Genomic DNA, 57,671 nt, shown 5'->3' on the forward strand with positions numbered 1-57,671 from the left:
GACAGTTATCGCTAAATAAGATTGAACACTTTCGCCAATAAATAACCTTAATCCTTTATACTATTTGGTAGTAGATTGGAAATGGGGAATGAAAGGTGAAAAAGAAATTAATGTTATATTTAGCAATTCAACAAATGGCTGAGCAAAAACAGCCTATACAACAAATTGCAAAACAACTGAAAATATCTCGTACGACCGTCTATAAATATTTGAATATGACTTCAGAGGAAGCTTTCGAATGGGTGAACTCGTTGAGTTCTAGAAAGAAAAAGCTGGATCCATACAAAGATTGGCTTATTGCATGGTTACAAGAGTACCCTCATTTAAGTGCCGCTCAATTGCAGGATTGGTTACTTGAACGATTTCCTAAGTTTATTGTCGGAGAAAGTACTATGAGATTATATGTAAATCAATTAAGAGAAGAATATCAGATTAAGAAGACTACAAGAGTAAGGCAATATGAGGCGGTTGTTGAGCAGCCCATGGGGAAACAAATGCAAGTTGACTGGGGAGAGACTCGTCAAAAAACGAAAGATAAAGGTGAAGTAAAATTATATTGCATTTGTTTTGTTCTCTCTCATTCTCGTTATAAATATGTAGAATGGCAAGATCGCCCATTCACTACCCGCGATACAATAAGGAGTCATGAAAATGCCTTCCAGTACTTCGGAGGCATGACGGAAGAAATCGTATATGACCAAGATCATTTGATAACCGTTAGTGAAAATGCTGGAGATATTATACTAACTGGAGAGTTTCAAGCTTATAAAAAACAACGAGGCTTTAGAATTTATTTATGTAGAAAAGCGGATCCAGAATCAAAAGGGAAAATTGAAAACGTTGTAAAGTATGTGAAAAATAACTTTGCAGATAGCCGAATATTTACAACCATAGACAATTGGAATGAACGGTGCTTAGATTGGCTAAAAAGAACGGGTAACTTTAAAGTTCATAGTGGAACCAAAAAGAGACCGGCAGAAGTACTTCTCCTCGAAAAGCAGCACTTAAAGCCAGTCACCTACCTACTCTCAAAAGAGAGTAATAACGAATATAGTATAACAAGAACTGTAAATAAGGACAATACTATCAAGTATAAATCCAATCGCTACTCAGTTCCACTTGGCACATATAGACCTAAAGGTCTGAATATGGTAGCAATTGAAATCCATACAGATGAAAGACATCAACAATTTCTTGTGATTAAAGGAAACTCTGATAGTGAAGTTTTAGCTAGACACCGTTTGGAATTAGGAAAAGGAAAGTTAATTAAAAATCGAAATCATGGGCGTGATCGTTCAAAAGGTATTCAAGCCTACAAAGAGACAGTAGTTCGTCAATTTAAAAATACAGAATTAGCTACTACTTTCATAAATGACATTATGGAAGAATACCCGCGGTATAAGCGTGATCAACTTGCCATATTACAAAAGACAACAATGGATTACGCAGCATTTATCGATGAAGCTTTACAGAAGTGTATGGATGAACATCTTATAAGCGCAAATGATTTTCGTGATGTAGCTAAATACATGAGCAATACCCATGGCAAGGAACAACCGATTCAAAAATCTAAATCCAAGCGATTAAAACCTAGAAATATACAAGTTGAAACGCGACCATTAAGTACTTACACCGAGATTTTAGGAGGTGTGATGTAATGGATGATAGTCTAGAAAATCTACAAAATTGTTTTAAACAATTAAGATTAACTGAGACAGCCATTGAGTTACCAAACCTATTCCGAAAGGCCGAACAGGAATCTTGGACATATAGAGAATTAGTTCAAGAAATGGTTCAGTTTGAGTTGAAAAAGCGCGAGGAAAAGAGTATCGAAAAACGTATGAAATGGGCTAAGTTCCCCTATTTCAAAACAATGAAGGAATTTAATTTGTCAGATCAGACTTCAATAAGCCGTCGCCAATTGGACCAATTGAAAGAGATGAATTGGCTAGAACAGCAATTCAATTTAATCTTATTGGGACCGCCAGGTGTCGGTAAGACACACATGGCTATTGGATTAGGTATCGAAGCGATTCAAAAGGGATTTCAAGTAACGTTTGTGACAATGGGTGAATTAATAAACCTATTAAAGACAAGTGAATTTACACGCAAATCACAATTACAAATTAATCGAATTAGATCTTCTGATTTAGTAATTATTGATGATTTAATGTACATGGCAATGAATCAAAGAGAAGCAAACTTGTTTTTTCATCTAATTAATCATCTTTATGAGCGAAGTTCGATTATTTTAACGTCAAATAAAAGCCCAGATCAATGGGGTGAATTATTAGGCGATGAAGGTATTTCGACTGCAATTTTAGACAGATTGCTTCATCGAGTAGAAGTTATTCATATGAATGATGACAGTTATCGAATGAAACATCGTGAAAGTATGTTTGAAAATGAAGGTGTTCAAAATTAATTAGCAGAAAGTGTTCAAAACTACTTGACGCTTACACTTGTTCCAATGATGATATGTAAAAAGGGACTATCTCTAACAAAAGCTATTCCACCTTTCCGTTTCATACTTATTGAACTGTCTAGTCATTAGTATAGATATATTACATCATAGCATCGTCTGATTTTAAACATTTATTTCCACATAATGCAGAGACTTTAAACTAATTAAAGAAAGCTAAGCAAAGGTTAATAGCTTTTTATACCCGTGAGATAAAAAATAAAAAAGAAGGAACTCATATTTGGGTACCTTCTTTTTATTAATAGATTTTTTATTTATTTTCTGAAATTTTTACGAAGAATAACTTTTCATTTTCATTTAATGATAATTCTTTAATATCCGACATAGTTAAATACATTAATGTATTACATCCATAATCCTGTGATGTAAAAATAGAAAGCCCATTTTTATCCAAAATATTAAAATGAAAAAATGGCGTTATATTTTCATATTCCGAATCTATCTCTTCTACCATACTTTTAAAAATAATATTTTTAATACTTTCATTTAAACTTATTGTTAATTCAATAAGATTATCTTCGTTCTCTATTCTCTTACATTGAGATTCTGATAATATTATGTTTTTCACACCATAGCCTGTGGAGGGATAACCTTTTTTGGGGTATATTATATCATTGTCATAATAATGAATAGTTAATTTTGTGCCTTTCGTTAAAAAGTACACTGTTAATTTATTCCAAATCCCAATTATTCTTTGCATTCGATTTCCTAAATTTCCTTCTTTATCTTCAAGATTACTAGTATCTAATCGATAATTAAAAAAGTCATTCAATTCTACCCCTCATTTTTATCTTAAATAGCTGCCAAAACTATTGTACTTACGGGTCAAAGAGCCCAAAGCTATGGTTAATTTTGAATTTAAACGTTATTGTATAGCGGATATTTGGTATCCAGAAGAAGGGATTACCTGTGAACTATCTAACTATGGGCCCCTTAAAAGCTAATTATTACAAGTCAATCTCTATATAATCATTATTATTAGTTACATTTGCATCTTGATACCACAATTGCCCTTCATAGTAATAATAGAATCGTAAAGTTGTACCATCATCATACCATGTTGGCGAACCGTTAACTTCATATAGAATAAACGTTTCTTTTTTGGGCTTTATAGTAATTGACTTTGGATAAATAATTCTTTCGTCATCCGTTAAACTTATTAGTGTTAATGTTCTATCATAATCAAGAAAATCTCTATCAAATAAATCCCCATAATTTTGAATATAGATACTCTTGCTACTCTTATTTTTTACGGCAATTACTACATAACTTTTGTTACTATCAGTTTCATCATCCATAAAGGTGTATACATTAGGGTAAGTAGCAAACTTTGTTTTAATTGTTACAGTTTTCGAATATGCACTATAAGTTGTTTTACCATTCTTCTTAACATAACTCTTTACGCGATAATAATGTTTGGCATTGGCTTTTAAATTGTAATGTGTATAAGAATTTTTGGAAGTCGTTTTAATCTTCTTGTACTTATTATTCGCTGCTCTATGATACACTACATAACCATTAACACCTTTAACTTTTTTCCATGTTAAAGAAGTCGAGTATGCTCTTGATGAAGTATTAAATGACGTAGGTGCTTTAATCGTTTTCGCATGAACATCATTTCCGCCAAACGTTAAAGATGTGATTAAAAGAAATAATAATGATACAAAAGTAAATATTTTCTTCATGACATTCCCCATTTCTATAAGAATATGAAGTTATAATATGCTAAGCACATTTGGAATAATAAGTATAAAATTCAAAATACTAAATAAGATCTTTTAAATTTGAATTTTTCAACAAAAACACTTTTGTTTTTTCTGATAATGGAGTAATATTTAATTAATCTTATATGAAAGGTTGGTTTTTATATGCAAAAACCTGCATTTATCCCAAGACCTTTAGTACGTGTCAATCAATGGATCATTTTATTAAGCACTATTGCAACATGGATTTTTCAACAGCCATTAATTTTATTAATACCTTTGGTTGCAAATTTACTTGGCCTATTATTTAATTTCAATCCATTTATGAAGTTCGCTCGTTTATTTTTAAAGAAAAAGCCATCAGAATATATTCCAGAAGATGTAGTTCAACAAAAATTCAATTCATGCATTGCTATCACATGTTTATTGTTTGGCTTTATTGGGTTCGAGCTTGATAAATCTGTAATAGGCTATATATTCACAATTATGGTTACAGCGGCTTCAGGAATCGCTATTTTAGGTTTCTGTATTGGTTGCTTTATCTTTTTCCAACTTAAACAACTACGCTATAAACTAAAGAAATCACATGCATAAAATCAACTGACTCATTTTTAATATATTGGTAAAATTTTTTCTTAGAAACCCTAGCATGTTTCCCTGAAAAGTGCTACAATATATTTTGTTGTTGATAAACAACTTATCAGTTGTTGCCGATTTAGTTTAATGGTAGAACGGTGGTCTCGTAATCCATTGATAAGAGTTCGATTCTCTTAGTCGGCATATTTTTTATAACGTGTAAATCCCTTATAAATGTTGATAATACAACTTTTATAAGGGATTTTTTTGGTAAATTATGTTATTACCTTTTAATTAAACAATTTATTGTAATAATATATTCGAAATCCTACTCAAATTACTAAGAGTTTTGATCTCACCTTATTTTAAGGGTCAAATTTATACTTTTATGAACATTTGTATTAAATAATTATTCGACAGAGAAATTATAGAGTACCAAGTTTTCCAAAAATAAGTTATGATTATATAAAATAGCCTGTGAAAGAAGGACTTGATATGAAAAACTGGAAGATTTTATGCATCACTTGTTTAACAGCTTCTCTACTTTTCGCATGTTCAAATACTGAAGATAAAACAGGTGATTCAAAGAAAACCGAAGCCTTTACTACTGAAACAGCAAAAAATACCGATGCCAATTTACCAGAAACAACAGATAGCACAGTTACAATCGCTGGACAAAAAATGACAGATACCGAACAACAAAAAATAACTGATTTTATCGAAAAATATCCAGTTGAGTATTCAAATGCAATCGAAACAGGTGACTTCACTACTTTAGCTAATGAATATATTATGCATGAAACGAAACTATATGAACATCTTTTAAATGAAGTTGAACAGCAACATAAAGATGGCACTACTCAAAAAATAAATAAAATAGAAATTTCTAAGATTAACCGTCTTTCAGATACAGATTTTACTGTCGATACGAAAGAAACAATTGAAGAAACTAAAAATGGCAAGAACAAATCTATTTTACGTGTTCGTCAATACAAGCTCTACTATGACTATGTAGAAGGCGATGATTCAAATAGTTTCTTTAAAATAATGTATATTCAAGATTTAAAATAAACAAATATATCATAATGGCGACATAAAATAGGCACCTATCTACAAGTATTTTGTAGAGGTGCCTATCTCAATTTATTGATAGTTTCCTAAGATTTTTACTGCTTGATTAGTAATTGAAGTATCAATGGCTTTATCAAAGTCAAACTCTCCAACTGTTGCGCCATTCTTTTTGTACATTTCATATTGGTTACGAATATCATCTTCTCGCATTTTACCATCCGGATCTAAACCTGTTACATAAACTTTATCCCATAATGCAGGATCTTTTAATGCAGTGTACTTCGTCATTATATTGATAATCTCCGCTTTCTCTATATCCTTTGTAAAAGCATCATTATAATCACGTACACCTTTTAGATAAGCAAGCATAAAACGTAAAGATATATCCTTTTCATCTTTCATAAACTTAGGTGATGCTAAAACTAAAGCGATTTGTGAATCTGGTGCAAAATCGGTTGCGTCACCAAAGCGAGTTAATATTCCTTTACTTACACCCTGTGCTATTAGAGGTTCAATACTAAGTGCAGCATCAATTGAACCATTTTCTAATGCACCAAGCATACTACCAAAATCGGACATAACTACAGTTTTTACATCTTTTTCTGTTAATCCAGCATGCTCTAGCATTAAAGCATAGATATAGCCATCAATTGAATTTCTTGAAGAAATAGCAATCTTCTTCCCTTTAAAGTCTGGGTAATCTTTAATAACATTTTTCATCTTATTACCGATGACAAATGTAAAATAAGATTTTCCTGGCATATTATGTCCTTTATCTCCTACTATTTTAACATCGATCCCTTGTGCAATTGCATTAAAAAATGATGCAGTAGAAATGCCACCCGCTATATCAACTTCCCCTGCTGCTAGTGCTGGCAGCATATCATCGCTATTGGCAAATTGTGCAAATTCGACTTCTATATTGTAATCGTCAAAATAGCCTTTTTCATTTGCAATATAAAATCCTGCACCTGAAGCTGCTCCGTCTTCAGCAACAACGACTTTTGTTCTCTTTTTTAACGGTGCAAGATCACCTGATTTATTTTCTTTACTTACTGCATTATCGACTTTACCGTTGTCTGTTTTGTTTGTACTTTTTTCTGAACATCCTGCTATGACCATCGCTAGTAACAGCAATGGTATCACAAGCCCCCGTTTCAACCATTTCCCCATTGAAATCCCCCTTTCCTTAAAACAAACTTACTTTCTAGATTTTTGTACTTCTTCGTGCAAATGATTTAATATCTCTATAAAATTCTTTGTTGTTTGCTGATGTGAACGGATTTTTTCGATATTTCTTGGTCTAGGTATATCATTTTTAATTTCTTTAATAATTTTCCCAGGTTGGGCACTCATTAGTAAGATACGATCACTTAACAGTAGCGCCTCATCAATACTATGTGTGATAAACAATACCGTTTTCTTAGTTTCTTCCCATATTGAAAGTAATTCCTCTTGTAAGATGAACTTATTCTGCTCATCAAGTGCTGCAAAAGGTTCATCCATCAGCAATATTTCTGGATCATTGGCAAAAGCACGAGCAATGCTTACTCGTTGTTTCATACCACCCGATAATTCTTTTGGAAATAGTTTAGAAAACTTTTCAAGGCCTACTTTTTTAATATAGTAATCTGTTCTCTCTTTGATCACACTTTTTGGTAAATGCCTCATTTTCAAACCAAAAGCAACGTTTTCTTCAACTGTTAACCAAGGAATAATCCCTCTTTCTTGAAACACCATTGACTGAAGAGGTCTATCTTCCTTGCCTAGTTTAATCTCAAAATCTCCAACACTCGTTGTTTCTAACCCCGCCAAAATTCTTAATAGAGTTGTTTTACCACAGCCGCTTGGACCTACTAAGCAAACAAACTCTCCTTCAAAAATCTCCATTGAAATATCTTCTAATGCCGTAACACTATTATTTTTTTTAAAAAATACTTTAGTTAAGTTATTAATCGATATTTTCGTATTCTCCAATACCTCACCTCCAAGGAAGAATCTTCTTCTGCAGATATCGTAGAATTAGTGAGAATAAATAACCGAAAAACGAGATGAGTATTAGCCCTACAAACATTTCTTTCAATAAAAATGCTTTGTAAGAGGTCCAGATTAAATAACCGATTCCTGAAGTTGCACCCATCATTTCTGCAGCTACTATTGTTAAAAGAGCTATTGCCTGACCCATTTGAATCCCTTCCATCATAACTGGTAGTGAACCTGGAAGTGCGATTTTAAAGAAAAAGTCTTTTGAATTTGCTCCGTAATTTTTGGCTACATCTAAATATATTGAGTCTATATTGATAACTCCAGCAGTCGTATTAATAACTACAGGGAAAAACACACTTCCTGCGATTGTAACGATTTTAGAAAAATCTCCAATTCCAAATAAAATAATGATAATTGGTAGCAATGCTAATGTAGGAATTGGCATAAGAGCCATTACAATTGGTGATACAAAATGTCGAATTGGTGAATATAACCCCATCAACAGTCCAATCACGATACCAGGAATTACACCAAGTAAAAATCCAGCAAAAATCCGATAAAGTGATACCCCTATGTGATGGAATAATTCCCCACTTACGGACATGTTATAAAATGTGTATATAATATCAGTTGGCGGAGGGAAGAAACGTACATCAATAAGATTTGTTCTGGATAAAAATTCCCACAAAATTAAGAGAAAAATGGGTGAAGCGATCGTTAAGGTCTGCTTCCATCGTTCATTAAGTCGTCTTTTCTTCCATTCCTGTTGTTCAACTTCGACAGGATCATGGGTTAGAGCTCTTTTTTCTTCTTTCATCCTTCACCACCTCTTCTATAAAATGATATGTATTTGACTCCCAAAGTGTGTCGACTGCCTATTGATATAAATACAATATTTTAAAGAAAAAATGACTGACACAAAAAAGACAAGCAGATATTTTATTTACTTTACAAATAGTCAATAAGTAATGTTATAATTAATAAAAACAAGTACTATTATCATGTGATTAGAGGGTTTATTTATGAAAATAGATAGAGATATTGTATATTTAGAAAAATTTATAGCAAATAATGATTTTCCATCAGCTCGAAAAATTGTCGAACAAAACTTAGATAAATTTACTAAGCCAAGAATACGTTCACAATTATCTTTAGACGCACTAACTTTTTTAAACTGCATCATTCAAATAAATGATGGAAAAAATAAAAACATATACTCAAGAGAAACACAACTTATTATTAGACATATAAACAATCTGGCTTATGAATGTAAATTAAGTGAGCTTAAATGTTATGTATATTTACAAAAGGATTTATTGTCAGAACCTGAAATTTACAATTCTTTAAGCGAAGATGCTAAAGTATTTATTCCAAAACCTAAAAACTTAGAAAATGATGTTGTTATTTAAAAAGAAGTCCCAAAGCTATTGGCCTTGGGACTTCTTTTTTTGATTTGCACTTATCCTACACAATGATTAAAACTAGAATTGACGAGCTTTCGCTTGACTCCTCAAGATTTGGTTTCGAAGTGTTATCTTCGTTTCTCCCTTAACTTGAGATTTTGAATGTTTTATTCTAGTCCAGAGTTGATGAACCTTTTGAGACTTTGGATCTAAGTGGTCCGGTTTCCCCATAATGTTCTTCCCTCCTAATCATGTTGGATTTCATAGTGAAATCTTTTTTAGTATGGCTCTTACTTTTCAGTTTATGCCTAATTAGAAATTCACACTATCCGTTAGTACATATCCAAAAACGATTCCAGCAATTATAGTGAACATAATTGTAGTATCACCTAATGCTAAAATTTGATTTGTAAATACTAACTTATCACCGAAGCTCGAATAACTCAAATAAGGTAGTAGTAAAAAATACAAAGCTGGTAATGCAATAACGATTAATTTTATCCAATCCATGCGCCATTTCTTTTTGCCTTTTTTCTCCTTAAGAAATTTAGGTAATCGTAATAAAATCCCTACGAAAATCGGAAAAATTAGGTTAAATATCATTATTTGTTTATTATCAAAAGAAATTTCTGCTTCTTTTCCCAAATATACACGAAATCGTAAAGCCATATAAATTGAAAAAGCTATTATAATAACCCAAGTGACATAATCCAAAAAGCGTTTCAAACTAAACCTCCTCCAATTACATCATTACTATTAAAATTTCGCCTAAAGTGAAATTTTTCCTTTAAATAATTTATCGTAAATGTCGGAAATTATTATGTATAACTATAAATAGAAAAACGAAAGTAATTTTAAATGAAAATGAAAAACCCGGAAAATTAATTCCGGGTCTGATTTCACTTTATCCTTCATATCGATTAAATGTTATTTTAGCTTTGCATATATCTAAGACTCCTGCACGAAGCATTCACCTTGGACCTAACTTTTTAAAGCAGCTCACAGTAGAAGAATATTATTGAGAATTAAGAACTAAAGTTCTACTTACTCTTTAACCATTCAACATCCTGATCATAAAAGATGTTATCCTTTATGACGATTAAAACGTTAAGCTTTCGCTTTAAACTCAAACCTGATCCACGGGACTTCACTCTCCGTTTCATTAGAAATGAGATATTAACTTTTTAATCTCGCCCAGAGTTATGAACTCTCTGAGTAATTATCGCTTTTTTGGCGGATCACCCATCGAATTCTCCCTCCCAATCATGTTAGATTTACGAATCCTTCATGATGTTTAAAAAAGTCTTGCAATCGCTAAATTACTCAGACCTGATCCACGGGACTTCACTCCGTTTCATTAGATTGAGAATGTTTAACGCTTTAATCTACTATGAGCTATAGTGCTCACCTGGACTTGGTTCACCCATCGGTTAACCCCTCCTGTTTATGAAAGGATTTGTTAAGTGAAATCTTTTATAGTATAGCTCGTACCGTTTCTTTTATACACTAAATTAAAAATTTTTATATTAATCGAACATGTGATTTAAATTAGCCATTTCAATTGCAGATACGGCAGCATCATAACCTTTATTTCCTGATTTTGTGCCAGATCGTTCGATGGCTTGTTCAATATTTTCTGTAGTAACGATGCCGAACATGACTGGTACGCCAGATGTTAAACCTACATTTGCAATACCTTTTGCCGCTTCGTTACAAACATAATCATAATGAGATGTTGCACCTCGAATCACTGTACCTAAACCTATAATGGCATCGTATTTTTTTGTCTCCGCCATTTTTTTTGCGATAAATGGCACCTCAAATGCTCCAGGAACCCATGCAACATCAATATCTTCCTCATCTACACCATGACGCTTTAAGCCATCCATTGCTCCTGACAATAGTTTTCCAGTTAAAAATTCATTGAATCTTCCAACGACAATACCAATTTTCAAACCTGTTCCGATTAATTGTGCTTCAAATGTTTTTCCCATTTCCATTCACTCCTATGCTAAGATATGTCTCATTTTTTCTTTTTTTGTGTGCAAATATTTTTCATTTTCTGGTTCAGCTTCAATTTCTACAGGTACTCGTTCGACAACTTGAATACCATACTTCGTTATTCCTTCGATTTTGGCAGGATTATTGGTCATTAAACGAATTTTTTCAATTCCCAAATCCCGCAACATTTGTGCACTTATGCTATAATCCCGCATTTCTGCAGGAAATCCAAGATGAATGTTGGCTTCTACAGTATCGAAACCTTGTTCTTGCAATTCATAGGCTTTTAATTTGTTTAGAAGGCCAATCCCTCTTCCTTCTTGACGCATATATAGCACAATTCCATTGCCAGCTTCTTCTATTATTTCTAGTGATTTTTGTAATTGTGGTCCACAATCACAGCGTTTTGAATGAAAAACATCACCAGTCAAACATTCCGAATGAATTCGAACAAGTGGTGCTTCTTCGTTTTGAGGTTTTCCCTTAATAATTGCAACATGTTCTTTATCATTTAATTGATTTGAATAACCAATCATTTGAAATTCTCCAAATGATGTTGGTAGTTTAACGGAAGCCACCCTTTCAACAATTGTTTCTGTTTCCTTTCGGTAACGTATTAAATCAGCAATAGTAACAAAGGTTAAGTTATGTTCCTTTGCAATTTCATATAATTGTGGAACTCTTGCCATTTTGCCGTTATCTAACATGATTTCACAAATAACTCCCGCTGGTTCCGAACCACAAAGTTTTGCAAAATCTACTGCAGCTTCTGTATGACCTTGTCTCTCAAAGACACCGTTTTCCTTTGCAATTAATGGAAATACATGTCCAGGTCGACGGAAATCTGCTCCAATTGATTTGCGATTAATCAATTGGAGAATTGTTTCAGATCGTTCATATGCACTTATTCCTGTCTCAGTCGTCTTGTAGTCAACGCTGACAGTAAATGCAGTTTGGTGATTATCCGTATTATTTTCGACCATCGGATTCAATTCAAGTTGTGTTGCTAGTTTTTTAGACATTGGTGTACAAATTAGACCGCGACCATATTTGGCCATAAAATTAATGTTTTCTGGTGTAGCAAATTCAGCTAATACAAGAAAATCGCCTTCGTTCTCACGATTTTCATCATCCACCACAATGATTATTTTCCCTCTTTTTAAGTCTTCTATTGCTTCCTTGATTGTATTAAACATTTACTTTCACCCCTTTAAAATCCATTTTCTTTTAAGAAATCTAATGTAATACTTGATTTTTCATCTTTTCTTTCTAAATGATGGATTATATATTTGCCGAGTAAATCATTTTCAATATTGACAACTTCTTGTTCTTTTTTTATTCCTAATATCGTTTGATCAAATGTATGTGGAATTAACGAAACCGTTATTTGTGTTGGTTTTACATCGAAAATAGTTAAGCTAATACCATCAATCGCGATAGAACCTTTCATCATACAAAATTTACTTAGCTCTTTACTAATTCCTATATCTACATAAACTGCATTCGCCAATTTTCTTTTTCTCAGTATTATACCGGTACCGTCTACGTGACCTGACACAAAATGTCCGCCAAATCTGCCATTTGCGGGCATCGCTCTTTCTAAGTTAACGACTTGGCCCGTTTGTAAAGCGTGAATATTTGTAGCTTTAACAGTCTCAGGCATAACATCTACAGTAAATTGTTTAGTTGAAAAAGAAATAACTGTTAAGCAGACACCATTGATTGCGATACTGTCTCCTAAATGTATATCTTCTATAACCTTTTTCGATTCAATCGTTAACTGCATACTTTTTGGTTCATTTTTTATTGTTTTTATTACCCCTAATTCTTCAACAATTCCAGTAAACATATAACAACCTCATTTCGGTACAGAAGTAATTTTGATATCTTTACCAATCATTTCAACGTTTTTAAATTTAAGCGGATATGCATCTTTTATATGATGAATATTTAAATCTCCGATCATATTAACAGCATTATTTCTACCAATGATCTTGGGTGCAATGTATGTGATTAGTTGATTGACATATCCTGATTTTAAGAAACTTGCATTTACCTTGCTGCCCCCCTCAACATAAAGCTTCATAATATTACGTTTGCCAAGTTCTTTTAATACTTCTTTTATAGAAATAGTTGGTTTTTCAATTTGAATAATCTCAACATGTTCTTGTGAGAAGCTTTTGACCTTTTCCTCCGATACTTCTGAACCAACAAAAATGAGAGTATCTGTTATATCTTCTGTAACTACTTTTGCATTGTCTGGCATATTCAGACTTGTATCTAATATCACTCTTATTGGTTGTTTTTTTGTATTACCCAATCGATTGGTTAAGCTTGGATTATCAGCTAAAATCGTACCAATCCCTACAAGTATGGCATCGTTTGACTCGCGATCTCTATGAACATCATATTGTACTTCTAGACCTGTAATTGCTTCTCTACCATTATTTTCCGTTGCTAATTTCCCATCTAACGTAATTGCTTGTTTTAGTGTTACATAAGGGACCTCATTTTGAATAAAGTGAAAGAAAGCTTCATTTAACTGATTAGCTTTGTCTTCTAAGATACCTGTAGTTACCTCGATTCCAGCATTTTTTAAAATGGTAACACCTTTTCCAGCAACAATTGGATTTGGATCCAAAGAAGCAATAACCACTCTTTTAACGCTAGCTTTTACGAGCGCGTGCGCACATGGAGGTGTCCTCCCATAATGACTACATGGCTCTAGCGTTACATAAACGGTGCTTCCATTTGCCCTTTCTCCTGCCATTTGCAATGCATTTACTTCTGCATGAGGAGTACCCGCTTTAAGATGAGCTCCAAAACCAACGATTTCTTGATTTTTTACAATGACGGCACCGACAACAGGATTGGGATTGGTTTGTCCTTCAGTCACTTTTGCCAATTGAAGCGCAAAATTCATGTAAAATTCATCGGTCATTTGAATCACTCCAAATTCTATAAACTTTCCAAAAAGAAAACTCCTAAAGAGTTTATTCCTTAGGAGTTTACGGGAGATTATGTAATAAATGGTATTATGAAATAAACTTATGCCTACAACTTCATAAGAATTACCATTACACATCGTCCTTCTCCCATCCAGACTATACTGTCGGCTTTGGAATTGCACCAAATCCTGCCTATAAAGGCTCACGGGCTTAGAATTTCTTCATCACCGTCGATTGGGATTTTCACCCGACCCCGAAGGACATTACTATAAAATTGTTAAATGGTTTTCTTTAAAAAGAAAACCCCATAGATTTACTCTACGGGGTGGATTGGAAGTTTGAATTTAAACATTGCTAAATAAACCTATAGAACATAAATAGATTCCATAAGCAATAAGCATTCCATACATCCTTCTCTCATCCAGACTATACTGTCGGCTTTGGAATTACACCAAATCCTGCCTATAAAGGCTCACGGGCTTAGAATTTCTTCATCACCGTCGATTGGGATTTTCACCCGACCCCGAAGGATTATTCATCTATGTGGAAAGTATAACACTCTTTTTTTAAAATTACAGTAGAATTTTTAAATTTTTTCAAAGAAATATTTAATAGTCTTTATTTATATTACGTTATTAGTATCCTCGTAACGTTTAATGATCACTTTATTCAATAAATCATGACGTTTAATCAGAACACTAATCATTTGATGCCATTTTTTACATTCCTTTGCCGCATCTTTGTACTCATCTGAATCTTTATCAATTTTCTCTTCACTTTCTAAAAAGACATACTCAATAATAGGACTAGCCAAGTCATCTACGACTAATTTTAAACTTAGTTTTGAAACAATATCTTTTGAAATGTCTTCAGTTTCTTCTGTATCATTTTTCTTATTATTTTCTGGCTCCATTATATATACTAATGAGTTACCACCATCATCAAGTAACGTTCCTCCCAGTAAACCACCCCTTGATATTAAAGCAATTTGTTTTCCATCTTCTTCTATAGAAGATTCGTATATTTCATTAAAGAGAAACTCCTTTACGTCAAAGCCAGTCTCAAGATTTTCTCTGGTTGCAATAAATAACGTTTGGGAAGCTTCATCTAGTAATAATGCATTTAGATAATCATCAGAAATTGTCGATTGTGAGTGAATAAATTCCTGAAGTAATTTTTCGGTTTCCTTTTTTATTTCCTCTTCTTTTCCATTTTCAATTAATTGAATCTGATGTGATCCCCATTTAAATAATAAAAAGGCAATGAATAAAAAGATCAACTTTGCACCAAGGGTATCTACTATAAATGTAAGAATGAAGAATAGCCCGCTCGCTATAAATGTCAATAATATATTCATGTACAATCCACCTTTACAGATTGAATATTAAATACGCTTATATTTATAATTCTATGAACTTTTACTATTTTTCATTCTTATGTATTTTATTTATGGTGTTTTTATCACTAATAATTAGATGATAATAAAAAATTGACAACACTACAAAAAAACTATAAAGATTCGATTACACAGATCCGTCAATTACATTTTGAGAAAGGAGGAGGAGAAACTATTAATGGAATATGGTATTACAAGATGGATGAAAATGAGATTAAGAAAGTTTCTTCCGAGTTACGAAAGCATTTAGAATTATCATAATAAAAAGCTATCTGTAAGTATTTTATATCATACTTATAGATAGCTTTTTCAATGCGAATATTCGCTGTAGGAGAAGAATTGTACGCTGTTATAATGAGTTGAATTACTTTTTACAACTTTATCATTTATACGATATCCTTTTTTTAGCATTTCAATACTTATACCAAATGTCATTTGTAGATGTGGATAATCTTTAAAACTTATCCAATCACCTCCCCAATCAAATCCCAGTTTCTTACCGATTTCTGCAACTTCGAACCAATCAGACTTTCCATTTCCATTGCCATCATAAGAAGTATCCCAAATAATATTTCCTTTTGAATCCAATAAAGCATAATCAAACGCTAAACCATAGTTATGATAAGATTCACCCGCTTTTGTATTCGTTACTATATTTCCTTTTGTAGTTCTTCCTTGTTGATATAGCTCATCTTGTTTTTTAAATGATCGAATCCCTTCGGTAATAACAACAGAAATATTTTTATTTGCAGCTTTTTGGATTAAAGTATCTTTTCTTTCATTGACAATAGGATTTAGTTCTGTTGGGATTGGTGCATCTTTGCCGTGGTAAATATATGGTCTTTCTTCCTGTATTTTTGAAATAACATTAATACTGATGATGACAACAATAATAAAAACAATGATGAAACCGAAAATAATATGTTGTTGATGCTTGTCTGTCATTTTTGATGTTCACCTCACTCATAGTATGAATAAGTAGATTTGTTTCATTCTTAGAAATGCATTTAATGCCTTATTGCCTAAAATTTTTTGAACTATATAGACTATCGAGGTTTATATAATATCAATTTTATTGAGTTATACAGTATTGGGAATATCGGTTAAACTTAAAGAAAGAACTAATTTAAAGAAAAGAGTGATCAGATGCAGCAAAATATACGAAAACGTTTGATTGAACTGCAAGATTTAAATTATCGGGATTTTAACGCGAAGTTACTGCCTACAGTAGATAAGGAAACAATAATTGGAGTGCGAATTCCTTCTATTCGTAATATAGCGAAAGAAATCGCGAAAAGGGACGCTCATACATACTTAAATTCAAATTTAAGTCAGGATCTATTTTTTGAGGAGAAAATGCTAAGAGGAATGGTCATTGGTTATGCAAAGTTGGATTTTGATGAGCAATTAAAATATATAAAACAATTCATACCCAGTATTGATAACTGGTCAGTATGTGATAGTTTCTGTAGTGGCTTAAAATGTACAAAAAATCATCAAAATGAAGTATGGGAATTTTTACTTCCGTATGCCTCTTCAAAAAATGAATATGAGGCTAGATTTGCAGCAGTAATGTTATTGAACTATTTTGTTGATGAACATTATATTCAACAGACTTTAAAGGTACTGGACTCGATTCAAAATGGTAAGTTTTATACACAAATGGCTGTTGCGTGGGCAATCTCCATTTGTTATATCAAGTATCCAATTTTAACAGAAGAATATTTACAAACAAGCACACAAAATCGTTTTACTTACAATAAAGCTCTACAAAAAATTATTGAATCCAATCAAACTAATGCAGATATGAAAGAAAAAATGAAAGTTATGAAAAGAAAGTAAGAAATTAATTCAAAAAAGCGTTTTTTAGATATACCCTTTATGATTATGATTTTTAATACTAGCACCATCGTAAAATCTCAAATAGGAAAAGAGGCATCCCGGTACGTTTGGAATGCCTCTTTTCCTATTTGTTCTATCAAGCATTTCAGTCAAAGTATATTTATAAACTAACTTTCTTCTGTTGTTTTGTTATGACTTTTTGAATACTGTCTTGATACTCTGCGTTTAACTTTTCCACTAGCTTTGATACAGGTAAGATCTCATTTATACCTCCGACACCATGCCCTGCACTCCAAATATCTTTCCAAGCTTTGGCTCCATCCGCTTTGTGTACAATTTCAAGCTCTTTCGGTTTTTCCAAACTATTTGGGTTAAGTCCAGCGTTTAGTACACTTTGAACGATAAAGTTTGCATTAACGCCGCTAATTTTATCTGTGTAAATGATATCTGCCGCTTGGGCTTCAAGTAGCATCTCTTTATATGCTTGACTTGCAATTGATTCCTCAGTTGCGATAAAGCGTGTGCCCATATAGGCAAGATCTGCACCTATTACTTGTGCAGCCAAAATATCTTGTCCATGTGATATAGAACCTGATAAAATAATAAGCCCGTCAAAAAATTGTTTTACTTCATGTACAAAAGCCATTGGATTTAAAGTTCCACCATGTCCTCCGGCACCATTACATACAAGGATTAAACCATCAATCTCCGCTTCAGCAGCTTTTTTTGCATGTTTGATACTAATAACATCAGAAAATACCAATCCACCATATTCATGTACAACTTTCGCGATATCAGTAGGTTTTCCTAATGATGTAATTACAATTGGAGGCTGATATTTCTTGATAAGTTCGACATCAGCATCGTAACGATCGTTTGATCTATGAACGACCAGATTGACACCCCATGGAGCAACTTTTGAATTTGATTCCTTTGCTTCCGCTAATTGTGCTATAATTTCTTGCATCCATTGCTCTAACTCTTCACTTGTTCTAGCGTTTAATAAAGGAAAAGTCGTAACCACCCCTGATTTACAACCTTCTACTACAAGTTCAATACCAGATACTAAAAACATAGGTGCTGCAATAACCGGCAAATCTAATGCCTCTAACTGCTTTTTAACATTTTCCATCCTCTCATCCTCCTAAATAATGAATCTAGAATAATATTACATAAAACAGATTTTTTTGTACACCATTAACTATATTTATACAAAATACATTGAAAACGCCTTCATTTAGTTCATTATTTATATTCTGACATTTTAATATCCACCAATAATGGGTTATACATCATAATCGCATGATTTTCTGTTATAAACTCGTCATCAATTTGTTCTTTGTTCATATTATATACTTTACGATGTATTCGATTGTGCCTCATATATCCTCCCCAATTTTCAAGCGTAATCTTATGTTCTTTTTCGAACAATTTATAAGTACGAATTGCTGGAGTTTCTGAACGCCATTCCCCTACAAGATGTGTATCAGTTAAATATACAACTAGTTGGTATATATTAGATGTTTCATTTGTTATTTGCAAATCGAGATAGTTAAAAGCACATGTAGCACCGCTTCCAAAAGGCTGAGTTCTATTAGAATCTGGAAAAACATCATAACTATGTCGATGTCTTTCTGTAATTGTTAATGGCGTATGTAAAGTAATCCAATAGATTAAATTTGATAGTTGACAGAGGCCACCTCCAACACCTAATTGAACTTTTCCATAATGTAACACCATCCCATCTACATACCCTTTTCTTTTTGTTGTATTTCCGAGTAGTTTCCAATAGGAAAAGGTTTCACCAGGACGAATAACGATTTGATTTAGTTTTTCTGTTGCGATTTTCAAATTTTTAACCTTATTATGCTGTAACCACATATCTACATCTTTAAGTTTTCGTAACAATAAGGTTTTATGTGAAAAAATTACATTTTGTAGTGGATTTTCTTTACTTTTTCTAGTGACATATTTTTGAGAACCAAACCACCATTCGCTATATCTTTTTATTCGATAATATTTAGTTCCCACATAAATACGGGCTCTACTTCTCTTAATCGGTTTAAACGATTCCATATTTTCATCTCCCTTTCCATTTAATTCTCTGTTTAAAACGTTAATCCTCTCATTCTAACAAATTTTACTATATCGAAGTATTTCAAATATTCGTATAAATTATTTGAAATATTCACAACAAAAATTAGTTCTTTTTTAACCTATTATTATGTTATTTTTTATCGTAATTCCTGAATATAATAACAATGGTATACATACTTTAGCCTGTATGTATTTTTAATTATTGAAAGATGAGGGGGATCATCATGATTGTCAAACAAAGATATGTGAAAAAAAGTGAAGTTACATTTTGTAAGGAAACAGATCTTGCATCAACTGTTTTAGAAAAACTTGATGCGTCTGGTTATCGTTGCATCCCAATATTAGACAAAAAGAGCGAGAAATTTATAGGGAATGCATATAAAGTTGATATTCTCGAATTCCAGAAAAAGTATGGAGAAAAAGATGTACCAATTTCAGAATTAGCAAAGGATCAAGATGGAACAATTGAGATGACTAGTTCTTTTTATAAGGTTTTCTTAAAGATTAAACAACTTCCTTTTCTTGCGGTAACTGATGAATTTGGGAATTTTCATGGTATCATGACACATTCTAAAGTATTTGAGCTATTAGAAGAAGCTTGGGGTTATAAGACTGGGAGTTGCGCATTAACAATAGCGGTTCCTGTTGCTGAAGGGATTCTAGCAAAAACACTATTACTAATAAGAAAAAAATGTCCGGTACAATGTGTTTTCTCTATAGACGACGAGGACTGGTATCTAAGAAGGGTGATCATTACTTTAGATAAAGGTGCAAATAAAAAAACAGTGAAGGAAATTGAAAGTATCCTTCATAAAGTAGGCGCTCGTCTTGTTGACGTAGAAGTTTTTAATGAAGAAGAGTTTAATAAAAGCGAACAGTAGATGTTATATTATAGTTTTATAATTTTTCTTGAATAAATTTTCCCTACTAAAATATATTATCTATAAATACAGATTCTAAAATTCACTGCTGACAGTACTTTCCACGACTTGGCTACCGTTTCTTCTTTAACCTCATAAGTGCTTATCCTAAACTTTGGAGCACTTAGTGAAAAGAAGTTCTAATTTAGTAAAGTTTTTTGGAAATGTGAGAATCGAACTTACTTTTCCCCATAGCAATTGTCCGCATTGAATCATCCACATAAATAAGGAAAAAGGTAACTACATGAATGAATATTGCACTAACATTTCTTAAATGCATAAACATTCATTGTAGTTACCTTTCCACTTCTGCTTCATCTAGCTATTTAAATTAGATAAAACTATAATGAAGCACGATAAATTGCCATCACATCTTCTTTGTTCAGTCTTGCAAATCTACCAAATTCACCATTGATCGTTGCTTTATCAGTCATAAGTTCTAATTTACTGTCATCAATTTTATAATCAGATAAACGTGATGGTGCTCCAATACTATTCCAGAATTCACGTAATTTGCGAATACCTTCTAGGCCAACTTCTTCATCACTTTTCCCTTCGGCATTTACGTTAAATACTCTTTCAGCTAATTGTTTAAAACGAGCTGGTTTTATATGCAAATTATACTCCATCCAATGTGGGAATAATATAGCTAAACCACCACCATGAGGAATATCATAGATTGCAGAAACTGCATGTTCTATGTTGTGTGATCCCCAGTCACCGGCATATCCCATATTTAGTATTCCGTTTAAAGCCATCGTTCCACAATACAAAATAGTAGCTCGATATTCGTAATTCTCTAAGTCTTGAAGAAGTTTTGGGGCAGTTTCCATGATTGTAATGAGTAACGACTCACACATACGGTCTTGGAATTGCGTATTTTCTACTAGGTGGAAATAATGTTCCAATACATGTGACATCATATCGACAATCCCATAAATTGTTTGATTTTTAGGTACTGTAAACGTATTAACTGGGTCTAGTATTGAAAATTGTGGAAATGTTACGCTACTTCCCCAACCATGTTTTTCGTTTGTTTCCCAATTTGTAATAACAGAACCAGAATTCATTTCAGACCCCGTAGCTGCAATTGTTAGGATCGTACCAAAAGGTAGAGCTTCTTTTGCGAATGCTTTTTTTATAACTAAATCCCATGCTTCGCCGTCGTATTTTGAACCAGCAGCAATAAGCTTCGTACAATCGATTACGCTACCTCCACCTACAGCTAATATAAAATCAATTTGTTCGGACTTACAAATTTCAATTCCCTTTTCTGCTGTAGTTAGTCGTGGATTAGGTTCAACTCCAGATAATTCGAATACTCCTACATTGATCTCTTCAAGTATTGTCATGACTTTTTCGTACAATCCATTATTTTTTATACTACCTCCACCATAGACAAGTAGCACTTTACTTCCGTATTTAGGAATTTCCGTTTTAAGGGCTTCAATTTGTCCCTTTCCGAAAATAAGTTTAGTTGGATTTCTGTATATAAAATTCTCCATTTGTTGACCTCCATTTATAAATTGTAGATTTAATAGAATTTTTTGCTAATATTCTATGATTCCATATAAAATTTTATCTTTTATATTTTGTCCGTTCAACCATTTTTTAAAATTAATCTCCATTGCTTTATTGCTTCTTGCTACTGACGTTAAAATCGTTTGTTGTTCATAGGAATATGCAAACGTATGTAACGTCCCAAAAAGCTCTTTATAATGGTTAAAAAACAAAGGTGATTGTTCATCGGAAAAATGATTGAACATTTCATGATAAGAAGGTTTATTATCCTTGAATTTTTGAAGATATTTATTCCGTTTAAGGGAACTTTCTTCACTAAATTGTCTGTTTTTTCTTTTAAGCTCATCAATTTGAAAATGATTAACACATGATAATAGTTCATCATCTTGCCTTACAAACACATTTGAAGGGGTTGCTTCGACAACTGCTATATTACCATGATTATCACCAATAGAGAAATTATAACAAGCTGAGTGTGGAATTTCCTTCAGCAATTGAATAGCATCATCACTCGTTTTACATGTATCTAGTATCATTCTAATTGAGATCCATGGTGATAACCCTACTGAATAATCAATATTACTTACAAAATGCAAACCAATCGTCAATCCGTATTCATTGACCCCATCATGTCTCCCGATTGCTTGTAAATTATAGCCCGCTGATGCAAAAGTATTCTCTGGTTGTACCATACTGAAAATACCATCATAAAGTTCAGGTCCAAAATCATAATTTCTAACATAATAATCCTTCGTCATTACAGCTGAACAACCCATTGCCTCCGTCTTTGGCACATCATATCCACTAAACAAACAAGCTGCTTTACTAAATGGTATATGGAGGCTAGCTGCGATTCCCTCCAATTCTTCTATTAAATATGGAGCAAATGTATTATAAATATTTTTCATATTATTAATGTCAATTTTAGATTTAGTGATTAATCCAAAGGTGTTAACAATTGCCTTATTCCGAATACTTTCTCCCGTTTGATAACCAATTTGATATGAACTATCTCTAATTTGCAAAATTTCCACTTCAAGTTTCATCACATATCCCCCTATTCAATGATAATAATAAAGAAATTGGATACCCAGATTAATTTATAGTTGTCATCTGTTTAATATGACAAATGTATCTAATAATCTAATTGTAAAAATGTCGTTTTGTGTAAAGCTAAAATCTTTTATTTAATTCCTTAAATTACTTAGTATGTAAAATCAGCCATTATTTTAGTGTATAATGGAAGAAATATATTTTTTAATTTTTTGAGAATACAAATCTTCTAAACTTAGAGTCTTTATTCCATAAAGAAAGGGTGGGTGTACTTATGAATTTTTTAAAATTGCATTTTAATGAAGGTATACCAAAATACCAACAAATTTATACTCACTTCAAAGATTTAATCCTTCATAAATCTTTAAATTCAAATGAAAAGTTACCTTTCATAAGCCAAATAACAAATGAACTGAATGTCAGTCGTGGTACAGTTGTATCTGCATTAAATCAATTAACTGCTGAAGGTTATTTAAGACATGAGGTGAATAAAGGATATTTTGTAAACCCTATAAAGAATAATCAAAATCGTTGGAAACGAGATACCTATACTTTTGTACGTAAACAAATACCATCTTATAAAATAAAGTTCCAACCAACGGCTGTAGATCAAGAATCCTTTCCTATAGTAAAATGGCGACAATGTACGAACTTAGCAATGGAACAACCATTCATATTTTCAAAAGATCATTACCAAGGTGATCCATTTTTAAGACAGCAACTTTCCTTTTATTTGCTTAAATCAAGAAAAATTAATACAAACGCTCATGCAATCATAATAGGCAGTACTAAACAAGAGTTGTTAATAAAAGTTGGTTTGTTATTAAAAAATGATGTACAAACAATTATATGTGAAGACCCTGGTTTTGAACCTACTCGTATATTTAATCCATTATTTAATTTTGATGTTTTACCTATACCATTTACAATGGATGGTAAACTTTTAAAACAACTTCCTAAAGGGAAACAACATATTTTTCACACTACACCATCACATCAGTTTCCAACAGGCGTAACAATGCCCATTTATGAACGTCAAAGATTAATCGATTGGGCATACAATACAAATAGTTACATTATTGAAGATGATTATGATAGCGAATTTCGTTATACAGAACAACCAATTCCTGCACTAGCTTCTCAAGATTTAAATCGTGTAATTTATCTAGGAAGTTTTACAGAATCATTTCTACCAACTTTACGAATAAGCTATATGATACTTCCTCCAAAATTACTAAAGAAATATCATCAGGCCTTTTCACATATTGGTCAGTCTGCATCTGCTATTCATCAAAGAGCAATGGCAATTTTTATGGAGGATGGATATTGGGATTCACATTTACGCAAAATGAGATCCATATATAAAAGTAAAATGGAAACGTTAATAGCAGCTATTGAAAAATCCTTTGAGAATGAAATTGACATCGTAGGAAAAGAATCTGGTTTGTATGTGCTATTACGTGTGAAGAATGGTTATACTGAACAACAATTGATTCAAAAAGCTGCAGAAAACGGGGTAAAAGTTTACGCTGCTTCGCGCTTTTTTATCAACCGAACACCAAAGTTTCCATTAATACAAATTGGTTTTGGTGGTAATTCAGAAGAGGAAATCATAAAAGGAATTGAAATTTTAGGAGAATCATGGACATAAATTAGATTTGCCATATTCAATAGAATAAATAAATCTACATATTTCCTACTTCCCCTCTTGACATTATAAGAATATAGCGTTAAGATAATTTATGTCGTAAGGCAAACGGGCGTATGGCGCAATTGGCTAGCGCACCTGACTCTTAATCAGGGGGTTGTGGGTTCGACCCCCACTACGCCCATAAAGAAGAAAGAACATCATTTAATGATGTTCTTTTTCTTTTGCTCTATAATAAAAACCTATTATTTGAAACTAAACCAAAATTCGTTCGTATATTATAGCAACAATTATTTATTAGGGGGTTTTATATGAAAAGAATAAAATTGCTATTTTATAATCTTAATTTGAATCTACGCTATTATACTTTACAATTATCTACATTTGGATTATTAATTTTAATAGAAATCATTATGGGTATTGGTGATTTTACAATCTTTTTAGCATTTCCAGAACTATTCTTCTATTTTGTTTTAATACAGGGCGTTACTATAGTGTGGAAACGAATTTACCCAGTCCTTATGAAAAATCGATTAGTGATTTCTTCTCTATTATGTTGTTTTTCTATAGTTATCTTGCTAAACTATTTCGAATGGACACAACCTTTTTAGTTATATCCATAAAAAAAGACAATGTCCCTATAAAAGGTGACATTGTCTATGCTATTTAGTAATAACCTCTTTATTTCTTTTGCACTGTAATTGTCCAAGAAGCTTCACTTAGTTGTTCGTAATTTGTAACTTTATGACCTTCTTCAGCAGCCCATCTTGGTATACTTTCTGTTGCTTGCGTACAATCAAAGTTAATCACTAGATCTTCACCTGATTGAAGTTCCTCCATCGCATTTTTCGCTTCAATTAATGGAAACGGACATACTTGCCCCATTGTTTCTAAAACTTTTGTCATTTGATATTCCTCCTAATTTGCTGATGCTGGTGTAACTGCTTGTTTAGCAACAACTTGTTTTTTAACTCTAGGTCTAACAAAAACAAAGTAAGTAGCTGTCCAAGCACCTAAAATCATAAAAGCTAGTGCAATCCAACCTTGCCATGTCATCATTGCAGTACTTACTAATCCGTTACCAATTGTGCACCCTCCAGCTAAACTTGCACCTAAACCCATTAAACTACCACCACATACACTAGATACAATTGTTTTAACTTCTGGTACTCGTAAACGGAATTCATTGCTACCTTTAGCAGCTATAAACGATCCAACAAAGATTCCTAATACTAAGAATACGCCCCAGTTAAGAATAGACTTATCACCACTCACTAAATATTGCAAAATATTAGCTGAAGGCGTTGTAATCCCTAGTCCGGAATTACGACCAGTTGCTTCACTTAATGGCCAAGCAATAATGGCAATAATCCCCACAATACTTGCTGTGAAATATGGGTGCCAACGTCTTTCGAATAGTAAATGTGCGATTCCTGATTTCTTTGGTTTAAGTGACGGAATAACCAATTTTGGTTTTCTAGCTTCTTTGAACATAATAACTGCAACGATAATCACTAATATTGCAATAAATACCCAGACATTCACTCCAAAAGTTTTTGGAATTGAATTATTATGTACTTGTACAGAAGACAATTTTTCATTTAATGGTAGTAAGACACCAGACTTCATCATTGCACTTGTTAACATATAAAATATAAGTGCAATCCAGCTTCCTATTAACCCTTCAGCAGCTCGATACCAAGTACCAGTTGCACAACCTCCAGCAAGCACAATTCCAATACCAAAGATAAATGATCCTATTACAATTGCTACCCAAGAAAAAGTACCAGCTTCATATTGTAACAATCCAAATTGGATAAGTGCATAAACCCCGACACTTTGAATCGCAATTGCCAATAACAATGCATAAAACATCCGATTATTTTTCGTTAAGTACATATCTCGGAATCCACCTGTTAAACAGAACCTACCCCTCTGTAAAACAAATCCCAATGCTGCACCACATAGTAAACCTGTAATAACCATTTGAACCATTTTCTCACCTCATTCTTTACCTTAGTAAACTAATTGGTTTTTATTATATTATGACATTATCTGAGTTACAATAGTTAATTCATACTAACTTAATAAGTATAATATTTTATAAAAAAAAGATTCTAATGCTTTAGTAACTGCATTAAAACCTTGTAATTTGAATGTATTATAAAAAAGACCGTTATTCCTTTATAATCTGTAATCTTGGCCATTTTTGTTTCCAATTCTTCGTTTTTAATCTCTGTAGATAAATATTATATAATCTTTCAAATTGCTTAAAGTATGGCGTCGGTTCTACCTTTTTAGAAAATAAAGCAGCTAATCCATAAGGAGCTATGATCTCAAGCTCCCCTTTGTTGAGTCTGATTCCAATTGCTGTTGGTATTTCTGGAAAGTGTGCACTCCCGTCAAGAGTAGATTTGTACGGTTGAACATGATTTTTCTTATGCATTCTCGCCAGATTTTTTACAGACCAAGGTTCTTCTGGAGCTATCTTGTAAAGCAATTCTTCTATTCTTTTCTCTTCTTTTTCTGATACATTCCTATCATCGTAGTATATTATATCTATATCATTTAATGGTGTTCTTTCTGAATAGCCATGTAAAGTATCCCATATCTTACTACGGATAAAGTGAAACTTCCATCAGTGGGGGCCTTATCCCCCCCTGATGGTTAGTTGAACCAATCGGGCTTTTACGGGCAGTTATACCCGACCACTTTTTCTTTTTAGCTCACTCTTAATGTAGGTTCTTACTGCCCGTTAATGCGGGATAAATCCTGCGCAAACCCAACAATCAGGAAGGTTTAGTTTCTCAACCAATTTTAGTATATTTAACATCCATTCATCATTTTGAACAATCTTTAATAATTCATTTTCATTTTTCAAGCTCTTCGATTCCTTTACTTTTCATTTAAAAATTTTGAAATTACCTTCGTTTTCAGCAACCAAAAATGCCGATCGCGGATCATTCTTGAAATCCTGGATTATCTTTCTTTGTTGTTCAACAGTTGTTTTTCTTTCGCCAGGATTAAATAACATATTATTCGAAGCATCAATTTCACATAGTAGTTCCAAAAATTGCTTAGCATCTTTTTCTTCCGCTTGTCTGACGATCAACTCATTAACCTCCAATCACAATGAAATAAAACCCATTTTATGTGGTTTAATTAAATTACATTCTTATAGTTCGAATTTTTCCTTTATAATTTGAGCAACTTGTGTTGCAGTTAAATTTGTATTGTTAATCTTTATATAATTTTTTTCCTTTATTTCACCCTCGTTTGAGTTCATCCTGTAGTCATTCATACTATTGACTAAATGCTCTTCAGATTGAGCAATATTTCTTTTAGTCAGTTTATGTTGAAGTCTGTTCTGTGTACGATTTCTTTCAAGTCGAACATTCATATCTGCTTCCAATTCAACAAAGTATATATCTGCATTATTTTCAGAGAAAATCCTACAAATATTCTCTGTAATATCCCAATCTTCTTGTAGATTAAATGCCCAAATAAAAGTGAATATCATTCCGTATTGGTCACTTTTCGAAAAAGATTTAAAAACTTCTTCTCTGAAAAGGTGCGTTAATCGCCACATTTCTGAACTAAAACCAAATAGCGGTTCGAGTAAATCAATAGTCATATGATTATGAAATAATTTCAAATCTGTCGTTTTCTCTAGTTCTTGTCCAACAGTCATCTTACCAACTGCCTGTGGGCCAAATAACAAAATAAGTTTCATGATTCAACCACCTTCCTATTTTATAGTAATTCGTCTATCTTATTCAGTATCCTCTCTATTACTTTAATAGACGCTGATACATTTCCATCAATATTTAAAGAATGATTTGCTTTAGGAAATATATCTAACTGAAATTGCTTTTGTTTTAGCTTTTCAATTGCGGCAAAATTAAAATGCGGATCTGCATCACCAATCGCAATATAAGCAATTTGTTTACTGTTTAACAAAGAGTAAGCCATTCTATCTATTTTCAAAGAAGGCGTAAGTATTATCCATTTAGAATCATTAAAACGTTCTTGGTTCATATATTCTAATACAATTGGCATTGTCCCAATAGATTTCCCTATAAATACATATTCTGAGTACTGATGATTCGATGTAACTTCTTCAATAACAGGGTTCACCATCTGGAATATTAGTTCTGGTATTTCTTCTAGAGGCAAACGAAGTAAATCATCGATGGATGAATAATGGATCTGAATGATATCGTATTTTTTCTCTAATAATAGCAATGTTGCATAATAAAGCGCTGGTGAATCATATGTATAACCGGTTCCTGAAAACATAAAGCACATCTTGTCTGATCCCGATTGATAATGTGTATACGTAATAGAAGGTTTATTTTCCACTTGTATAGTTTTATCAATAATTTCCAATATAAATCTCCCCTTTTTAGTATTGAGTCTATTTCAACCACAAATTATGAATATTTTAAATGCTATTTAATATTCTTTGAGATTCTATATGAGTAAATGTTTAATTACTTTAGTTAAAATTGTTTTGAATATTAGAAATTATTATACACTTTCTTTTAAAAATGTAAATAATGTAAGAAGGATGCTTTTAATAAAATTGAAAAGGTCCTTCCCATAAGTAGCAAACCTACGGGAAAGACCTTACTCCTTCGGTGGTAGAGTCAAGCTTCCACCATCCTAATTGGAAATGAAATACTCTCCAAAAATTAATATTTTTATTAAGCAACAAATTCTTCTGCTTGAGGATCATTTTTAGACATTTTGTTAGAAAGCGATTTATAACTAAATAATAATACAGCTAATGTTAAAACTGAGAAAACAATCAGATAGATTAATAATGTTAACGTATTTTGGACTAACAATGAAGCATCTCCTAAAGAAATAATTGATTTGAAGCCTTCATTTGAATACGTTAAAGGCAAATATTGACTTAATGATCTTAAATTCTCTGGAAGCATAGGAATCGGTAGGTTGGAACCTGTAATCGTCAATTGAAGGACGATAAATGCAAATGCAACAAAACGTCCAAAATTGCCAGCTATCGAAACTAAGAAGAAAATAATTGTCATAAATGTTACACTGACAAAAATACTAAATAGTATAAATTGACCCGCACTTGCTACTTGAAGTTTTAAGAACAACAAGGCAAATAGTGATACTAAGACACCTTGGGCAACTGCTAAAATACCTAATTTTAGCCATTTGCTTACAAACCAACTTAATCCAGAACCAGGTAAAATTGCTGGGCGTTTGAAATCGGTTACAAATGTTAAAACAAGTAAACCGACAAATAGCGCTAAAGAAAGAATATAAGGTGCTGTTGAATCACGGTAGTATTCATATGCATTTTCTTTTTCTCCCTTTAAACTCACTGGATTTGAGAACATTGCAATTGTATTATCAGTTGCTTTAATACTGCTCACTTGTTTCGCTCCATCTGATAGTCCGTCTGTTAATTCTTGACTTCCAGATTGAAGTTTAGTAGCTCCTTTATTCAAACTGTTTACACCAGTTGTGATTGTCCCCCATCCTGTAGATACCTGTTGATTACCAACACTAATTTGTTTTAAACCTCCATTTAATGTTGCAACAGATGATGAGAGTTTCGCCCAATTAGAAGATAAACTTGCATTACCATTTGCCACCTGAGTAGCACCTGATTGTAGTTTATTTATCCCCCCAATTGCAGACGTTTGCCCTGTAATCAACTGGTTAAGACCAGAATCTAATTGTTTTGAGCCTGCTGCTAACTGATTTACGCCAGTCGCTAAAGAATTTGCACCTGTTTTTAATGGTTGGATTTGTTGAGTGAATTGTGTTAATCCTTTAGTAATAGCATCACTTGTACCAACAAGTGTCATAAATTCGATATCTTGGGCTAATTCTGGATGTTTGGATAAAAACGCTTTCATTCCATTGGTTAAATTTTGAGAGCCTGAAACTAATTGAGGTGTTGTTTCTGTTACTTTTTGAATACCACCATTTAATTGGGCTACACCAGGTTTTAATTGTTTTTCTAAACCATTTGTCAAAGAGCTACTACCAGCTTTAGCTGATTTTAGTCCATTTAATACCTGTTGTGAACCTGACTTTAAAGTCCCAATACCGTTTGCTACTTGTTTCGAACCTGCAGCTAATTTGTTAATATTTCCTTGTCCATTTTGAAGAGAAACTAAAAGTTGTTGTGAACCTGCTGCAGCTTTACTAGAGCCATCCGCAAGTGTCTTAATATCACTATTTTTTTCATTTAATGAGTCTAATAGTTTTTGAGTACCGTCAGAAAGCGTCTTTGTTCCTTTTGAGATTTTCTTTGAGCCATCTGCACCCGTTGTAAATCCATTTGAAATGTCACCAAGTTTAGCAAAAATCGTACTAGTATATGTTGCTGTTATTTTGTTACCTAATTGCTCTCGAATTTTTTCTACAGCACTTTTTGTGACTTGTGCAGCCATGAAGTTGAGCCCCTCATTTTGAACATATCTCAACTCAGGTATTTGAGGATTTTCATCTAAAACAGTCGTTACTTTTTGAGAAAAGTCCTCAGGTACTTCAATCATCATATAATACTTTTGATCTTTCATACCTTTTTTTGCTTCTTCCATCGTTACAAAGCTCCATCCCAAAGCTTTGCTTTCCTTTAGTTCTGCTACTAGTTCATTTCCCGCATTAATTTCTTTGCCATCGGATACGGCTCCAGCATCATTATTTACAAATGCAACTGGAAGATTGTCAAGATGATCATAAGGTCCCCATTTGGCAGATAACAAAATTGCTGCATAAACTAGTGGTATCAACAAGACACCGATTACTGAAAACAACACCCCTTTGTTTTCTTTAAGTTTTGACAATTCTTTACCTAAAACTTTGAACGCATCCATTTCTATCCCCCATTCTTTTTAAATGTAGAAATGACCATTATGAATGAACATTCATTCAATTGTGGCTATACATTTCTGTATAATATATATTCTAAATATTCTGTTTTTAACCTCTATTTCCACAAAATATTTTTTAAGCAAATTTCGACAATATTAATTAAAAATGAATGGATACCCTTGACATTATTACGATATAGTATTATAATATATTTTGTTATTACAAAATGGGCATATGGCGCAATTGGCTAGCGCACCTGACTCTTAATCAGGGGGTTGTGGGTTCGACCCCCACTATGCCCATCATTTTAAAAGAACCATCACAATATTGTGATGGTTCTTTTTTATCTCTGAATTATTTTTATCTTTATAAGGAATGATCTACTCGGTATTTAATCTCTTTAAGAAACTATAATTTTCCGCTTGACATTATTAGAATATAGCGTTAAGATAATTTATGTCATAAAGCAAACGGGCGTATGGCGCAATTGGCTAGCGCACCTGACTCTTAATCAGGGGGTTGTGGGTTCGACCCCCACTACGCCCATAATAAAAAACACAGCATTTAATTATGCTGTGTTTTTTATTATTTATTTGGATTACAGCGTTGTAATCTAATAAGCAAATATAATAATATACGTACTTAATCAAACTTATTAATAAATTTCAGTTATTACATTCGTCATAGACAATAACTGAGGTGCTAGATTTGTTGCTCAAAAAATTGTATAGTTCATCTATCTCCTCAAATCTTGAAGGCCAATTATTAGATTCTTCCCACACAATATCATTTTTTTAAGCAATGCATTGCTACTTCTGCTTCGGCCCAAGGAACTGTATATCCTTTACCTTTCGAGCAAAATATACTTGAAGATGTGTATTCAGGATCACTATTCTTATCATAATTAATCATTTCAATTACTTCATCTGGATTATGGCATTGATCATAGCCACTAAACGTCAAATTTAATACACCTTTTCCATTCGTATAAGATGAAAATGTTGAGTTGTAATCCATAAACGTTGATACAGGTCCCTTACCATTGATCAGTACTTTTTCTTTAGTCATTATTGGAGGCTCAAATTCACCATGCAATTTTTGAATATCCGTCATCATTCTCCCAACAAATTCAGCAGAAGCTTTCATTTTGAAATGATAATATGGTTCTAGTAAATGATTTTCTACTTGTTCAAGACCTTGTCGAATCGCTCTTAAAGTGGCTTCTCTAAAATCGCCACCTTCTGTATGCTTAATATGAGCTCGTCCTGTCAGTAACGTAAACTTAATATCTGTAATAGGAAAACCAGTTAATAAACCATGGTGCTCTTTTTCAAAAATATGTTGTTTCACTAATCTTTGGTGACCATCAGATAAGTCATCTGCTTGACAGGCATTTTCAAATATTATACCTGCTCCTCTTTCAGTTGGCTCCATTAGAAGATGCACCTCAGCGTAATGTTTTAGAGGTTCAAAATGACCATATCCAATTACTTTTGATGCTATTGTTTCCTTATATAATATTTGAGGTTTTTCAAAATATATATGTAAACCAAATCGATTTTTAACAACTTCAGTTAATACCTCTAACTGAATAATCCCCATAACATGTAAATGGATTTCTTGGAATCTCTCATTCCAAATTACATGTAAAGAAGGATCCTCTTCATCCAATAATTGAAAATAAGCTAATACATCCTTTATATTTTCATTACCTTCATTTACTACTTTCGATTGTAATGTTGGGATTATATTAACTGATAGACCATAATCGGTAACTTCCTCCCCAATTATATCTCCAATAGCAGCACTAGAAATTCCAGTAACAGCAAATATTTCACCAGCTTTTACTTCTTTTACAACTTCATATTGGTTGCCATTATATAATCGAATTTCTGTTACTTTTTCTGTATTCTCTCCAAACTTCAGTTCATCACGCACTTTTAATGTACCTGTTAACGCCTTCATAAATGTAATTCGTTGCCTATTATTATCATGTCTAATTTTAAATATTCTTGAAGTAAAAGGGCGCTCTATATTATATGTTGTTTCCGTTAAAATAGAAATTTGATCTAAAAATTCTACTATACCGATATCTTTTAAGGCGGAACCATATGCACAAGGAAATACTTCTCTATTTTGTATCAAGCGTCGAAATGTTGATAAAAAAAGTTGCATATCAATATTTTGTTCCAAATATTTTTCTAATAATTCATCATCATGTTCAGCGATAAATTCAATAACTGATTCTGATAGAGTTTGATTTGTTAAGCAGTTAGTAATTGGAAGAATATTTTGATCTAATTCTTGTTGCAATTCTTTAAGTACTTTAGGAACATTTGCAGCTTCTTGATCAATTTTATTGATAAATAGAAAAGTAGGAATTTCGTGTTTTTTGAGGAGTTGCCAAATTGTTTCTGTATGGCCTTCTACTCCATCAACAGCGCTTACTATGACTATTGCATAATCCATTACTTTTATAGCCCTTTCCATTTCAGGAGAAAAGTCTATATGTCCAGGCGTATCGATAATTGTATAAGTATCTCCATTTTTTATAAATCTACCTTGTTCCGCAAAAACAGTTATTCCTCTTTCCTTTTCTATCGCATTGTAATCCAAAAAAGCGTCTTTATGATCTACGTAGCCTCTAGTTTTTATACTATTTGTATGAAATAACAACTGTTCGGAAAATGTCGTTTTACCAGCATCGACATGTGCTAAAACCCCGATTGTTTTAAACATTGTACTTCCTCATTTCTAATATTTCATTAACATTAGTATATCAAATCCTTTCTCTCATAAAAAATACCGTTGCAAGCATTCGTTTGCTTACAACGGTCTGTTCACTCCCATTCATATGGTGTTTCTTGGTATACATAATAGTTTAACCAATTTGAAAATAGTAGATGTGTATGTGAACGCCAAACATTCAAAGGCCTCTTCGTTGGATCGTCATTTGGAAAATAATGTTTAGGTATAGGGATGTCTAAACCTTTTGCGACATCTCTTTCATACTCATCTTTCAATGTACAAGCATCATATTCTAAATGGCCAGTTACCATTATTAATCTTTCATCTTTTGAAATAGCTATAAAAAGGCCAGCTTCATCAGAAGAGGATAACACTGATAATTCAGGATGCGCTTCGACTTCTTCTAATGAAACCGAAGTATTACGTGAATGTGGTGCTGTGAACACGTCATTAAACCCTCTTAATAATTTTACAGTTGAATCTTTTACTGTATGGTTAAAAACTCCTGAACACTTTTCAGGTAACGGGAATTTTCCAATTCCAAAATGATGATAAAGGGCTGCTTGTGCTCCCCAACAAATATGTAAAACAGATGTTACATTTGTTTTTGACCAATCCATTATTTGCTTTATTTCTTCCCAAAAATCAACATCTTCAAATTCCATAAGCTCAATTGGGGCACCAGTAATGATCAGTCCATCAAAACGACGATGTTTAACCTCTTCATAAGTAGTATAGAAAGTTTCTAAATGAGATTTACTTACATTTTTTGATTCATGTGTTGCAGTATTTAGAAATGTTACGTTTGTTTGTAAAGGTGTATTACCTAAAAGTCTAAGAAGTTGTAATTCTGTTTTTTCTTTTTGTGGCATCAAATTTAATATAGCTATATTTAAAGGACGAATATTTTGACTTCTAGATCGATCTTCATCCATTACGAATATTTTTTCTTTTTTTAACAGTTCTGTAGCAGGTAAATCTTTAGGAATATTAATTGGCATTTGTAACTCTCCTTTTTGAATATCTTTAATCACTTTCGATTGAGAAGATTATTCATAATTTGACAATTGAAATCACTAACTTAAATTCCTACAATTACTTCTCTCAACCTAACACTAGTTTGTTAGGTTATATAGGTGGAATTGATGTAGGAACTAGCTTAATGTAATTGAGTGATAAAAAATAAAACCCCTTTTCTATGATAAGAAAAGAGGTTTAAATTCCGCTCAGTTTTCTTATCTTCCAAGACAGTTGTCTTGTAGGACTTAGCACCTTTCTGCAGAGCAGAGGTTGCTGAAGCTTCATAGGGCCATTTCCCTCAGCTTCTCTTGATAAGATCTATACAATTAATGTAATCCTAACATGGAAATGCTGATATTGCAAACTTTTCAGAAAATACAAGAAAAACAGAAACTTAAGCAACTTTAAAGAAAAAGAACCACTTATTCCTAGCTTATGATAATTATGGAGAATTTAGTATGAAAATTGAAAAAAAGCCACATGAATGTAGGTTACAATCAGTATCCATTTTTAAACTAAGGAGGATTTTGAAATAGACTCTTTATACATATTTAGATTAAATCTATTATATTACCTACTAAGTTTGACTATTCTTCCTGGATATGTTTTTGTATGCGGATTATGTTTTTTAATTTTTCTAATTTTTACTGTTATATAATAGATAACTATGATAAAATAATTGTTAAATTTAAGTTTTAACTAAGGAGTGCTTACTAGTGAAAATCGAAAGATCAAAAAAAATGGCTATGTTTCCAAAAGCAATATTCGGAGATTTAAAAGCGGCCGCCAATCGTAAAGCAGCTTCTGGTACTAAGTTAATCGATTTAAGTCTCGGTAGCCCAGACCTCCCCCCCGATGAAAAAGTACGTATGGAACTTTCTAATCAAGCAGCATTAGCAAGTTCTTACGGTTATACTTTGGGCGGAACGAAAAAATTCTACCAAGCTGTTGCAAATTATTATAAACGTCGTAGTAATGTAGATTTAGATCCCGAATCAGAAATTATTCAAACTATGGGTTCTCAAGAAGGTTTAGTTCATGTACCAATGGCCTTTTGTAACCCGGGAGATTATGTTTTAACAACAAATCCCGCCTATGTAGCCTATGATGCCGGTATTCACCTAGCAGAAGCAATTCCTTATTATATGCCTTTGTTAGAAGAAAATTCTTTTTTACCAGACTTTGATGCGATTCCAGTTGAAATTGCTGAAAAAGCAAAAATGATGATTTTAAATTTACCTGGTAACCCTGTACCTGCAATGCCATCTGAAGTATTTTTCGCTAAAGTTGTAGCATTTGCAAGAAAATACAATATAATAGTACTTCACGACGCTGCATACTCAGAATTCTATTTTGATGGTGGCAAGCCTATGAGTTTCTTATCTACACCTGGCGCAAAAGAAATTGGCATGGAAATCAATTCTCTTTCTAAAAGTTTTAGTTTAGCAGGAGCACGTATTGCTTATATTGCTGGTAATGCTGAAATGATTTCGATTATACAAGAACTAAAATCGAACCTTGACTATGGTACTTACCAACCGATTCAAGATGCTGCATGTGTAGCTTTAGATCATGCTGAAGAAATCACTGATCGTTTACGTTCTGTGTTTACAAAACGTCACCATATTTTAGTCGAAGGTTTAGAGAGTATTGGTTGGAATGTTACACCATCAGAAGGTGGAATGTTTGTTTTTGCAAAATATCCTAATCAAGAGATGAACGACATCGATTTTGTATATCATGCAATTGAAAAAACAGGCGTTGTAATGGTTCCAGGTTCAATATTTGGAGATGCCGGTAAAAATTATGTCCGTCTAGCATTAGTTCAAGAAGAATCTTTACTTAAAGAGGCTGTAGAACGTCTGGGAAAGCTTTCAAAAGTTGAAGTTGGCGTATAAATTTTGAGTTATATTTCAAAGTTCAAATTTGTTTCTTGACAAGTTTGAACTTTTTTGTTGTTTAAGCTTAACCAGTGGAGCTTTTCATTAACTAAAACCCCAATACTTTGATTCCATAAAAAAAGGGGGTAAACTGCTCCCCCTCTTAATTCTTTATATCCTTCGATGAGCCTTCATTTAAATAAACTTCACCGTCTTTATAAATCATCTTTTCTGGATAGCGTAGGTTTATAACCGCGTCCTGAAGTTCTTGTGAAGGTGCACGTGTTGAGAGTGACACAATTAAATTAGTAGCGAAGGCAGCTATCGCCCCGAAAATACCAGCGCCTGTATCGATAATGCCTAATATCGTAAAGCCACCATACTTTGCACTAAAAATGTAAAGAAGTGTCACAGCTAAACCGACAAGCATGCCAGCCATAGTTCCTTTTGCATTAGCCCGCTTCCACCAGACGCCTAATACGAGTGCAGGGAAGAAAGTACCGGTAGCAATTGCAAATGCCCATGCAACAATTTGGGTAATGGCACCAGGTGGGTTTAATGCAATAAGACCAGCTAGTAGTGTTGCAACAACAATTGAAATACGACCTATAAGTAGACGTTTTCGTTCAGATGCTTGTGGATTGATAATGCGGTAATAAATATCATGTGCAAACGACGAAGAAATAGAAATCATTAAGCCACCAGCTGTAGATAGTGCAGCTGCCATTGCACCTGCAGCCACTAGTCCAATAACAAAGATACCTAGATTTGCAATTTCAGGTGTAGCCATTACGACAATATCGTTAGCAATTGTAAGTTCAGCCCATTGAAGTATGCCATCACCATTCGTATCGGCTATCCCTAATTTTCCTGTATCAATCCATGATTGGGTCCACGAAGGTAATTCAGCAATCTTTTTACCAGCAACTTCCGTTAATAAAATAAAACGAGCAAAGGCTGCATAAGCTGGTGCACTAAAATATAAAAGTCCGATAAAAACTAATGCCCAAGCGCCTGACCAACGAGCCGCCTTCATAGTACCTACAGTATAAAAACGTACAATAACATGTGGAAGTCCAGCTGTACCACACATTAATGTAAACATGAGTGCTAAAAACTGCCATTTAGTTCCATTTGTGAATGGTGCAAAATATTCAGAGATTCCAAGTTCTCGGTCTAGTTCCCCCATTTTTGTTACAATTTCACCATAGGATATCCACGGTATAGGATTACTAGTTAATTGTAATGACATAAAAATAACAGGTACTAAATATGCGATTATTAAAATAACGTATTGTGCAACTTGTGTCCAAGTAATGCCTTTCATCCCACCGAATGCAGCATAAAATGCAATTAACACAACGCCGATCAGTGTTCCTATTTTAGCATCAATTTCAAAGAGACGTCCGATTACTACACCAGAACCTGATAGCTGCCCAATTGAATACGTGAAGCTTATAATAATTGTACATATAGCAGCAATTATTAGCGCTGCCTTACTATTAAAACGGTCTCCGATAAATTCAGGTACAGTAAAGCGACCAAATTTACGAAGCTGAGGTGCAAGTAATATTGTTAAAAATAAATAACCGCCAGTCCATCCCATAATATAGGCTAATCCATCATAGCCAAGTAACATGATAGTACCAGCCATTCCGATAAAGGATGCTGCACTCATCCAGTCTGCCCCAATCGCCATCCCATTAAAAATAGGAGGTACTCCACGACCAGCAACATAAAAATCAGATGTTTGCTTAGCAGTATTAAATACCGCTATTCCAATATATAAAGCAAATGTACATAGTATAATCACCAGTGATACTAAAAATTGACTATCCATATTCAGCCTCCTTCCATTAGTGATCTATCATGTTTTTTGAACCTATTTCTTTATTTCGTTCATCATCAATCCCATATTTTTTATCAATTTTGTCCCCGACAATCGCATTTACAAACAGTAAAACAATGAAAGTAAATAACGCTCCAAATGCCCCCATAAAATAGTGGAATGGGAATCCCAAAAACTGAATTTCAGTTAGTGAGTCTGCAAACGCTACCATAACATAAGACACAAGAAACCAAAGAGCAAAATAAACAAACATGTACCTATTTTTCTCACGGAAATAAGCATCAGCAACTTCTTTATCAATCTTTTTCATACGGACCACCTTTCTATTAATCTATCTCAAATCAAAAATAAATTGAAACGTTTCCTTTAAAGGAAGCGGTACCAGAATTATCTTGACTATCATTAAAATAATTAGTGCAACCACAGGAAAGGTAAGAAAAATGAACCGTTTTTTTATTAGTGCATAGGTAAGACAAATACTAGTGAATAAGATAAGAAACAGAAGCAACAAAACACCTCCTATAATCTCAACGTCTTCTAATATATGTTGGAAATGATCAAGATAAAACGATAATAAAGTAAAAAATCCTAATCGATTGATTCTACAAAATTTGATGCACATACTAAATCATACAAATATTTTTATAAGAACCTGCAAAATACAAACAAAGTTTCTCTTAAATTCCAATCTTTATCCATTCAACTTTTAACATAAAAAAGTACTTCCTATAATAGAAATGGTACCCGTTCCATTTCTTTATAAGAAGTACAATTAAAAGAGGTTATTTGCATGTGAATGGCGATTCTCTGAGCGCTTTAATTCACAGATGTTATTTCACTGTTGTAGTTACAGGAATTGCTGCTTGTAATATTTCAACAGCCTGATCTATTTCATCATAACTTACTGTTAATGGTGGAAGTAAGCGGACAACATCTTCTCCTGCAGGTACAAGTAGTAAACCATTTTTGTCAGTTATTTCAACCAATTTTGAAGAGCTATCACAAGTTATTCCGAGTAAGAGGCCCATCCCTCTTATTTCAACAGAAGCAGGTAACGCCGCTTGCAATTTTTCTTTAAAATATTGCGATTTATCTGTTACAGTTTTTAAAAACGCTTTTGTGAAAATTTCCTCAATAACTGCTGTCGCAACTGCCATTGCTAATGGATTACCACCAAACGTAGTACCATGAGTACCCGGACCAAAGCTTTCATATAATTCGGCGGTTCCTAACATAGCACCAATTGGAAAACCACCAGCTAAACCTTTTGCTAATGTTACAATATCAGGCTTTAATGCAGTCTGTTCATAAGCATAAGCTGTACCCGTACGACCAATTCCCGTTTGAACTTCATCGACGATACATAAAATTCCTTTTTCATCACAGATTTTTTGAATTGCTTGTGCGAATTCAGGTGTAATTACATGAACGCCACCTTCGCCTTGTACGACTTCTAACATAATAGCTGCTGTCTCATCGTCAACTTTTTCCAGTAAGCTATCTACATCATTAAATGGTATGTACTCAAATTTTTCGACAATAGGTCCAAAACCTTTGTGCACTTTTTCTTGACCAGTTGCAGACATGGAACCAAAAGTTCTACCATGAAATGAATGTAAGCAAGTAATAATTTTATGCTTTCCAGTATGTTTTCTAGCTAATTTTATGGCTGCTTCATTTGCCTCCGTACCACTATTACAGAAGAAAGCATGTGATAAATGTGTATCTTTGACTAATTTCTCTGCTAATTTCTCTTGATACTTATTTTCAAAGAGGTTAGAAGTGTGCCAAAGTAATTCACTTTGATGCTTAATCGTATCTACCAATATTGGATTTGCGTGTCCTAAGCTTAATACTGCGATTCCGCTTGTAAAGTCTAAATAGGATTTACCATTTTCATCCCAAACTGTTGTACCTTTACCCTTTACAATTTGAATTGGTCTAGTTTTATAATTGCCGAATAGTGCGCTCATAATAACACCCCTTCTTTTGTAATTTTAGTGCCTTGAAACTTTTGATCGACGATATGTATAGCTGGAATTCCTTCTTCTAAACATGCAATCGCTGCTTGAACTTTCGGAATCATACCACCATATATATCCTTTGTTTCAATCCAATTTCTAATAATCTCTGGGTTTACTTCTTGTTGAACCTCATTATTAATCCTAATGCCAGGTGTATCTGTTACTAACAATAATGCATCTGCTTTAATCGCCAATGCTATATCGCTAGCTACTGTATCTCCATTTATATTTAGTGGAATCCCATCTTTTGTGGCACCAAAACAAGCAATGACTGGTACTTTACCTGCATCAAAATATTGTTGAATCGTAGACAAATGTACTTTTTGAATTTCACCAACATAGCCATAAACTGATTGATCAAGAAAATCGCTCTCAAAAATAGAACTATCTATGCCATTTAACCCAATGGATGAGATACCTGCAGAATTTAGCTGCTTTGTAAGGTAAGGATTTACTTCTTCGATAAGGGCATGTTGTACGATTTTGACTGCCTCTTTAGATGTAAAACGAATTCCATTAACCTTCTTATATGCTATATTGTTTTTCTCTAAGCTAGCATTAATAGCAGGTCCACCACCATGTACTATAACAACTTGATAGCCACTTTTTATATACTTTTGGACTTTCTCAAAAAATGAGCTGTTTAAGTCGCCTAGTATACTTCCACCAAGTTTTATCACTATAGTTTTATGATCTATATGTGGCATTGATTTGGACATAGTCATACGTTAAATCACACCCCCATGCAGTTCCTTTACCTTCTCCAATTCCCATATCGACTAAAATTTTCACTTCATTTTGTTTTAAATATTCCGTTATTTCTTCTTCAGAAAATACAATTGGTTCTCCGGATTCCACAACAAGTGTTGAACCAATTTGAATTTTAATATTTTCCGGTTTAACGGTCATTCCACTATATCCAACTGCGCAAATAACTCTTCCCCAGTTTGCATCACAACCAAAGACTGCTGTTTTAACTAGTGAAGAACCAACTACAGTTTTTGCAATCTGTAATGCCTCTTTATCATCTTTTGCGCCTGATACATTTACTTCAATTAGTTTAGTTGCACCTTCTCCGTCTTTTGCAATCATTTTAGATAGGTCTTCGCAGGCAGATTTAAAAGCTTCCGTAAAGACATTCCAATCCGGATGATCTGGTGTTAATTCATTATTTTCTGCCAATCCATTTGCTAGGACAAGTACTGTATCGTTTGTAGATGTATCTCCATCAACTGTAATCGCATTAAATGTTTTTTCTGTAGTATCTGCTAATAGTGCTTGGAGAGTTTCATGACTAATATTGGCATCAGTTGTGATATACGCTAGCATTGTTGCCATATTTGGTTTAATCATACCTGATCCTTTAGCAACTCCTGCAATAATTACCTCTTTATCATCAATTTTAATGCTGTAAGCAGTATGTTTTGTGACAGTATCCGTTGTTAAAATTGCTTGTGAAAAATCAAGTGCATCTTCCAATTCTGTACCGGGGTTAATTGTTTCAATTCCCTTTTTCACAGTATCCATTGGCATTAATTCACCAATAACACCTGTTGAACATACACCTACCAAACTCTGTGGTATATTTAACTTTTCAGCTGTCAATTTCTGCATTGTATAAGCGTCTTCTGCACCTTGAGTACCAGTACATGCATTTGCGTTTCCAGAGTTAACGATGATTGCTTGCATTTTACCAGTGCTGTGAACAATGTCTTTTGAAAGTAATAACGGAGCAGCCTTGATGACATTCGTTGTGAAAACACCTGCCACATTTGCTGGAACTTCACTGACTAACAATGCCATATCTTTCTTTTTGTGTTTAAGGCCACAATGAATCCCTGCTGCTTTAAATCCTTTTGGTGAAATAATATTATGACTTGCACTTCTTTTTAATATATCTGTAACTGTCAACATACTCTCTCCCTTTATATCCAAATTGGAATTTGTGTTAATCCTGTTGTAATCTCATAACCAAACATTACATTCATATTCTGAATTGCTTGACCTGCTGCACCTTTTACTAAATTATCAATTACTGAGATAATAGTTACCCTACCTGTACGTTCGTCTACATTTATATGTATATCGCAATAGTTTGTTCCGCGAACTTGGCTAGTATTTATTTTTGTAGTGTTTTCGATTACTCGTACAAATGGATGCTTTTCATATTTATTATAAAGACTGTTATATAAATCTTCTTTTGTAACACCAACTTGTAAATTTGCATAGCTAGTTGCCATAATTCCACGATTCATAGGTACTAAATGTGTAGAAAAAGTGATTGGATTATTTTTTTCAGCAAACATTGCCATAGCCTGTTCAATCTCTGGAATATGTTGATGCTGATTGATCTTGTATATTGATGTATTATCGTTTGTTTCACAAAAGTGGTTGTTGGCATTTGGTTTATTTCCACCACCACTTATTCCACTTTTCGCATCTATTATTAAACTTTTAGAATCTATTAAGTTATCTTTCAGTAGTGGTAATAATGATAATAAGACTGCCGTTGGATAACATCCTGGATTAGCAATTAAATTAGCATTTTCAATTTGTTTTTCATTCCATTCAGTAAGACCATAAACACTTTTTTCAATAATATGCAAAGGAGCTGAAGGTAGCTTATACCATTTTTCATAATCTTCAGTGTTCTTGATTCGAAAATCCCCTGATAAATCGATTACTTTTACTTTTTCATTAAGTATTTCTGGAATTAACTTACTAGAAACTCCAGATGGCGTACTAGTAAAAATAACATCCAATTTTCGCAATGCTTCAGGTTCAATTTTTTGTATGGGCTGATCAATTATTTTTCGGAGATGTGTATATTTATTCGAAAAAGGAATACCATCTTCTGATGACGAGAAAAGATGAATTGTTTCTACCTTCGAATGATTATACAAAAGCCTTAGTAATTCAAGACCACCATATCCTGTTGCTCCTATTATTCCAACCTGCATTGCGCTCACCTCTTGTATATGATGTTATTATTATATTGTTGGATATTTATAAAGTCAACTGTATTTTTATTATTTATCAAATAATTTTAAATTTACGGACTTAAGCGTATTTTCTTATCGTTACAAAACAAATCGATTTCAATTTAATATGCAAAAATTAATTTCATATTAATCGTGTATCTTAAATGTAAATATTAATCTTCCAATTTTTTGGGTGTTTCAACTCCTGGATATTGAATTAGTTCCCTAAAATTGAAACTTCATAAAGAAAATTGAATACATATTCAAGAAGTCACTGACTAGAACGTAAATCTAAGAATAATGAATCAAACATAGATAATAGTAAGATACACAGTTAGCATCGTCAGGGCTATTTTCCTTGAAAGCTACAACGATATTTTCATTCTATATTAGCAACCACTTAAATTTTCTAATTAAAAAAAGGCAAACTGACGTCCGAAGACGGCAATTTGCCTCTTTGTATTTATTAGACTATTTTTCTTTTTTCCATTCTTCTATCTCGTACTCTAGCGATACATCATCTGTATACTTGTTATAACGCTTTTTAAATAAGTAAAAGAAATGCGTTATAAATACTTTTAAGACTGCATAACCCGGAATACCTAAGATTACCCCAGGAACACCAAAGATAGATCCAGCTGTTAATAGTACGAAAATTATAGTAATCGGATGAACATGAAGTGATTTCCCCATTATTTGTGGAGAAATAAATTTACCTTCTACAAATTGTACGATTGTCCAAACTACTGCAAGTTTTAAAAGCATTAACGGTGCATTTACGATTGCTATAATTGCTGCAGGTGTAATTGCTATAATTGGTCCTAAATATGGTACAACGCTTGTAACCATAGCAAGGAAACCTAAAACAACAGCGTAATCCAATCCAATGATTAAAAAACCTATCGTTACCATAATGCCAATACAAAAAGCAACTAAAATTTGACCTTGAATGTAACTACTAATTTGATGGTCTGCTTGTTTTAAAACAAATGCAGTTCCTTCTCTCATACGAGGTGGTAGAAGTTTCATTGCAAAATTCGGCAATTTTTCTCCATCTTTTAAAAGATAAAATAATATAAACGGTACAGTAACTAAAGCAATTACGATACCTGTTAAAGTAGATATAAATCCAGTTATTCCGGTTGCAATACCTGTTCCTAATTCTTTCGCGCCATCTTTAACCGTATCATTTAACTGATTTGAAATATTATTTAATACTTCATTTAGATTAAAATTATACTTTGCCAAAGTATCATTCAGTTTAGAACTCTCTAAAAAATCTTGAATAGAGTGAACTACTTGCATAAAGTAAATCGGAAATTCCTGAATTAAATTCATAAATTGCTCTTTTAAAAAGGGAAATATTAGTGTCACAAACAATGAAATAATACTAATCCCCGCAACATAGATTATTAGTATCGACCATATTTTTGGAATTTTCCATTTCATCAATAGATTTAATACAGGTCTTAATAAGTAATACAGAATTAAAGCTAGTATAACTGGTAAAACAACTGTTCTTAAAAAAACAACAATAGGATAAAAGATAAAGGAAATTTTTTCATAGATAAAAATAATACATCCGACTAACAATAATGTAACTAACCCAAACAACAAATTTTTGCCACCCAGAAACTGGATAAACCTTGTTTTAAAAAACGAACTTTTTTCTGGTTGCAATGAATTTCCCCCTCTTATACACACAAAATCTTCTCTGTCTATCTAACTATTTCCATTATACTCTTTTGTTACTGATTGGAACCAAGAAATTTATCTAATGCTTGTTGATTTTTTTCAACATTAATATCAAGTACAGACCCTGCTTGTGGGTAAAATCCATAATCATAGCTATGCTCAACAGGAATCGTTAATCTTTGTATGTTAGGACTTCCTCCTTTGATAATTGAAAACATATAGCCTAATTCTTGACTGTCTGTCATATCTGATTGTACATATCCTTGAACTGCACCTAACAGTTTCGGGTAATTTTTATAATTCTTTGGAGAAAGAGCTTCTTTTTTTAGGGCCTCTAATGCTTTTTGTTGACGATCAACTCGTCCAAAGTCCCCTAGATTGTCATGACGGAAACGTGCAAATCCTAACAATTCTTTCCCGTTAAGTCTTTGTTCACCTTTTTTAAGGCTAACCCCTATATTTTCGGACATATCATGATCTACGTATACTTTAACTCCGTTTGGAGCAACGATATCCACTAACTTTTCAAAACTTTTAAAGTCAATCAAAGCATAGTGATTGATTTCAACATCAAATGTATTTTTTAATGTATCCTTTAATAGTTGAACTCCACCTAAATAATAGGCTGTATTTAACTTATACGATTGGTAACCAGGTATATTTGCATAAATATCTCGCATGAAGGACACCATCTTGACATCGTTTGTATCTTTGTTCCAAGAAACTAATATCATAGAGTCTGTGCGTGATCTTACTTCACCTCGGGAGTCTACACCTAATAGAAGTATATTTTCAATATTCGACTTTGTTTGTGCATCTCCTTTAAATTGTTCTACCTTTTTTGTAGCATTTGATGCAAGTTTTTGTCCTTCTTTATATTGGTTATATGAATAAACTCCAGCTATAATAGCCAGCAGTATAAATATAGTTAAAAAAGCACGACCTTTTCTTAACTTTCTTTTTTTCTTACGGACATGTGTATGACGTTTATCGTCCATATGAATTTCTCCTTTCACCACTTCTTTTTTTTAAAGAAGTTATCGTGTACACTACATATTAGTAGTAGAAACTATTCTACGCAAGTAAAATGACCAAAAAATAATTAGGAGGTCAAAATATGACAGAAACAACTCTTTCAACTGCTACTTTTGCTGGTGGATGCTTTTGGTGTATGGTAAAACCATTTGTTGAATGGGATGGTATACACAGTGTCACTTCAGGTTATATGGGGGGACATTTAGAAAACCCTACATATGAAGATGTAAAAAAAGGCACTACTGGTCATGTAGAGGTTGTCCAAATAATTTTCGATGAAGCCATATTTCCATATGAAAAATTACTAGAATTATTTTGGCAACAAATTGACCCTACTGACGATGCTGGGCAATTCCAAGATCGCGGAAGCAACTATCGAACTGCAATTTTCTACCATTCAGATAAACAAAAGATTGTTGCAGAAAAATCTAAACAAGACTTAGCCAATAGCGGTCGTTTTAAAAAACCGATTGTTACAGAGATAAAAGCTGCAACAACTTTTTACCCAGCAGAAGATTACCATCAAGATTTTTATAAAAAGAATCCAGAACATTATAAACAGGATCGAGCTGCATCTGGTAGAGATAAGTTCATCCAAGAAAATTGGAAGTAAAATCTTCTATCCAATTTCATAGCACAAATTTATTGACGTTTTTCGCATTCAAAGGATGCACATACATTGAAAAAGGCTGTATCGTAAGCTTTATACTTATGAGGCAGCCTCTTTTTGTATTTTTCCTCATAAAATCTATTAATTATTCATTTTTCTTATAAAACTACTTGTTATTCTTTCTTAACATGAAATAATAAGAGAAGAAAACTGAAAGAGGTGAAATTATTGGACTTATTTTTAATCATTTTACCTGTATTAATCGTTTTTTTAATCGGTTATATCGGACAAAAGCTCATCAATTTTGATATTAGAACGATTTCAAAAGTATCTTTGTATTTAATGTCTCCATTTTTAGCATTTCGAACATTTTATACAACTGCACTGACAATGGATTATTTATACATATGTTTGTTTGCTTCCCTTTTGATTTTATTTTTATTTATCATTACATGGATTTGGGCTCGTTTTTTAAAAGCAGAACGTTCTGAAGTATCAGCTATGATGCTAGGTGCAGTCTTTATGAATAGTGGAAATTATGGGGCTCCCGTTGTATTATTTGCTCTTGGTTCACCAGGCTTTCATGTAGCGGTTATCATCATGGTATTGCATTCATTGTTCATGAATTCGCTTGGTATTTTCTTTGCTGCTATCGGTGGGAAAGGAAAAGCCACTGTCAGACAAGCACTTAAAAACGTTTTTCAAATGCCCGTTTTATATGCATCTATTTTCGGTATAGTACTCCAACTTATTCAAGTACATGTTCCTGAAGCAATTATGAATGGCGTTGATTTGGTCGCAGATGCCTCAATCCCACTTGTCATGCTTGTATTAGGAATGCAACTTGCAGCAATTTCTAAAACTCGAGTTCAATATCGTTTTGTAACATCTGTTAGTTTTATTCGAATTATTATTTCGCCGCTAGTTGCTACCGCAATCCTATGGTTCATGCCGCTTAGTGATTTGATAAAATCTGTCCTAATTATTCAAGCTGCTATGCCTGCAGCCGCAAATACGACGATGTTGGCTTTACAATTTGATACAGAGCCAGATTTAGTATCGTTCACTACATTTGTAACAACTATTATTAGTATTTTTAGTATCCCTATTGTGCTACATTTTCTTGGTATATAGCCAATATTTTATCAATTGTAAATTCTGCTTTTAAAGCAAGCTATAATTTATGAACTTTTCGTTATAAATAATATTTTAGAATTGAGGTCTTACATATGAATAGAATTCCTCCAGTTGTGTTACTTATAATAGCAACGATATTATGGGGTGGTAATTTCGTAATTGGGAGAGCGGTTGCTAATGATTTACCTCCATTTACATTAGCCTTTTTTAGATGGTGTGTAGCTTTAATCGTCTTTCTACCCATTATTTATACTGCACTAAAACGAGAATGGCCACAAATCAAAAAGCATTGGGCAATTGTTTTAGTTCTAGGGTTTACCGGAGTTGCGAGTTTCAATACACTTGTATATATTGCATTACACTATACAACATCGATCAATGCATCTCTTATGAACATGCTTACACCTGTAATTATTTATATACTGTCCTTTTTCTTTCTCAAGGAAAAATTAAATCGCAACCAAATAATTGGTACTGTTATATCTTTTATTGGTGTAATAACAATTATCTCAAATGGATCTATAAAAGCTCTACAACACTTTTCGTTTAATAAAGGCGATTTGATCGTTATTATCGCTGTTATTTTATGGAGCGTATATTCACTATTAGTGAAACAATATGCTAAGGAGTTACCTGGTCACACTACATTTTTTGTCTCAATTGCAGTCGGCATTATTATGCTACTACCCTTTTATATTTTTGAAACTTTTACGACTTCAATGGTGATTCATTGGTCTGCTACCTCTATCTTTGCGATTTTATATACAGGTATATTAGCATCTATTGTAGCTTTTATTGCCTGGAATACAGGGGTTGTTAAATTAGGAGCCAATCGTGCTGGCATATATCTTAATTTTATCCCTGTTTTTGCTTCCATTTTCGCTGTCATCTTTATAGGTGAAAAACTTATTCTTTCTCAGGTTATTGGTGGTCTTCTAGTCGTTACTGGAGTTTTCTGGACAGGTCGTAAAATAACTACTGAAAATAATTAATCCTTTAAGGGGCTGGGACAAAAGAGTTTTAGCCAATGAAAAATCCGAACAATAATGTGGAATTCTATTTAAAATTTCACATTTGTTCGGATTTTCTTTTAATTCATATCTATTAAAGCCCTTAATCAGGATTTTGTACAAAGGTACGAACTTTGAATATATATTTCTTCAGTATATTTAGTTTTGTGTTCCGTTCCGGACGGCGCTTTCCGCGGGCTTGGCTTCAATCTCCTCGTCACTACGTTCCTGCGGGGCTTTCAGCTCAAGCTATTCCCGCAGGAGTCGCCATCCTACACTCCACACACCATTCTATATGATGGTCATCAACAAAGAATCGTATTTTCTCAAAGAAAGACGATTGATGAAATTGATTCTATAAATTCAATTGTTCGGATTTGGAAAGCACTAATTTCGTTCTGTCCCAGCCTCTTTTTCTATGGATAAAATTCTAATATCTATTAAATAGGTATATTTCTTGGTAACTTCTGCATATAGTTACAATGCATAATTTAATATTAAAAAATGCAGTCTAATTTGTTACAAATATTACTTTACTCTGAAACATTCGTAATATATATTGTTACTAAGGAGGAATTATCCATGAAACTCAAACCCGTTATCTCGTTATCAATACTTACAGCTTTAGCTTTTGGAACTTTTTTAACTGTTCCTATGCCAAGTAAAGCTGTAATAAATTCAAATGTTACAAATGTTACAAAAAGTACTAATAATCCTAATTCTACATATAAAACAGCTTCACTTCATTCATTTAAATTAGTTCGCGCTCAACACGCAGTTAAAATATTTAGCAAAGCTTCAACCAAAAGTACCGTGCTAGATTCAGTCAAAAACAATCAGGGTGTAGTTGTATTAAGAAACTATTCAAATGGTTGGTCAAAAGTATCTTTACAATTTTCATCAGGTTATATTCAAACAAAATACTTAACAAGTGTAAAAGCTAATATAAATACCCCTTATGCTATGAATATAAATAAGACCTATTCTTACTATATTCCTGGAAATACGGGCTCTGATTTTAAAACGTATTATAAAGCAAAATATCAAACTGTATATAAACCAAATAAAACTTTAACTCATTTTTGGTTTTTAAACTCTGAACCAGATCCTTACGGAAAAATGGAATACGAAACTTCCAAAGGTCTATACACGGGATATAAGGATATTGGAATTGCAACATTAGCTGTAAAATATCCTGTAAAACTCAATAAAACTTGGAAAGGACTAAATGGGCAAACCCTAAAAATTATATCTACTAAAAAAACAGTAAAAACCAAATCAGGTATTTATAAGAATGTAGTTATTGTGAAAGAAGGTAAAGGCAAAAACTATTCTTACTATGCTCCACATATAGGATTGATTAAACAAGAATTAAATGGTAGAACGTTTTCTGAACTAGCTTCTATCGATCAATAACTAAACATCAAAAGCTTCCAAAACTCATCTTTAAAAATATAACCGTTATTAATGCTACTGCTGTTTAGAAAGAAATTGACCAATAAATTATTGGTCTTTTTTATTTACAACAAATTAGTTCGATACCACTGCGATTATTTTCTAAAAAATAATGTTATAATGAATACCTACGTTTCAATGAAAGGCGTTGACTTACTTGGATTTCAAAAAATTGCCAAAAAAATTACAAAACTACGAAAATATTCACTTAATCACTCATACTGATTTAGACGGTGTTGGGCCATCTATCGTATTACGTGCATTCGGGATTACACATTCCCCCTACTATGTAGAAACACGGAAAGTAGATGAAGCAGTACAAACTCGTTTAAATGAGTTAAATGATCACGAATTATTAATCATTACTGACTTAAGCGTAAACGAAGAAACTGCGGAAATGATTGATAAAGTAAATAAAAAGCCAGATGGTCGATTTGTAGTATTACTGGATCACCATGCATCAGCAGTTTCATTAAATAGCTATGAATGGGCTACTGTTCTACCGATAGTAAATGATATTAAAATGTCTGCAACAACTTTAATCTTCAAAGCGTTAAAAGATGCAGAGTATGAAATATCGCCTATTTTCCACTCAACAGAGGAAGAACTAGAGGAAATAGAAAAAAATACTGAGTATACAACGATGGAAAAAGAAACTTTCTTCGATCGTTTAGCACATTTAGTAGAAGACATTCGACTATACGATACTTGGGATTGGAATGTCCTTTCTATTCAGGAAGCGACAGATTTAAATACTATTTTTTATGCTAGAAGAAGACATGATTTTATACATGCACGAATGGACTACCTTTTGAACGGTCAACTTTTTACAGCAGAAGATCTTGCATATCTCCAATTTTCTAAAGAAGAATTACGAAAAATTCTAAAGAAAAAATCAAAACAAATGATAATTGTACCACAATATCAACTTAAAGGTCATGATACTCCAATTAATATTGGTGTAGTAGAAACAGACTCATACTATAGCGAACTAGGAAATCATTTAGCCGAAAAATTTGAAGAAGAAATTGATGCGGTATTTATCATCAGCTTAGTTAAAAACCGTGTTTCACTCCGTTCGATTGGAGATAAAGTCAATTTATCAGAAATTGCAAAGGCATACAATGGTGGAGGCCATCCTAATGCATCTGGATGCGATTTATCTGAATTGGGCCCAGAATTCTTACAAGCTGTACTAGAAGCAGGAAAAAACAAATAATTTTATCATTAAAAATCAAGGGGATATCTTGACATAATTATTGTTGAGATATCCCCTACTTCTTTTTAATTTTTCACCCCACCTAACTTTTTAATATCCATTTAAAAAAACTAACTTTAAAACTAAAATATTTTATAGAAAATACTAGATTAATGTAGCATATTTATGTAAGAATATAGATAGAAACCGATTACATTTTATTTTTGAAAATGTTGTGAAGGTTTAGTGTTTTGATCCTACTTATTGTAAAAGTAAATATTATTACATCAATTTTATAATGACTGTTTTGCTTAAATACGCAGTTATTCATAAGAACTTCACTATTTTAGGATCATGCACTTCACTCAAACAGGGGTATACATTTCACTTAGGGGGTAATTATTTATGGAAGCAACAATTGAAAGACGTATTGGTTTGAAAGAGCTAACAAACAAAGTAGTATCAGCAGAAGAAGCTGCTGCATTAATTTCAGATGGTGATGTTGTTGGTATGAGTGGTTTTACTCGTGCGGGTGATGCTAAGGTGGTTCCTGCTGCTTTAGTTGAACGAGCTAAAAATGAAAAAATCAAAATAGATGTCTATACTGGTGCTTCTCTTGGACCAGAAGTTGATCATGATTTAGCATTGGTAGGTGCAATCCGCAAACGCGGGCCTTTCCAAGCAGATAAAGGTATACGTACGATGATCAACAAAGGCGAAATTCTATTTGCTGATATGCATCTATCTCATGGTGCAGAACAATATCGTCAAGAAATCTTCGGACCTATCAAGTATGCAATAATTGAAGCTACAGCTATCACTGCAGATGGTTATTTAATACCTACTACATCCATTGGAAACAACCCTATTCTTGCCGAAGTAGCAGAAAATATTATCATTGAGTTAAATATCGCTCAACCTGAATCAATTATCGGGATCCATGATGTGTATGTACCTAAAGAACAAGGTAATCGTGAACCGATTCCTCTAACTAAAGTTTCTGATCGTATTGGTGAAGTGGGTATCAAACTTGATCCATCAAAAGTAAAAGCAATTGTTATTTCTAATAATACAGATGCTCCTTCTCCAATTGTTCCACCAGATGATGAAACACAAGTTATGGCTAATTATATTTTAGAATTTTTACGTTCTGAAATTAAAGCGGGACGTTTAACAAATACGTTAGCACCTATTCAATCTGGTATAGGCTCTGTTGCAAACGCAGTCTTAGACGGCTTTACAAATTCAGAATTTGAACATTTAGAAGTATATTCTGAAGTATTACAAGATGCAGTTTTTAATCTAATCGATGCTGGTAAAGTAGACTTCGCTTCAGCTACTTCCATTACACTTTCTGCTGAAAAAGGTAAACAAGTATATGAAAATCTTGATAAGTATGCAGATAAGTTAGTATTACGACCTCAAGAGATTTCCAACCAACCTGAACTTATACGTCGTTTAGGGTTAATTTCTATCAATACAGCACTTGAAGCGGATATATATGGAAATGTAAACTCAACGCATGTTTCCGGAAGTAAAATGATGAACGGTATTGGTGGTTCTGGCGACTTTGCTCGTAATGCTCGTTTAGGTATTTTCATTACCAAGTCTTATGCTAAAGGTGGTACTATTTCTTCTATCGTTCCGATGGTACCTCATGTTGATCATACTGAACATGATGTCGATGTACTTGTAACAGAACAAGGTGTTGCAGATCTTCGCGGTTTAGCACCAAAAGAGCGTGTACCATTAATCATCAACAACTGTGCTCATCCTGATTTCAAAGAACAACTTTGGGAATATTATAATGCTGCAGTAGAGGCTACTGGTAATGCTCAAACACCACATATTTTAAATCGTGCATTTGAAATGTATGATCGTTTAGAAAAAACAGGTACAATGAAAAAATAAAGTTCTATATTCTAGCGAAGAGATTTTTAATATCTCTTCGCTTTATTGTTTTTTCGTGTATTCCACTCAATCTAATTTCACCTTTCTCCTCTTATTCCCCCTAACTCTTCTCTTCTATTTTAAATATTTATCATTTATTTCCCATAACAAATACAATCCTATAGAGCTTTCCTTATAGACATGATATAATAGTAGCATTGTGAAAAAGGAGGTACTTGCATGATTCAAGTAAGTAACGTAGGTCTTCGCTATGGCGACCGTAAGCTGTTTGAAGATGTTAATATTAAATTTACACCTGGTAATTGTTACGGTTTAATCGGTGCCAATGGTGCGGGAAAATCTACATTTTTAAAAATTTTATCTGGAGAAATAGAACCACAAGATGGACACGTTAGTATGAATCCTGGGGAACGTCTTGCTGTTTTAAAGCAAAATCACTTTGAATATGAAGAATTCGAAGTTTTAGAAACAGTGATGATGGGTCACAAACGATTATACGACGTGATGAAGGAAAAAGACGCCATCTATATGAAGGAAGATTTCTCCGACGAGGATGGAATAAGAGCTGCAGAACTTGAAGGTGAATTTGCAGAAATGAATGGTTGGGAAGCTGAATCAGATGCAGCAATCCTTCTTCAAGGTCTAGGAATTCCTGACTCAATGCATCATATGAAAATGGCTGATCTTACAGGTTCTGAAAAAGTAAAAGTATTGCTTGCTCAAGCCCTATTTGGCCAACCTGATGTTTTACTACTCGATGAACCTACCAACCACTTAGATCTTAAAGCTATTCAATGGTTAGAAGAATTCCTTATTAACTTTGAAAACACAGTAATAGTAGTGTCCCATGACCGTCACTTCTTGAACAAAGTATGTACGCATATCGCTGACCTTGACTATTCTAAAATCCAAATTTATGTTGGTAACTATGACTTCTGGTATGAATCAAGTCAATTAGCACAAAAAATGCTTGCAGATCAAAATAAGAAAAAAGAAGAAAAAATTAAAGAATTACAAGATTTCGTTGCTCGTTTCTCTGCTAATGCATCAAAATCTAAACAAGCGACTTCTCGTAAAAAGATGTTGGAAAAAATCGAATTAGATGATATTAAACCATCTAGCCGTAAATATCCTTATATCAACTTCCAAATAGAACGTGAAATTGGAAATGATGTTTTAACAGTTGATGGACTTTCTAAATCAATCGATGGAGAAACTCAATTTAATGATATTCGTTTTACAATGAATAAAGAAGACAAAATCATTCTTCTAGGTAATTCTATTGCTAAAACTGCCCTTCTTCAAATACTAGCAGGAGAAGATGAAGAATTCGAAGGAACATATAAATGGGGCGTTACAACTTCTCAAAGTTACTTCCCTCTTGATAACGAAGAATTCTTTAAAGGCGGAGAAAAAACACTTGTTGAATGGTTACGTCAATTTTCGCCTGAAGATGAAACTGAAACATTCTTACGCGGTTTCTTAGGACGTATGCTATTCTCTGGTGAAGAAGTGAAAAAAGCTCCATCTGTTCTTTCTGGTGGTGAAAAGGTTCGTTGTATGTTATCTAAAATGATGCTATCTCATTCAAATGTTCTTTTATTGGATGAACCAACTAACCATCTAGATCTTGAATCTATTCAAGCTTTAAACGAAGGATTGATGAATTTTAAAGGTGCTATGATCTTTACTTCACATGACCATCAATTCATCCAAACAATTGCTAATCGTGTTATCGAAATTCGCGATGATGGAACTCTATTAGACAAACAACTTTCTTATGATGAGTACTTAGAGTGGAAAGAAGCTAATAATTTAGACTAGTATCCATACTAAAAAAGCTGCAATTTTAATTGCAGCTTTTTTAATCTATATTTTTAGATTCAATACTATCCTACTTATCTTTTCTAGAATATCAAAAATCCTAAACTGATAATAATTCCTGTGAAAATAAGGACGAATACACAGAATCCCATAATATCTTTTGCTTTTAATCCTGCTATTGCAAGTGCTGGAAGTGCCCAAAATGGCTGAATCATATTTGTCCATGCATCCCCCCACGCAATAGCCATTGCCGTTTTTGCATAATCAATACCTAGTGTTGCAGCTGCATCAAGCATAATAGGCGCTTGAACTGCCCATTGTCCCCCACCAGAAGGAACAAATATGTTTACGATACCAGCCGACCAAAACGCAAATAAAGGGAATGTCGTTTCGTTCGAAATGCTAATAAACCATTCTGAAATAACTGCAGCGAGACCTGATGCTGTCATCATTCCCATGATACCCGCGTAAAAAGGAAATTGGAATACAATTCCGCCAGTTGTTTTAATCGCCTGATTTACTGCCGCTAAAAACTTACGGGGTGTTCCATGGAAGATAATACCTAGAATAATAAGGATCGTATTGATAATATTTAAATTTAAGTCAAATCCTTTTGTAATGAAATGCCAAATAAGATAAGCTAATCCTAAAGCTCCTATTAGCACGGTTATGATTATGCTATTTTCTGAGCGATTGGCAAAGCTATTAGGAAATTGAATGTTACTTTCCTTTTCTTCTATATCATCTTCTAATAATTCAGGATTAACTGAAACTGTCTCTTCCTCTTTCGGCATCATCCAACGATTGAAAAATGGCAACGTTAAAAAGATTACAATTACTATGAACAAATTATATGAGGAAAAAAGTGTTTCTGTCGTTGGTATAACTCCTATTTTCTCAGCAAATGGATGACCTTCTGTTGCGATTGATAAAGGAACTGAACCTGCTAGACCACCATGCCATACAACAAAACCAGAATATGCACTTGCGATTAATAAGCGATAATCTACTTTTGATACATGTCTAGCAATTTCTTTTGCAAATAATGCACCTATTACAAGGCCAAAGCCCCAGTTAATCCAACAAGCTATGATAGAAACAAAACTAACAATAATAATTGCTCGTCCCGGTGTTTTTACTTTGCTTGCAAGTTTACTCAATATTTTTTTAAAAATTGGGCTATTCGCTAATACATGTCCTGCTGCTAAAACTACAACCATTTGCATTGTGAATGCTAATAGTCCCCAAAAACCATCGCCCCAATAGGTTACCATATTCATTGGAGTAGAATCTGTAAATATAAGACCGCAAACAAGAACAAGAGCTGTTAAAATTATTACAAAGACATAAGGATCAGGTAAATATTTTTCCATTAAAGTGTTAGACCATTTTGTAAGAACCTTCAATATATCTCCTCCTCAAAATAACTATATGACGAAGAATGCTAATATATCATTTGATATTTTGATAATATTGAAGTATCTTAAATTTTTTACTTGATATATTTGAATCTACTTTCCAAAAAAGACCAGATTTTATATTAAGTAAATAGTTTTATACGCTTTACAGATTTGGTATAACATTGAATTTAAAAAATTGCATATAAAAAAGGAACACCCCTAAGGATGTTCCTTTTCAAAAAACGTTATTAGAATTTAGTAACGTTAGCTGCTTGTGGTCCACGGTTACCTTCGACTACTTCGAATTCAACTTTTTGACCTTCTTCAAGAGTTTTGAAACCTTCGCCTTGGATAGCTGAGAAGTGTACGAATACATCATCTTC

Annotated in this window: 53 protein-coding genes, 4 tRNA genes and 3 riboswitches (1 of these 60 running past the window's edge); of the genes, 21 read left to right on the forward strand and 36 right to left on the reverse strand. The window is 33.1% G+C overall.

What is annotated here, in order from left to right; all coding sequences use genetic code 11:
* Positions 1-110 precede the first annotated feature (110 nt).
* Positions 111-1,658 (forward strand): IS21 family transposase, encoded by a 1,548-nt coding sequence (gene istA / locus CW357_RS09025; RefSeq protein WP_206426816.1) that lies wholly within the window; start codon positions 111-113, stop codon positions 1,656-1,658.
* Positions 1,658-2,425, forward strand: coding sequence for an IS21-like element helper ATPase IstB (gene istB / locus CW357_RS09030; protein ID WP_124217846.1), 768 nt, complete (start codon positions 1,658-1,660; stop codon positions 2,423-2,425). The genes istA and istB overlap by 1 nt, the downstream gene beginning before the upstream one ends.
* 307 nt (positions 2,426-2,732) lie before the next feature.
* Here the strand turns inward: istB and CW357_RS09035 are convergent, their stop codons facing one another.
* Both CW357_RS09035 and CW357_RS09040 read right to left on the reverse strand, forming a co-directional pair.
* Positions 2,733-3,254 carry a hypothetical protein gene (locus CW357_RS09035; protein WP_124217847.1) on the reverse strand — a complete coding sequence of 174 codons (522 nt, stop codon included), beginning with the start codon at positions 3,252-3,254 and terminating at the stop codon, positions 2,733-2,735.
* Between the two features lie 175 nt (positions 3,255-3,429).
* A complete protein-coding gene (locus tag CW357_RS09040; RefSeq protein WP_119417113.1) occupies positions 3,430-4,167 on the reverse strand; it encodes a hypothetical protein in 738 nt (245 codons plus the stop codon).
* Positions 4,168-4,350: 183 nt separating this feature from the next.
* On the opposite strand from CW357_RS09040, the gene CW357_RS09045 reads away from it, so the two are divergent.
* The 3 genes from CW357_RS09045 to CW357_RS09055 all read left to right on the forward strand — a co-directional run bounded on the left by CW357_RS09045 (position 4,351) and on the right by CW357_RS09055 (position 5,832).
* Positions 4,351-4,779 (forward strand): DUF4395 domain-containing protein, encoded by a 429-nt coding sequence (locus CW357_RS09045; protein WP_119417112.1) that lies wholly within the window; start codon positions 4,351-4,353, stop codon positions 4,777-4,779.
* 115 nt (positions 4,780-4,894) lie between these two features.
* Positions 4,895-4,965: transfer RNA gene (locus CW357_RS09050), tRNA-Thr, on the forward strand.
* 291 nt (positions 4,966-5,256) lie between these two features.
* Entirely contained in the window at positions 5,257-5,832 is a 576-nt protein-coding gene (locus CW357_RS09055) for a TcaA NTF2-like domain-containing protein (RefSeq protein ID WP_124217848.1), read from the forward strand.
* A gap of 72 nt (positions 5,833-5,904) precedes the next feature.
* Here the strand turns inward: CW357_RS09055 and CW357_RS09060 are convergent, their stop codons facing one another.
* The 3 genes from CW357_RS09060 to CW357_RS09070 are packed head-to-tail and all read right to left on the reverse strand — an operon-like array spanning position 5,905 to position 8,635.
* Positions 5,905-7,005, reverse strand: coding sequence for an ABC transporter substrate-binding protein (locus tag CW357_RS09060; RefSeq protein WP_124217849.1), 1,101 nt, complete (start codon positions 7,003-7,005; stop codon positions 5,905-5,907).
* A gap of 27 nt (positions 7,006-7,032) precedes the next feature.
* Positions 7,033-7,809 carry an ABC transporter ATP-binding protein gene (locus tag CW357_RS09065; RefSeq protein ID WP_233548154.1) on the reverse strand — a complete coding sequence of 259 codons (777 nt, stop codon included), beginning with the start codon at positions 7,807-7,809 and terminating at the stop codon, positions 7,033-7,035.
* Positions 7,810-7,813: 4 nt separating this feature from the next.
* The gene (locus tag CW357_RS09070; protein ID WP_124217850.1) at positions 7,814-8,635 is read right to left on the reverse strand and encodes an ABC transporter permease; all 822 of its coding nucleotides are present in this window, start codon (positions 8,633-8,635) and stop codon (positions 7,814-7,816) included.
* 205 nt (positions 8,636-8,840) lie between these two features.
* On the opposite strand from CW357_RS09070, the gene CW357_RS09075 reads away from it, so the two are divergent.
* Positions 8,841-9,227, forward strand: a complete 387-nt coding sequence (locus CW357_RS09075) for a hypothetical protein (protein WP_119417108.1) — start codon at positions 8,841-8,843, stop codon at positions 9,225-9,227.
* Positions 9,228-9,299: 72 nt separating this feature from the next.
* Here the strand turns inward: CW357_RS09075 and CW357_RS09080 are convergent, their stop codons facing one another.
* From CW357_RS09080 to CW357_RS09110, 7 genes are all read right to left on the reverse strand, one after another.
* Entirely contained in the window at positions 9,300-9,452 is a 153-nt protein-coding gene (locus CW357_RS09080) for a YpzG family protein (protein ID WP_119417107.1), read from the reverse strand.
* 81 nt (positions 9,453-9,533) lie between these two features.
* Positions 9,534-9,947: a hypothetical protein gene (locus tag CW357_RS09085; protein ID WP_124217851.1), complete on the reverse strand. Its 414-nt coding sequence runs from the start codon at positions 9,945-9,947 to the stop codon at positions 9,534-9,536.
* An 800-nt stretch (positions 9,948-10,747) separates the two neighbouring features.
* The gene (gene ribE / locus CW357_RS09090) at positions 10,748-11,215 is read right to left on the reverse strand and encodes a 6,7-dimethyl-8-ribityllumazine synthase (protein WP_119417105.1); all 468 of its coding nucleotides are present in this window, start codon (positions 11,213-11,215) and stop codon (positions 10,748-10,750) included.
* Positions 11,216-11,227: 12 nt separating this feature from the next.
* Positions 11,228-12,418, reverse strand: a complete 1,191-nt coding sequence (locus tag CW357_RS09095; protein ID WP_124217852.1) for a bifunctional 3,4-dihydroxy-2-butanone-4-phosphate synthase/GTP cyclohydrolase II — start codon at positions 12,416-12,418, stop codon at positions 11,228-11,230.
* A gap of 14 nt (positions 12,419-12,432) precedes the next feature.
* Positions 12,433-13,071 (reverse strand): riboflavin synthase, encoded by a 639-nt coding sequence (gene ribE, locus CW357_RS09100; RefSeq protein WP_119417103.1) that lies wholly within the window; start codon positions 13,069-13,071, stop codon positions 12,433-12,435.
* A gap of 9 nt (positions 13,072-13,080) precedes the next feature.
* A complete protein-coding gene (ribD, locus tag CW357_RS09105) occupies positions 13,081-14,163 on the reverse strand; it encodes a bifunctional diaminohydroxyphosphoribosylaminopyrimidine deaminase/5-amino-6-(5-phosphoribosylamino)uracil reductase RibD (RefSeq protein ID WP_124217853.1) in 1,083 nt (360 codons plus the stop codon).
* Positions 14,164-14,305: 142 nt separating this feature from the next.
* Positions 14,306-14,435, reverse strand: a riboswitch (FMN riboswitch).
* A 140-nt stretch (positions 14,436-14,575) separates the two neighbouring features.
* A riboswitch (FMN riboswitch) is annotated at positions 14,576-14,705 on the reverse strand.
* A gap of 87 nt (positions 14,706-14,792) precedes the next feature.
* Complete coding sequence (locus CW357_RS09110) at positions 14,793-15,527, reverse strand: hypothetical protein (RefSeq protein WP_124217854.1); 735 nt, start codon at positions 15,525-15,527, stop codon at positions 14,793-14,795.
* Positions 15,528-15,659: 132 nt separating this feature from the next.
* Between CW357_RS09110 and CW357_RS18240 the strand changes: the two genes are divergently transcribed.
* Positions 15,660-15,827: a hypothetical protein gene (locus CW357_RS18240; protein WP_164489574.1), complete on the forward strand. Its 168-nt coding sequence runs from the start codon at positions 15,660-15,662 to the stop codon at positions 15,825-15,827.
* A gap of 48 nt (positions 15,828-15,875) precedes the next feature.
* Here the strand turns inward: CW357_RS18240 and CW357_RS09115 are convergent, their stop codons facing one another.
* On the reverse strand, positions 15,876-16,511 hold the full coding sequence (locus CW357_RS09115) for a M15 family metallopeptidase (protein WP_124217855.1): 636 nt from the start codon (positions 16,509-16,511) through the stop codon (positions 15,876-15,878).
* A gap of 201 nt (positions 16,512-16,712) precedes the next feature.
* On the opposite strand from CW357_RS09115, the gene CW357_RS09120 reads away from it, so the two are divergent.
* Complete coding sequence (locus CW357_RS09120; RefSeq protein WP_124217856.1) at positions 16,713-17,408, forward strand: DNA alkylation repair protein; 696 nt, start codon at positions 16,713-16,715, stop codon at positions 17,406-17,408.
* A 160-nt stretch (positions 17,409-17,568) separates the two neighbouring features.
* Here CW357_RS09120 and CW357_RS09125 read toward each other — a convergent pair whose 3' ends face one another.
* Together CW357_RS09125 and CW357_RS09130 are read right to left on the reverse strand one after the other, a co-directional pair.
* Entirely contained in the window at positions 17,569-18,540 is a 972-nt protein-coding gene (locus CW357_RS09125) for an NAD(P)H-dependent flavin oxidoreductase (RefSeq protein ID WP_124217857.1), read from the reverse strand.
* A 113-nt stretch (positions 18,541-18,653) separates the two neighbouring features.
* On the reverse strand, positions 18,654-19,484 hold the full coding sequence (locus tag CW357_RS09130) for a VanW family protein (RefSeq protein ID WP_124217858.1): 831 nt from the start codon (positions 19,482-19,484) through the stop codon (positions 18,654-18,656).
* Positions 19,485-19,729: 245 nt separating this feature from the next.
* Here CW357_RS09130 and cbpA point away from each other — a divergent pair, with 245 nt between their 5' ends.
* A complete protein-coding gene (cbpA, locus tag CW357_RS09135) occupies positions 19,730-20,386 on the forward strand; it encodes a cyclic di-AMP binding protein CbpA (RefSeq protein WP_119416858.1) in 657 nt (218 codons plus the stop codon).
* 380 nt (positions 20,387-20,766) lie between these two features.
* On the opposite strand, the gene CW357_RS09140 is transcribed toward cbpA, so the two are convergent.
* Together CW357_RS09140 and CW357_RS09145 are read right to left on the reverse strand one after the other, a co-directional pair.
* A complete protein-coding gene (locus CW357_RS09140; RefSeq protein ID WP_124217859.1) occupies positions 20,767-21,930 on the reverse strand; it encodes an iron-containing alcohol dehydrogenase in 1,164 nt (387 codons plus the stop codon).
* Between the two features lie 45 nt (positions 21,931-21,975).
* A complete protein-coding gene (locus tag CW357_RS09145; RefSeq protein WP_124217860.1) occupies positions 21,976-22,992 on the reverse strand; it encodes a C45 family autoproteolytic acyltransferase/hydolase in 1,017 nt (338 codons plus the stop codon).
* A gap of 281 nt (positions 22,993-23,273) precedes the next feature.
* On the opposite strand from CW357_RS09145, the gene CW357_RS09150 reads away from it, so the two are divergent.
* Both CW357_RS09150 and CW357_RS09155 read left to right on the forward strand, forming a co-directional pair.
* Positions 23,274-24,650 (forward strand): MocR-like pyridoxine biosynthesis transcription factor PdxR, encoded by a 1,377-nt coding sequence (locus tag CW357_RS09150; RefSeq protein WP_119416861.1) that lies wholly within the window; start codon positions 23,274-23,276, stop codon positions 24,648-24,650.
* A gap of 107 nt (positions 24,651-24,757) precedes the next feature.
* Positions 24,758-24,831: transfer RNA gene (locus CW357_RS09155), tRNA-Lys, on the forward strand.
* A 497-nt stretch (positions 24,832-25,328) separates the two neighbouring features.
* On the opposite strand, the gene CW357_RS09160 is transcribed toward CW357_RS09155, so the two are convergent.
* From CW357_RS09160 to CW357_RS09190, 7 genes are all read right to left on the reverse strand, one after another.
* Positions 25,329-25,553, reverse strand: a complete 225-nt coding sequence (locus CW357_RS09160) for a sulfurtransferase TusA family protein (protein WP_119416863.1) — start codon at positions 25,551-25,553, stop codon at positions 25,329-25,331.
* Positions 25,554-25,565: 12 nt separating this feature from the next.
* Positions 25,566-26,642, reverse strand: a complete 1,077-nt coding sequence (locus CW357_RS09165) for a YeeE/YedE family protein (RefSeq protein WP_119416864.1) — start codon at positions 26,640-26,642, stop codon at positions 25,566-25,568.
* Between the two features lie 181 nt (positions 26,643-26,823).
* Positions 26,824-27,270: a nucleotidyltransferase family protein gene (locus CW357_RS09170; RefSeq protein WP_124217861.1), complete on the reverse strand. Its 447-nt coding sequence runs from the start codon at positions 27,268-27,270 to the stop codon at positions 26,824-26,826.
* Between the two features lie 279 nt (positions 27,271-27,549).
* Complete coding sequence (locus tag CW357_RS09175; protein ID WP_124217862.1) at positions 27,550-27,759, reverse strand: hypothetical protein; 210 nt, start codon at positions 27,757-27,759, stop codon at positions 27,550-27,552.
* Between the two features lie 63 nt (positions 27,760-27,822).
* The gene (locus CW357_RS09180; protein WP_119416867.1) at positions 27,823-28,380 is read right to left on the reverse strand and encodes an AAA family ATPase; all 558 of its coding nucleotides are present in this window, start codon (positions 28,378-28,380) and stop codon (positions 27,823-27,825) included.
* Between the two features lie 20 nt (positions 28,381-28,400).
* Entirely contained in the window at positions 28,401-29,036 is a 636-nt protein-coding gene (locus tag CW357_RS09185) for an alpha/beta hydrolase family protein (RefSeq protein WP_124217863.1), read from the reverse strand.
* Between the two features lie 317 nt (positions 29,037-29,353).
* Positions 29,354-31,513 (reverse strand): YhgE/Pip family protein, encoded by a 2,160-nt coding sequence (locus CW357_RS09190; RefSeq protein WP_124217864.1) that lies wholly within the window; start codon positions 31,511-31,513, stop codon positions 29,354-29,356.
* Positions 31,514-31,739: 226 nt separating this feature from the next.
* On the opposite strand from CW357_RS09190, the gene CW357_RS09195 reads away from it, so the two are divergent.
* Together CW357_RS09195 and CW357_RS09200 are read left to right on the forward strand one after the other, a co-directional pair.
* Positions 31,740-31,813, forward strand: a tRNA-Lys gene (locus CW357_RS09195).
* 170 nt (positions 31,814-31,983) lie between these two features.
* A tRNA-Lys gene (locus CW357_RS09200) sits at positions 31,984-32,057 on the forward strand.
* 240 nt (positions 32,058-32,297) lie between these two features.
* Here the strand turns inward: CW357_RS09200 and CW357_RS09205 are convergent.
* Together CW357_RS09205 and metA are read right to left on the reverse strand one after the other, a co-directional pair.
* Entirely contained in the window at positions 32,298-34,250 is a 1,953-nt protein-coding gene (locus tag CW357_RS09205) for an elongation factor G (RefSeq protein WP_124217865.1), read from the reverse strand.
* A gap of 101 nt (positions 34,251-34,351) precedes the next feature.
* Positions 34,352-35,260 (reverse strand): homoserine O-acetyltransferase MetA, encoded by a 909-nt coding sequence (metA, locus tag CW357_RS09210; RefSeq protein WP_119416872.1) that lies wholly within the window; start codon positions 35,258-35,260, stop codon positions 34,352-34,354.
* Positions 35,261-35,491: 231 nt separating this feature from the next.
* Positions 35,492-35,597: riboswitch (SAM riboswitch) on the reverse strand.
* A gap of 398 nt (positions 35,598-35,995) precedes the next feature.
* Between metA and CW357_RS09215 the strand changes: the two genes are divergently transcribed.
* Positions 35,996-37,177, forward strand: coding sequence for an aminotransferase class I/II-fold pyridoxal phosphate-dependent enzyme (locus CW357_RS09215; protein WP_124217866.1), 1,182 nt, complete (start codon positions 35,996-35,998; stop codon positions 37,175-37,177).
* Positions 37,178-37,322: 145 nt separating this feature from the next.
* Here the strand turns inward: CW357_RS09215 and CW357_RS09220 are convergent, their stop codons facing one another.
* The 8 genes from CW357_RS09220 to CW357_RS09260 all read right to left on the reverse strand — a co-directional run bounded on the left by CW357_RS09220 (position 37,323) and on the right by CW357_RS09260 (position 46,706).
* A complete protein-coding gene (locus CW357_RS09220; RefSeq protein WP_124217867.1) occupies positions 37,323-38,999 on the reverse strand; it encodes a sodium:solute symporter family protein in 1,677 nt (558 codons plus the stop codon).
* Positions 39,000-39,015: 16 nt separating this feature from the next.
* Entirely contained in the window at positions 39,016-39,318 is a 303-nt protein-coding gene (locus CW357_RS09225; RefSeq protein ID WP_119415644.1) for a DUF4212 domain-containing protein, read from the reverse strand.
* 520 nt (positions 39,319-39,838) lie between these two features.
* Positions 39,839-40,981 carry an acetylornithine transaminase gene (locus CW357_RS09235; RefSeq protein WP_124217868.1) on the reverse strand — a complete coding sequence of 381 codons (1,143 nt, stop codon included), beginning with the start codon at positions 40,979-40,981 and terminating at the stop codon, positions 39,839-39,841.
* Positions 40,978-41,757: an acetylglutamate kinase gene (argB, locus tag CW357_RS09240; RefSeq protein ID WP_119415647.1), complete on the reverse strand. Its 780-nt coding sequence runs from the start codon at positions 41,755-41,757 to the stop codon at positions 40,978-40,980. The genes CW357_RS09235 and argB overlap by 4 nt, the downstream gene beginning before the upstream one ends.
* Positions 41,720-42,943 carry a bifunctional glutamate N-acetyltransferase/amino-acid acetyltransferase ArgJ gene (gene argJ, locus CW357_RS09245; protein WP_119415648.1) on the reverse strand — a complete coding sequence of 408 codons (1,224 nt, stop codon included), beginning with the start codon at positions 42,941-42,943 and terminating at the stop codon, positions 41,720-41,722. Before argJ ends, argB begins: the two co-directional genes overlap by 38 nt.
* Before the next feature lie 14 nt (positions 42,944-42,957).
* Positions 42,958-43,992 (reverse strand): N-acetyl-gamma-glutamyl-phosphate reductase, encoded by a 1,035-nt coding sequence (gene argC / locus CW357_RS09250; RefSeq protein ID WP_206426815.1) that lies wholly within the window; start codon positions 43,990-43,992, stop codon positions 42,958-42,960.
* Positions 43,993-44,484: 492 nt separating this feature from the next.
* Entirely contained in the window at positions 44,485-45,693 is a 1,209-nt protein-coding gene (locus CW357_RS09255) for an AI-2E family transporter (RefSeq protein WP_199670705.1), read from the reverse strand.
* A gap of 68 nt (positions 45,694-45,761) precedes the next feature.
* Positions 45,762-46,706, reverse strand: a complete 945-nt coding sequence (locus CW357_RS09260; RefSeq protein ID WP_124217870.1) for an LCP family protein — start codon at positions 46,704-46,706, stop codon at positions 45,762-45,764.
* A 119-nt stretch (positions 46,707-46,825) separates the two neighbouring features.
* On the opposite strand from CW357_RS09260, the gene msrA reads away from it, so the two are divergent.
* The 7 genes from msrA (at position 46,826) to CW357_RS09295 (ending at position 55,888) form a co-directional block, all read left to right on the forward strand.
* Entirely contained in the window at positions 46,826-47,356 is a 531-nt protein-coding gene (msrA, locus tag CW357_RS09265) for a peptide-methionine (S)-S-oxide reductase MsrA (protein ID WP_124217871.1), read from the forward strand.
* A gap of 216 nt (positions 47,357-47,572) precedes the next feature.
* Positions 47,573-48,487 (forward strand): AEC family transporter, encoded by a 915-nt coding sequence (locus CW357_RS09270; RefSeq protein ID WP_367269472.1) that lies wholly within the window; start codon positions 47,573-47,575, stop codon positions 48,485-48,487.
* A gap of 95 nt (positions 48,488-48,582) precedes the next feature.
* Complete coding sequence (locus tag CW357_RS09275; RefSeq protein WP_124217872.1) at positions 48,583-49,482, forward strand: DMT family transporter; 900 nt, start codon at positions 48,583-48,585, stop codon at positions 49,480-49,482.
* A 600-nt stretch (positions 49,483-50,082) separates the two neighbouring features.
* Positions 50,083-50,916: an SH3 domain-containing protein gene (locus CW357_RS09280; RefSeq protein WP_124217873.1), complete on the forward strand. Its 834-nt coding sequence runs from the start codon at positions 50,083-50,085 to the stop codon at positions 50,914-50,916.
* Positions 50,917-51,127: 211 nt separating this feature from the next.
* Entirely contained in the window at positions 51,128-52,174 is a 1,047-nt protein-coding gene (locus CW357_RS09285) for a DHH family phosphoesterase (protein WP_241155064.1), read from the forward strand.
* 384 nt (positions 52,175-52,558) lie between these two features.
* Entirely contained in the window at positions 52,559-54,064 is a 1,506-nt protein-coding gene (locus CW357_RS09290; protein WP_124217875.1) for a succinate CoA transferase, read from the forward strand.
* A 219-nt stretch (positions 54,065-54,283) separates the two neighbouring features.
* The gene (locus CW357_RS09295; RefSeq protein WP_124217876.1) at positions 54,284-55,888 is read left to right on the forward strand and encodes an ABC-F family ATP-binding cassette domain-containing protein; all 1,605 of its coding nucleotides are present in this window, start codon (positions 54,284-54,286) and stop codon (positions 55,886-55,888) included.
* 83 nt (positions 55,889-55,971) lie between these two features.
* On the opposite strand, the gene CW357_RS09300 is transcribed toward CW357_RS09295, so the two are convergent.
* Together CW357_RS09300 and CW357_RS09305 are read right to left on the reverse strand one after the other, a co-directional pair.
* Positions 55,972-57,294 (reverse strand): short-chain fatty acid transporter, encoded by a 1,323-nt coding sequence (locus CW357_RS09300; RefSeq protein ID WP_119415661.1) that lies wholly within the window; start codon positions 57,292-57,294, stop codon positions 55,972-55,974.
* Between the two features lie 242 nt (positions 57,295-57,536).
* Positions 57,537-57,671, reverse strand: the 3' portion of a protein-coding gene (locus CW357_RS09305) for a cold-shock protein (RefSeq protein WP_119415662.1). Its footprint extends 66 nt past the window's final position; 135 of the gene's 201 nt are visible here — the last part of the coding sequence; its start codon lies beyond the right edge, outside the window; the stop codon is at positions 57,537-57,539.

Source organism: Rummeliibacillus sp. TYF005 (assembly GCF_003844195.1).
Lineage (GTDB): Bacteria > Bacillota > Bacilli > Bacillales_A > Planococcaceae > Rummeliibacillus.

What these genes read in the sequence shown, in the direction of transcription:
- CW357_RS09145 (WP_124217860.1), bottom strand. Translation starts at nt 22,992, where the DNA reads ATGAAACTTGAAGTGGAAATTTTGCAAATTAGAGATAGTTCATATCAA.
- CW357_RS09045 (WP_119417112.1), top strand. Translation starts at nt 4,351, where the DNA reads ATGCAAAAACCTGCATTTATCCCAAGACCTTTAGTACGTGTCAATCAA.
- CW357_RS09275 (WP_124217872.1), top strand. Translation starts at nt 48,583, where the DNA reads ATGAATAGAATTCCTCCAGTTGTGTTACTTATAATAGCAACGATATTA.
- CW357_RS09140 (WP_124217859.1), bottom strand. Translation starts at nt 21,930, where the DNA reads ATGGAGAATTTTATATACAGAAATCCAACTAAACTTATTTTCGGAAAG.
- argB (WP_119415647.1), bottom strand. Translation starts at nt 41,757, where the DNA reads ATGACTATGTCCAAATCAATGCCACATATAGATCATAAAACTATAGTG.
- CW357_RS09060 (WP_124217849.1), bottom strand. Translation starts at nt 7,005, where the DNA reads ATGGGGAAATGGTTGAAACGGGGGCTTGTGATACCATTGCTGTTACTA.
- CW357_RS09150 (WP_119416861.1), top strand. Translation starts at nt 23,274, where the DNA reads ATGAATTTTTTAAAATTGCATTTTAATGAAGGTATACCAAAATACCAA.
- CW357_RS09130 (WP_124217858.1), bottom strand. Translation starts at nt 19,484, where the DNA reads ATGGAATCGTTTAAACCGATTAAGAGAAGTAGAGCCCGTATTTATGTG.
- CW357_RS09180 (WP_119416867.1), bottom strand. Translation starts at nt 28,380, where the DNA reads ATGAAACTTATTTTGTTATTTGGCCCACAGGCAGTTGGTAAGATGACT.
- msrA (WP_124217871.1), top strand. Translation starts at nt 46,826, where the DNA reads ATGACAGAAACAACTCTTTCAACTGCTACTTTTGCTGGTGGATGCTTT.
- CW357_RS09110 (WP_124217854.1), bottom strand. Translation starts at nt 15,527, where the DNA reads ATGAATATATTATTGACATTTATAGCGAGCGGGCTATTCTTCATTCTT.
- istB (WP_124217846.1), top strand. Translation starts at nt 1,658, where the DNA reads ATGGATGATAGTCTAGAAAATCTACAAAATTGTTTTAAACAATTAAGA.
- CW357_RS09295 (WP_124217876.1), top strand. Translation starts at nt 54,284, where the DNA reads ATGATTCAAGTAAGTAACGTAGGTCTTCGCTATGGCGACCGTAAGCTG.
- CW357_RS09080 (WP_119417107.1), bottom strand. Translation starts at nt 9,452, where the DNA reads ATGGGGAAACCGGACCACTTAGATCCAAAGTCTCAAAAGGTTCATCAA.
- argC (WP_206426815.1), bottom strand. Translation starts at nt 43,992, where the DNA reads ATGCAGGTTGGAATAATAGGAGCAACAGGATATGGTGGTCTTGAATTA.
- CW357_RS09280 (WP_124217873.1), top strand. Translation starts at nt 50,083, where the DNA reads ATGAAACTCAAACCCGTTATCTCGTTATCAATACTTACAGCTTTAGCT.
- CW357_RS09120 (WP_124217856.1), top strand. Translation starts at nt 16,713, where the DNA reads ATGCAGCAAAATATACGAAAACGTTTGATTGAACTGCAAGATTTAAAT.
- CW357_RS09160 (WP_119416863.1), bottom strand. Translation starts at nt 25,553, where the DNA reads ATGACAAAAGTTTTAGAAACAATGGGGCAAGTATGTCCGTTTCCATTA.
- istA (WP_206426816.1), top strand. Translation starts at nt 111, where the DNA reads ATGTTATATTTAGCAATTCAACAAATGGCTGAGCAAAAACAGCCTATA.
- CW357_RS09260 (WP_124217870.1), bottom strand. Translation starts at nt 46,706, where the DNA reads ATGGACGATAAACGTCATACACATGTCCGTAAGAAAAAAAGAAAGTTA.
- ribE (WP_119417103.1), bottom strand. Translation starts at nt 13,071, where the DNA reads ATGTTTACTGGAATTGTTGAAGAATTAGGGGTAATAAAAACAATAAAA.
- CW357_RS09055 (WP_124217848.1), top strand. Translation starts at nt 5,257, where the DNA reads ATGAAAAACTGGAAGATTTTATGCATCACTTGTTTAACAGCTTCTCTA.
- CW357_RS09115 (WP_124217855.1), bottom strand. Translation starts at nt 16,511, where the DNA reads ATGACAGACAAGCATCAACAACATATTATTTTCGGTTTCATCATTGTT.
- CW357_RS09040 (WP_119417113.1), bottom strand. Translation starts at nt 4,167, where the DNA reads ATGAAGAAAATATTTACTTTTGTATCATTATTATTTCTTTTAATCACA.
- CW357_RS09225 (WP_119415644.1), bottom strand. Translation starts at nt 39,318, where the DNA reads ATGAAAAAGATTGATAAAGAAGTTGCTGATGCTTATTTCCGTGAGAAA.
- CW357_RS09190 (WP_124217864.1), bottom strand. Translation starts at nt 31,513, where the DNA reads ATGGATGCGTTCAAAGTTTTAGGTAAAGAATTGTCAAAACTTAAAGAA.
- CW357_RS09125 (WP_124217857.1), bottom strand. Translation starts at nt 18,540, where the DNA reads ATGGAAAATGTTAAAAAGCAGTTAGAGGCATTAGATTTGCCGGTTATT.
- metA (WP_119416872.1), bottom strand. Translation starts at nt 35,260, where the DNA reads ATGCCAATTAATATTCCTAAAGATTTACCTGCTACAGAACTGTTAAAA.
- CW357_RS09165 (WP_119416864.1), bottom strand. Translation starts at nt 26,642, where the DNA reads ATGGTTCAAATGGTTATTACAGGTTTACTATGTGGTGCAGCATTGGGA.
- CW357_RS09095 (WP_124217852.1), bottom strand. Translation starts at nt 12,418, where the DNA reads ATGTTTAATACAATCAAGGAAGCAATAGAAGACTTAAAAAGAGGGAAA.
- CW357_RS09070 (WP_124217850.1), bottom strand. Translation starts at nt 8,635, where the DNA reads ATGAAAGAAGAAAAAAGAGCTCTAACCCATGATCCTGTCGAAGTTGAA.
- ribD (WP_124217853.1), bottom strand. Translation starts at nt 14,163, where the DNA reads ATGACCGATGAATTTTACATGAATTTTGCGCTTCAATTGGCAAAAGTG.
- CW357_RS09290 (WP_124217875.1), top strand. Translation starts at nt 52,559, where the DNA reads ATGGAAGCAACAATTGAAAGACGTATTGGTTTGAAAGAGCTAACAAAC.
- ribE (WP_119417105.1), bottom strand. Translation starts at nt 11,215, where the DNA reads ATGGGAAAAACATTTGAAGCACAATTAATCGGAACAGGTTTGAAAATT.
- CW357_RS09205 (WP_124217865.1), bottom strand. Translation starts at nt 34,250, where the DNA reads ATGTTTAAAACAATCGGGGTTTTAGCACATGTCGATGCTGGTAAAACG.
- cbpA (WP_119416858.1), top strand. Translation starts at nt 19,730, where the DNA reads ATGATTGTCAAACAAAGATATGTGAAAAAAAGTGAAGTTACATTTTGT.
- CW357_RS09075 (WP_119417108.1), top strand. Translation starts at nt 8,841, where the DNA reads ATGAAAATAGATAGAGATATTGTATATTTAGAAAAATTTATAGCAAAT.
- CW357_RS09220 (WP_124217867.1), bottom strand. Translation starts at nt 38,999, where the DNA reads ATGGATAGTCAATTTTTAGTATCACTGGTGATTATACTATGTACATTT.
- CW357_RS09235 (WP_124217868.1), bottom strand. Translation starts at nt 40,981, where the DNA reads ATGAGCGCACTATTCGGCAATTATAAAACTAGACCAATTCAAATTGTA.